At 73.2% G+C, this 56,779-nt stretch carries 51 protein-coding genes and 5 tRNA genes (2 of these 56 cut by a window edge); 16 read left to right on the top strand and 40 right to left on the bottom strand.

Annotated elements, in window-relative coordinates; all coding sequences use genetic code 11:
- From DQ244_RS14740 to DQ244_RS19975, 18 genes are all read right to left on the bottom strand, one after another.
- A protein-coding gene (locus DQ244_RS14740; RefSeq protein WP_113812232.1) for a bifunctional (p)ppGpp synthetase/guanosine-3',5'-bis(diphosphate) 3'-pyrophosphohydrolase crosses the window boundary here: on the bottom strand, positions 1-2,407 show its 5' portion. Its footprint begins 47 nt before the window's first position; 2,407 of the gene's 2,454 nt are visible here — the first part of the coding sequence; its start codon is at positions 2,405-2,407; the stop codon falls past the left edge of the window.
- 94 nt (positions 2,408-2,501) lie between these two features.
- Positions 2,502-3,086 (bottom strand): adenine phosphoribosyltransferase, encoded by a 585-nt coding sequence (locus DQ244_RS14735; protein WP_113812231.1) that lies wholly within the window; start codon positions 3,084-3,086, stop codon positions 2,502-2,504.
- The gene (gene secF, locus DQ244_RS14730) at positions 3,083-4,390 is read right to left on the bottom strand and encodes a protein translocase subunit SecF (protein ID WP_113812230.1); all 1,308 of its coding nucleotides are present in this window, start codon (positions 4,388-4,390) and stop codon (positions 3,083-3,085) included. The genes DQ244_RS14735 and secF overlap by 4 nt, the downstream gene beginning before the upstream one ends.
- Complete coding sequence (gene secD / locus DQ244_RS14725) at positions 4,387-6,054, bottom strand: protein translocase subunit SecD (protein ID WP_113812229.1); 1,668 nt, start codon at positions 6,052-6,054, stop codon at positions 4,387-4,389. Before secD ends, secF begins: the two co-directional genes overlap by 4 nt.
- Positions 6,055-6,069: 15 nt before the next feature.
- Positions 6,070-6,384: a preprotein translocase subunit YajC gene (gene yajC, locus DQ244_RS14720; protein ID WP_233491515.1), complete on the bottom strand. Its 315-nt coding sequence runs from the start codon at positions 6,382-6,384 to the stop codon at positions 6,070-6,072.
- 147 nt (positions 6,385-6,531) lie between these two features.
- Positions 6,532-7,656, bottom strand: coding sequence for a Holliday junction branch migration DNA helicase RuvB (ruvB, locus tag DQ244_RS14715; RefSeq protein ID WP_113812228.1), 1,125 nt, complete (start codon positions 7,654-7,656; stop codon positions 6,532-6,534).
- A complete protein-coding gene (gene ruvA / locus DQ244_RS14710; protein ID WP_113812227.1) occupies positions 7,653-8,285 on the bottom strand; it encodes a Holliday junction branch migration protein RuvA in 633 nt (210 codons plus the stop codon). Before ruvA ends, ruvB begins: the two co-directional genes overlap by 4 nt.
- On the bottom strand, positions 8,282-8,851 hold the full coding sequence (gene ruvC, locus DQ244_RS14705; protein WP_113812226.1) for a crossover junction endodeoxyribonuclease RuvC: 570 nt from the start codon (positions 8,849-8,851) through the stop codon (positions 8,282-8,284). The genes ruvA and ruvC overlap by 4 nt, the downstream gene beginning before the upstream one ends.
- 77 nt (positions 8,852-8,928) lie before the next feature.
- Positions 8,929-9,687: a YebC/PmpR family DNA-binding transcriptional regulator gene (locus tag DQ244_RS14700; RefSeq protein ID WP_113812225.1), complete on the bottom strand. Its 759-nt coding sequence runs from the start codon at positions 9,685-9,687 to the stop codon at positions 8,929-8,931.
- On the bottom strand, positions 9,684-10,313 hold the full coding sequence (gene pdxT, locus DQ244_RS14695) for a pyridoxal 5'-phosphate synthase glutaminase subunit PdxT (protein ID WP_113812416.1): 630 nt from the start codon (positions 10,311-10,313) through the stop codon (positions 9,684-9,686). The genes DQ244_RS14700 and pdxT overlap by 4 nt, the downstream gene beginning before the upstream one ends.
- Entirely contained in the window at positions 10,310-11,170 is an 861-nt protein-coding gene (gene pdxS / locus DQ244_RS14690; protein ID WP_369832122.1) for a pyridoxal 5'-phosphate synthase lyase subunit PdxS, read from the bottom strand. The genes pdxT and pdxS overlap by 4 nt, the downstream gene beginning before the upstream one ends.
- Positions 11,171-11,268: 98 nt before the next feature.
- Positions 11,269-11,817, bottom strand: a complete 549-nt coding sequence (locus tag DQ244_RS14685) for a hypothetical protein (RefSeq protein WP_113812223.1) — start codon at positions 11,815-11,817, stop codon at positions 11,269-11,271.
- Between the two features lie 11 nt (positions 11,818-11,828).
- Positions 11,829-13,040 carry a glycosyltransferase family 4 protein gene (locus tag DQ244_RS14680; RefSeq protein ID WP_113812222.1) on the bottom strand — a complete coding sequence of 404 codons (1,212 nt, stop codon included), beginning with the start codon at positions 13,038-13,040 and terminating at the stop codon, positions 11,829-11,831.
- Entirely contained in the window at positions 13,040-13,981 is a 942-nt protein-coding gene (locus tag DQ244_RS14675; RefSeq protein WP_113812221.1) for a phosphatidylinositol mannoside acyltransferase, read from the bottom strand. Before DQ244_RS14675 ends, DQ244_RS14680 begins: the two co-directional genes overlap by 1 nt.
- Positions 13,978-14,595 (bottom strand): phosphatidylinositol phosphate synthase, encoded by a 618-nt coding sequence (gene pgsA / locus DQ244_RS14670; RefSeq protein ID WP_113812220.1) that lies wholly within the window; start codon positions 14,593-14,595, stop codon positions 13,978-13,980. Before pgsA ends, DQ244_RS14675 begins: the two co-directional genes overlap by 4 nt.
- Before the next feature lies 1 nt (position 14,596).
- The gene (locus DQ244_RS14665) at positions 14,597-15,139 is read right to left on the bottom strand and encodes an HIT domain-containing protein (RefSeq protein ID WP_113812219.1); all 543 of its coding nucleotides are present in this window, start codon (positions 15,137-15,139) and stop codon (positions 14,597-14,599) included.
- Positions 15,136-17,163 (bottom strand): threonine--tRNA ligase, encoded by a 2,028-nt coding sequence (gene thrS / locus DQ244_RS14660; protein ID WP_199580414.1) that lies wholly within the window; start codon positions 17,161-17,163, stop codon positions 15,136-15,138. Before thrS ends, DQ244_RS14665 begins: the two co-directional genes overlap by 4 nt.
- Before the next feature lie 82 nt (positions 17,164-17,245).
- Entirely contained in the window at positions 17,246-18,202 is a 957-nt protein-coding gene (locus tag DQ244_RS19975) for an MOSC N-terminal beta barrel domain-containing protein (protein WP_233491508.1), read from the bottom strand.
- Between the two features lie 202 nt (positions 18,203-18,404).
- Here DQ244_RS19975 and DQ244_RS14645 point away from each other — a divergent pair, with 202 nt between their 5' ends.
- Positions 18,405-19,238 (top strand): hypothetical protein, encoded by an 834-nt coding sequence (locus tag DQ244_RS14645; protein WP_113812217.1) that lies wholly within the window; start codon positions 18,405-18,407, stop codon positions 19,236-19,238.
- Between the two features lie 14 nt (positions 19,239-19,252).
- Positions 19,253-20,641 carry a multicopper oxidase family protein gene (locus DQ244_RS14640; protein ID WP_199580413.1) on the top strand — a complete coding sequence of 463 codons (1,389 nt, stop codon included), beginning with the start codon at positions 19,253-19,255 and terminating at the stop codon, positions 20,639-20,641.
- A 46-nt stretch (positions 20,642-20,687) separates the two neighbouring features.
- Here DQ244_RS14640 and DQ244_RS14635 read toward each other — a convergent pair.
- From DQ244_RS14635 to DQ244_RS14620, 4 genes are all read right to left on the bottom strand, one after another.
- Positions 20,688-20,762: transfer RNA gene (locus DQ244_RS14635), tRNA-Val, on the bottom strand.
- Between the two features lie 26 nt (positions 20,763-20,788).
- Positions 20,789-21,187, bottom strand: coding sequence for a TIGR02611 family protein (locus DQ244_RS14630; protein ID WP_233491498.1), 399 nt, complete (start codon positions 21,185-21,187; stop codon positions 20,789-20,791).
- Between the two features lie 92 nt (positions 21,188-21,279).
- Entirely contained in the window at positions 21,280-22,092 is an 813-nt protein-coding gene (locus tag DQ244_RS14625) for an anti-sigma factor domain-containing protein (RefSeq protein WP_113812216.1), read from the bottom strand.
- Complete coding sequence (locus DQ244_RS14620) at positions 22,089-22,736, bottom strand: sigma-70 family RNA polymerase sigma factor (protein ID WP_233491496.1); 648 nt, start codon at positions 22,734-22,736, stop codon at positions 22,089-22,091. The genes DQ244_RS14625 and DQ244_RS14620 overlap by 4 nt, the downstream gene beginning before the upstream one ends.
- 143 nt (positions 22,737-22,879) lie before the next feature.
- Here DQ244_RS14620 and DQ244_RS14615 point away from each other — a divergent pair, with 143 nt between their 5' ends.
- The 4 genes from DQ244_RS14615 (at position 22,880) to DQ244_RS14600 (ending at position 23,736) form a co-directional block, all read left to right on the top strand.
- Complete coding sequence (locus DQ244_RS14615) at positions 22,880-23,329, top strand: SsgA family sporulation/cell division regulator (RefSeq protein ID WP_113812214.1); 450 nt, start codon at positions 22,880-22,882, stop codon at positions 23,327-23,329.
- 96 nt (positions 23,330-23,425) lie between these two features.
- Positions 23,426-23,497, top strand: a tRNA-Gly gene (locus DQ244_RS14610).
- Positions 23,498-23,538: 41 nt separating this feature from the next.
- Positions 23,539-23,609: transfer RNA gene (locus DQ244_RS14605), tRNA-Cys, on the top strand.
- A gap of 52 nt (positions 23,610-23,661) precedes the next feature.
- Positions 23,662-23,736: transfer RNA gene (locus DQ244_RS14600), tRNA-Val, on the top strand.
- Positions 23,737-23,800: 64 nt separating this feature from the next.
- On the opposite strand, the gene coaE is transcribed toward DQ244_RS14600, so the two are convergent.
- On the bottom strand, positions 23,801-24,397 hold the full coding sequence (gene coaE, locus DQ244_RS14595; RefSeq protein ID WP_113812213.1) for a dephospho-CoA kinase: 597 nt from the start codon (positions 24,395-24,397) through the stop codon (positions 23,801-23,803).
- Positions 24,398-24,662: 265 nt separating this feature from the next.
- Between coaE and DQ244_RS19970 the strand changes: the two genes are divergently transcribed.
- On the top strand, positions 24,663-24,812 hold the full coding sequence (locus DQ244_RS19970; protein ID WP_233491493.1) for a hypothetical protein: 150 nt from the start codon (positions 24,663-24,665) through the stop codon (positions 24,810-24,812).
- 213 nt (positions 24,813-25,025) lie between these two features.
- Here the strand turns inward: DQ244_RS19970 and rpsA are convergent, their stop codons facing one another.
- Complete coding sequence (gene rpsA, locus DQ244_RS14585) at positions 25,026-26,495, bottom strand: 30S ribosomal protein S1 (RefSeq protein WP_113812212.1); 1,470 nt, start codon at positions 26,493-26,495, stop codon at positions 25,026-25,028.
- 221 nt (positions 26,496-26,716) lie between these two features.
- Here rpsA and DQ244_RS14580 point away from each other — a divergent pair, with 221 nt between their 5' ends.
- Positions 26,717-27,565: a class I SAM-dependent methyltransferase gene (locus DQ244_RS14580; protein WP_113812211.1), complete on the top strand. Its 849-nt coding sequence runs from the start codon at positions 26,717-26,719 to the stop codon at positions 27,563-27,565.
- A gap of 59 nt (positions 27,566-27,624) precedes the next feature.
- Here the strand turns inward: DQ244_RS14580 and DQ244_RS14575 are convergent, their stop codons facing one another.
- From DQ244_RS14575 to polA, 3 genes are read right to left on the bottom strand one after another with little or no spacing between them, the layout of a single operon-like run.
- The gene (locus DQ244_RS14575) at positions 27,625-28,158 is read right to left on the bottom strand and encodes a GNAT family N-acetyltransferase (protein WP_113812210.1); all 534 of its coding nucleotides are present in this window, start codon (positions 28,156-28,158) and stop codon (positions 27,625-27,627) included.
- 3 nt (positions 28,159-28,161) lie between these two features.
- Positions 28,162-28,701, bottom strand: a complete 540-nt coding sequence (locus DQ244_RS14570) for a DUF1990 family protein (protein WP_113812209.1) — start codon at positions 28,699-28,701, stop codon at positions 28,162-28,164.
- A 2-nt stretch (positions 28,702-28,703) separates the two neighbouring features.
- A complete protein-coding gene (polA, locus tag DQ244_RS14565; protein ID WP_113812208.1) occupies positions 28,704-31,442 on the bottom strand; it encodes a DNA polymerase I in 2,739 nt (912 codons plus the stop codon).
- Positions 31,443-31,508: 66 nt separating this feature from the next.
- On the opposite strand from polA, the gene DQ244_RS14560 reads away from it, so the two are divergent.
- The 5 genes from DQ244_RS14560 (at position 31,509) to DQ244_RS14540 (ending at position 36,320) form a co-directional block, all read left to right on the top strand.
- The gene (locus DQ244_RS14560; protein WP_113812207.1) at positions 31,509-31,925 is read left to right on the top strand and encodes a PaaI family thioesterase; all 417 of its coding nucleotides are present in this window, start codon (positions 31,509-31,511) and stop codon (positions 31,923-31,925) included.
- A 309-nt stretch (positions 31,926-32,234) separates the two neighbouring features.
- A complete protein-coding gene (locus DQ244_RS14555; protein WP_233491488.1) occupies positions 32,235-33,476 on the top strand; it encodes a branched-chain amino acid ABC transporter permease in 1,242 nt (413 codons plus the stop codon).
- A 3-nt stretch (positions 33,477-33,479) separates the two neighbouring features.
- The gene (locus DQ244_RS14550) at positions 33,480-34,478 is read left to right on the top strand and encodes a branched-chain amino acid ABC transporter permease (RefSeq protein WP_113812205.1); all 999 of its coding nucleotides are present in this window, start codon (positions 33,480-33,482) and stop codon (positions 34,476-34,478) included.
- Positions 34,468-35,472, top strand: a complete 1,005-nt coding sequence (locus DQ244_RS14545) for an ABC transporter ATP-binding protein (protein ID WP_113812204.1) — start codon at positions 34,468-34,470, stop codon at positions 35,470-35,472. The genes DQ244_RS14550 and DQ244_RS14545 overlap by 11 nt, the downstream gene beginning before the upstream one ends.
- Positions 35,469-36,320 carry an ABC transporter ATP-binding protein gene (locus DQ244_RS14540; protein WP_199580412.1) on the top strand — a complete coding sequence of 284 codons (852 nt, stop codon included), beginning with the start codon at positions 35,469-35,471 and terminating at the stop codon, positions 36,318-36,320. The genes DQ244_RS14545 and DQ244_RS14540 overlap by 4 nt, the downstream gene beginning before the upstream one ends.
- 511 nt (positions 36,321-36,831) lie before the next feature.
- Here the strand turns inward: DQ244_RS14540 and DQ244_RS14535 are convergent.
- Together DQ244_RS14535 and DQ244_RS14530 are read right to left on the bottom strand one after the other, a co-directional pair.
- Positions 36,832-38,130, bottom strand: coding sequence for an ABC transporter substrate-binding protein (locus DQ244_RS14535; RefSeq protein WP_233491485.1), 1,299 nt, complete (start codon positions 38,128-38,130; stop codon positions 36,832-36,834).
- 273 nt (positions 38,131-38,403) lie between these two features.
- A complete protein-coding gene (locus DQ244_RS14530; protein ID WP_113812202.1) occupies positions 38,404-39,000 on the bottom strand; it encodes an ANTAR domain-containing response regulator in 597 nt (198 codons plus the stop codon).
- Between the two features lie 75 nt (positions 39,001-39,075).
- Between DQ244_RS14530 and DQ244_RS14525 the strand changes: the two genes are divergently transcribed.
- From DQ244_RS14525 to DQ244_RS14515, 3 genes are all read left to right on the top strand, one after another.
- Positions 39,076-39,149 (top strand) — tRNA-Leu (locus DQ244_RS14525).
- A gap of 25 nt (positions 39,150-39,174) precedes the next feature.
- On the top strand, positions 39,175-39,609 hold the full coding sequence (locus DQ244_RS14520; protein ID WP_113812201.1) for a cyclopropane-fatty-acyl-phospholipid synthase family protein: 435 nt from the start codon (positions 39,175-39,177) through the stop codon (positions 39,607-39,609).
- Between the two features lie 65 nt (positions 39,610-39,674).
- Entirely contained in the window at positions 39,675-41,255 is a 1,581-nt protein-coding gene (locus tag DQ244_RS14515; RefSeq protein ID WP_233491482.1) for a pyridoxal-dependent decarboxylase, read from the top strand.
- Between the two features lie 16 nt (positions 41,256-41,271).
- Here DQ244_RS14515 and DQ244_RS14510 read toward each other — a convergent pair whose 3' ends face one another.
- The 11 genes from DQ244_RS14510 to hisI all read right to left on the bottom strand — a co-directional run.
- Positions 41,272-42,150 carry an acyl-CoA thioesterase II gene (locus DQ244_RS14510; RefSeq protein WP_233491479.1) on the bottom strand — a complete coding sequence of 293 codons (879 nt, stop codon included), beginning with the start codon at positions 42,148-42,150 and terminating at the stop codon, positions 41,272-41,274.
- Entirely contained in the window at positions 42,147-43,562 is a 1,416-nt protein-coding gene (pyk, locus tag DQ244_RS14505) for a pyruvate kinase (protein ID WP_113812200.1), read from the bottom strand. The genes DQ244_RS14510 and pyk overlap by 4 nt, the downstream gene beginning before the upstream one ends.
- Before the next feature lie 100 nt (positions 43,563-43,662).
- Entirely contained in the window at positions 43,663-45,153 is a 1,491-nt protein-coding gene (locus DQ244_RS14500; RefSeq protein ID WP_113812199.1) for a glutamate synthase subunit beta, read from the bottom strand.
- Positions 45,146-49,819 carry a glutamate synthase large subunit gene (gltB, locus tag DQ244_RS14495; RefSeq protein ID WP_113812410.1) on the bottom strand — a complete coding sequence of 1,558 codons (4,674 nt, stop codon included), beginning with the start codon at positions 49,817-49,819 and terminating at the stop codon, positions 45,146-45,148. Before gltB ends, DQ244_RS14500 begins: the two co-directional genes overlap by 8 nt.
- A gap of 357 nt (positions 49,820-50,176) precedes the next feature.
- On the bottom strand, positions 50,177-51,115 hold the full coding sequence (lgt, locus tag DQ244_RS14490) for a prolipoprotein diacylglyceryl transferase (protein ID WP_113812198.1): 939 nt from the start codon (positions 51,113-51,115) through the stop codon (positions 50,177-50,179).
- Positions 51,112-51,918, bottom strand: coding sequence for a tryptophan synthase subunit alpha (trpA, locus tag DQ244_RS14485; RefSeq protein ID WP_113812197.1), 807 nt, complete (start codon positions 51,916-51,918; stop codon positions 51,112-51,114). Before trpA ends, lgt begins: the two co-directional genes overlap by 4 nt.
- Complete coding sequence (gene trpB / locus DQ244_RS14480; protein ID WP_113812196.1) at positions 51,915-53,264, bottom strand: tryptophan synthase subunit beta; 1,350 nt, start codon at positions 53,262-53,264, stop codon at positions 51,915-51,917. Before trpB ends, trpA begins: the two co-directional genes overlap by 4 nt.
- 145 nt (positions 53,265-53,409) lie before the next feature.
- A complete protein-coding gene (gene trpC / locus DQ244_RS14475) occupies positions 53,410-54,219 on the bottom strand; it encodes an indole-3-glycerol phosphate synthase TrpC (protein WP_199580411.1) in 810 nt (269 codons plus the stop codon).
- A gap of 113 nt (positions 54,220-54,332) precedes the next feature.
- Positions 54,333-54,959, bottom strand: coding sequence for a Trp biosynthesis-associated membrane protein (locus DQ244_RS14470; RefSeq protein WP_113812194.1), 627 nt, complete (start codon positions 54,957-54,959; stop codon positions 54,333-54,335).
- Positions 54,956-56,440, bottom strand: a complete 1,485-nt coding sequence (locus tag DQ244_RS14465; RefSeq protein ID WP_233491476.1) for an anthranilate synthase component I — start codon at positions 56,438-56,440, stop codon at positions 54,956-54,958. Before DQ244_RS14465 ends, DQ244_RS14470 begins: the two co-directional genes overlap by 4 nt.
- Before the next feature lie 8 nt (positions 56,441-56,448).
- Positions 56,449-56,779, bottom strand: the 3' portion of a protein-coding gene (gene hisI, locus DQ244_RS14460; RefSeq protein ID WP_113812192.1) for a phosphoribosyl-AMP cyclohydrolase. 47 nt of this gene lie beyond the right edge of the window; the window shows 331 of its 378 coding nt (coding positions 48-378); the start codon falls outside the window, past its right edge; it ends in the stop codon at positions 56,449-56,451.

The following is a 56,779-nucleotide window of genomic DNA, read 5'->3' as shown; positions in this document are numbered from 1 at the left end:
CGGTCTGCAGCACCGCGCCGAGGTGCGCGGGGTCGGCCAGCTCGAAGGTGAACCGGCTGATCGCGACGCGGTCGCGGCTGGTCTGCACCGACGCGGACAGGATGTTCACCCGCTCGTCGGCCAGCGCCTTGGTCACGTCGGACAGCAGCCGGTGCCGGTCCAGCGCCTCGACCTGGATCGCGACCAGGAACATCGCGCCCTGCTGGTTGCCCCACTCGACCTCGACGAGCCGCTCGGGCTTGCTCTGCAGGTCAGCGGCGTTGGTGCAGTCGGTGCGGTGCACGCTCACGCCACCCCCGCGGGTGACGAACCCGAGGATCGCGTCCCCCGGCACGGGGGTGCAGCACTTCGCGAGCTTGGCCCACACGTCGGTCATGCCGTGCACGACGACGCCCGGATCGCCGCTGCCGCGCCGCGGCGAGGACCGCCGGGTCGGGATCGCGGTCTCGGCGATGTCCTCGGTGGCGCCCTCGCTGCCGCCGAGCGCCACCATCAGCTTCTCGACGACCGAGGCGGCCGAGAGGTGGTTCTCTCCCACCGCCGCGTAGAGCGCGGTGACGTCGGCGAAGCGCAGGTCCTTGGCGAGCGTGGACAGCGCCTCGCCGCCGAGCAGCCGCTGCAGCGGGAGCCCGGCCTTGCGCATGGCGCGGGTCAGGGCCTCCTTGCCGGCCTCGACGGCGTCCTCGCGGCGCTCCTTGGTGAACCACTGGCGGATCTTGGTGCGTGCCCGGGACGACCCGACGAACGACAGCCAGTCCTTCGACGGGCCGGCGGTCGGCGACTTGGAGGTGAAGATCTCGACGACGTCCCCGTTGGTGAGCTTGCTGTCCAGCGACACCAGCGAGCCGTTCACGCGGGCGCCGATCGTCCGGTAGCCGACCTCGGTGTGCACCGCGAAGGCGAAGTCCACCGGCGTCGACTCGCCGGGCAGGCTGACCACGTCGCCCTTCGGCGTGAAGACGAAGACCTCCTGCGGACCGAGGTCGTACCGCAGCGTCTCCAGGAACTCGCCGGGCTCCTGCGCCTCGCGCTGCCAGTCCAGCAGCTGGCGCAGCCACAGCATGTCGTCGGGCGAGCCGGCCTTGACCGGGGCACCGAACTCACCGGCGCTGGGCTTGCCGCCGACCCGCGCCTTCTCCTTGTACTTCCAGTGCGCGGCGATGCCGAACTCCGCGGTGCGGTGCATGTCGTGCGTGCGGATCTGCAGCTCGACCGGCTTGCCCTGCGGGCCGATCACCGTCGTGTGCAGCGACTGGTACATGTTGAACTTCGGCATGGCCACGAAGTCCTTGAAGCGGCCCGGCACCGGCTGCCAGTGCGCGTGCATGATGCCGAGTGCCGCGTAGCAGTCGCGCACCGAGTCCACCAGGATGCGGATGCCGACGAGGTCCCAGATGTCGGTGAAGTCGCGGCCGCGCACGATCATCTTCTGGTAGATCGAGTAGTAGTGCTTGGGCCGGCCGGTCACGGCCGCCTCGATCTTCGCGGCCTTGAGCTGCTCGGTCACCTGCGAGGTGACCTCGGCGATGAACGTGTCGCGGGACGGCGCGCGCTCGGCCACCAGCCGCACGATCTCGTCGTAGCGCTTCGGGTACAGCGTGGCGAACGCGAGGTCCTCGAGCTCCCACTTGATGGTGTTCATACCCAGCCGGTGGGCCAGCGGGGCGAGGATCTCCAGCGTCTCGCGCGCCTTCTTCTCCTGCTTCTCGGGCGGGAGGAAGCGCAGCGTGCGCATGTTGTGCAGCCGGTCGGCCAGCTTGATGACCAGTACCCGCGGGTCGCGGGCCATCGCCACGATCATCTTGCGGATCGTCTCGGCCTGGGCGGCGTCACCCAGCTTGACCCGGTCGATCTTGGTGACGCCGTCGACCAGGTGCGCCACCTCCGAGCCGAAGTCGGTGGTGATCGTCTCGAGCGTGACGCCGGTGTCCTCGACGGTGTCGTGCAGCAGGGCCGCGATCAGCGTCGTGGTGTCCATCCCGAGCCCGGCCAGCACCGTGGAGACGGCGAGCGGGTGGGTGATGTAGGGGTCGCCGCTCTTGCGCTTCTGGCTGCTGTGCGCCGCCTCGGCCACGTCGTAGGCGCGCTGCAGCAGTGCGAGGTCGGCCTTCGGGTGGCTCTGCCGGTGCAGCGCTGCCAGCGGCTCGAGCACCGGGCGCACCAGCGTGCTCCGCTGCCCGGCGACGATCCGGCGGGCGAGCCGGTCGCGCACGCGGCGGCGGGGTGCACCGGAGTCCGGGTCGACGGGCTCGGCGCCGACGTCGTCGGGGCGGCGGACCACCGGGCGCTCCGGGAGCGGGTGCCGGGTGGGCGTCCCGCCGTCGGGCGCCACCGCGCCCTCCGCCGCACCGGTCTCCACCGCGCCGGGCCGCGCGGGAGCCGCGTCAGCGGCTACTTCGGAGGCCACGGCTGCTCCCACGGGTTTCGAGGAGGGGGGACCCTCCCCATGCTAGCCGGACGGCGTGTCCCGTCGCCGGGCGCGCCGGACGCGCCTCACCCGGCTAGGTGGTCCAGAGCGCGTGCACCGCGTGCGGCACCAACCGCTCCCGGCCGCCCAGGGCGGTGAGCTCCACGACGACGGCCACCGCGGTGACGATCCCGCCGAGCTGCTCGACCAGCGAGACGGCCGCGACGAGCGTGCCGCCGGTGGCCAGCACGTCGTCGACCACCAGCACGCGCTGACCGGGCCGGATCGAGTCGGTGTGCAGCTCGAGCGTGGCGCTGCCGTACTCGAGGGCGTAGTCCGCCGCGATCCGCTCGCGCGGGAGCTTGCCGGCCTTGCGGACCGGGACCACGCCGACGCCCGCGTCGAGCGCGATGGCGGCGGCCAGCAGGAAGCCGCGGGCCTCCACGCCGACGACGACGTCGAAGGCTCGCTCCCCCGCCGTGGAGCCCGCGAGCGCCGCCGCCCGCGGATCGGACTCCTGCGGTGCGGCCAGGCCCTCGACGACCCGGCGGAAGGCCGGGCCGTCGGCGAACACCGGCGTGAGGTCCCGGAACAGGACCCCGGGTTCGGGGTGGTCCGGGACGTCGACGGTGAGGCTCGCGATGAGCTCGTCGAGCGGCTGCACGGTCGGGTCGGTCACCGGCGGCGCTTGCCGGGGCGCTGCGGACGCGCGCCGGGCCGCGGCGCGGCGGTGGAACCGGCGGCCCGCTCCGGCCGCACCGAGGCCGGCGACTCGACGACGACGTCGGCGTCCACCGTCTCCGGCAGCTCGGCCACCGCCACCCCGCCGCCGCTGCTCCGGCGCCGGCGCGCGCTGGCGACCGGCCCGGCGGGGGCCCCGCCGGTGCGGGCGGCCGTGGAACGGCGGGCCTGCACCCTCCGCCGGAGCGCCTGCACCTCGGGCTCGCGCTCCTTGAGGTCGGCCACGATCGGCGTCGCCAGGACGATCGACGAGTACGTGCCCGCGGCCAGGCCGACGAACAGCACCAGGGCGAGGTCCTTGAGCGTGCCGACGCCGAGCAGACCGGCGCCCACGAAGAGCAGCCCGGCCACCGGCAGCAGCGCGATGATCGAGGTGTTGATCGAGCGCATGAGGGTCTGGTTGACCGCCAGGTTGGCCGCCTCGCCCCAGGTCATGCGGGCGGACTTGTCCAGGTCCTTCACGTTCTCGTCGACCTTGTCGAAGACGACGACGGTGTCGTAGAGCGAGAAGCCGAGGATGGTCAGGAAGCCGATGACCGTGGACGGTGTGACCTCGAAACCGATCAGCGCGTACACGCCGGCGGTCACGACGATGTCGTGGGCCAGGGCGGCCATGGCCCCGATGGCCATCTTCGGCTGGAAGCGCACGGCGAGGAACAGCACCACGGCGACCAGGAAGACGGCCAGGGCGACCAGCGCCTGGTCGGTGATGTCCCGGCCCCACTCGGCGCTGACGGCCTCGGGGCTGACCTCGTCCGGGGCGATGCCGACGGCGTCCGCGAGAGCCTCGACGACCGCGCGCTCGCCGTCGTTGTCCAGCGCCTCCGTGCGCACCAGCAGCGTGTTGCCCCCGACGACCTGGGCGGTGGCCACCTCGGCGCCGGCGTCCTCGGCCGCGGACCGGGCGTCGGACAGCTGCTGCTCGGTACCGGGCAGCCGGAAGCTGTTGCCGCCCTCGAAGTCGATGCCGAAGTTGAAGCCGCGGAACACCATCGAGGCGATGCACAGGATCATCACCACGGCGGTGATCTTGTAGATCAGCCGGCTGCGGCCGACGACGTCCAACCCGGCCTCGCCGTTGTAGAGCCGGGAGCTGAGGCGGGCACGGGGTCGCGAGGCGGCCGTCGACTCGGCCTCGCCGCCGGGGTCCTGCGGCAGACCGGCATCGGCGAGGGCGTCCTCGCCGGCGCCGACGGGGGCGTCCACCGGCGTCGGCTCTCCCTGGTCGGTCGGGCGGGTCATGAGGTGCTCCTGTCGGTGCGGCCGGCTCCGGCACCGGCCAGCTCGCGCGTGCGCGCCGGCTTCTCCGCGCGGCGGGTGTGCTCCACCTGGCCCAGACCGGAGAACCGGTTGCTGCCGAACGACTTGATCCGGGACAGCACGGCCATGAGCGGGTGGGTGAAGAGGAAGACGACGATCAGGTCCAGCACGGTGGACATGCCGAGGGTGAACGCGAAGCCCTTCACGTCACCGATCGCCAGCACGTAGAGGATCGCCGCCGCGAGGAAGCTGACCGCGTCCGCGGAGAGGATCGTCCGGCGGGCGCGGACCCAGGCACGCGGCACGGCGGACCGCAGCGACCGGCCCTCCCGGATCTCGTCCTTCAACCGTTCGAAGTAGACGACGAACGAGTCGGCCGTGATGCCGATCGACACGATGAACCCGGCGATGCCGGCGAGGCTGAGCGTGAAGCCGATCTCACGGCCGAGCAGGATCAGGCAGCCGTAGACCACCACCGCCGACAGCACGAGGCTGGCGATCATGACCAGGCCGAGGAGCCGGTAGTAGAACAGCGCGTAGAGGAAGACCAGCGCGATGCCGAGGGCGCCGGCGATGAGGCCGGCCCGCAGCTGCTCCTCCCCCAGCTCGGTGGAGATCGACTGCGCCGTGGCCTGGGTGAAGGTGAGCGGGAGCGCGCCGTACTTCAGCTGGTTGGCGAGCTCCTCCGCCGACTCCTGGTCGAACTGCCCCGTGATGGTGGTCTGCCCGTTGATGGCGCCCTGGATGGTGGGTGCGGAGATGACCCGTCCGTCGAGGGTGAAGGCGACGTTCTTGCCGACGTTCGCGGCGGTGTAGGCCGCCCAGGTCTCGCGCCCCTGGGACTTGAAGTCCAGCAGGACGACCCAGCGGCCGTCGGTGGCGTCGGTCGCGGCACTGGCGTCGTCGATCTCGGTGCCCTCGATGATCGTGGGCCCGAGCAGGTACTTCGCGGTGCCGTCCTCGGTGCAGGCCGCGACGTGGTCGCCGGGACGAGAGGTCTCACCGGTGACGTTCTCCGCGTCGCAGGTGAGCGTCGCGTACTCCGCGGACGCCTCCTCCAGCGTCACGGCGGGCGCGTCCGGGTCGGGCAGCGCCGGGTCCTCGACGGCCCCCTCGTCGTCGGTCGGCGTGGCGGGAGCGGCGGACTCCTCGGCGGACTCGCCCTCGGCCGTCCCGTCGGCGGTCTCGGCGCCGTCGGTCGGCTCGGCACCGTCCGTCGGCTCGGCGTCGGCACCCTCCTCGGCGGCCGGGTCCTCGGCCGGCGGGGCCGCGGGCTCCGGTCCGGAGAGGACCGGGCGGAAGCGCAGCTGCGCGGTGGCACCGAGCTCGCGCGCCTGCTCGCCGTCCTCACCCGGGACGGAGATGACGATGTTGGAGTCGCCCTCGGTGACCACCTCGGCCTCGGCGACGCCGAGGCCGTTGACCCGCTGCTCGATGATCCGGCGGGCCAGCTCCAGGTCCTCCTGGGCCGGCGCCTGGCCGTCGGGCGTGCGGGCGGTCAGCGTGACGGTGGTGCCGCCGCGCAGGTCGAGCCCGAGCTGAGGGGTGCGGGTGTCGCCGACGAAGAAGACCAGCCCGTAGATGAGGGCGATGATCGCGATGAAGGCGGCGAAGTAGCCCCTCGCCGGGGCCGGGCGGTTGGCCACGGGGGTTCTCCTGGGTCAGACGGTGCCGTCGGCCGGGCGGGCCGGGTCCTCGGCCACCACCGTCGGCTCGGCAGGACGGCGCACCTCGAGGATCGCCTGGCGGATGAAGGTCACGACGACGCCGGGAGCGATCTCCAGGTCGACCGTGGTGTCACCCAGCTTGGCGACCGTCCCGTGCAGGCCGCTGGTGGTCATGACCGGCGTGCCGATCTCCAGCGAGGCCTGCATCGCGGCGGCCTGCTCCTGCATGCGCTTGCGCTGCCGGGCCGGCAGCACGAGCAGCACCACGAGCATGACGGCCAGGAGGATGAACGGGAAGAACTGCTCCACGACAGGTGTGCCTCTCTACCGCGTCGCTCGACCGCGGTGGGTGCGGTCCACGGGGGATCCGCTCGGGTACGTCGGCACCGGCGCGCGCGGCGACCAGGCGGGACGCGCACGGCCCGGCCTGCGAGTTGCGCGCCAGCGCTCCGGAGTCTAGGCGTCGAAGAGGGCTTCTGACGACGACCCCGGGACCTGTGGTTCTGCTGTGACCCGGCCGAGGGGGATCCCGCCGCGCGGGAGGGGCTGCCCGAGGTGCTGCCAGGCCGCCTCGGTGGCCACGCGGCCGCGCGGGGTGCGGGCCAGCAGCCCGGCTCGCACCAGGAACGGCTCGCACACCTCCTCGACGGTGTGCGGCTCCTCCCCCACGGCCACGGCCAGCGTCGCGACGCCGACCGGTCCGCCGCCGAACTTCACGACCAGCGCCTCCAGGACGGCGCGGTCGAGCCGGTCCAGGCCCAGGTGGTCGACGTCGTAGAGCGCGAGCGCGGCCTCGGCGACCTCGCGGGTGACCCGGCCGTCGGCCTCCACCTCGGCGTAGTCGCGCACGCGGCGCAGCAACCGGTTGGCGATCCGTGGTGTGCCGCGGGAGCGCCCGGCGATCTCGGCGGACCCCTCGGGCGTGAGCTCGACCCCGAGCAGGTCGGCGCTGCGGGCGAGGACCCGCTCCAGCTCCGCCGGCTCGTAGAACTCCATCTGCCCCACGAAGCCGAACCGGTCGCGCAGCGGGCCGGTCAGCAGGCCGGCGCGGGTGGTGGCGCCGACGAGCGTGAAGGGGTTGATCTCCAGCGGGATGGCGGTCGCCCCCGGCCCCTTGCCGACGACGACGTCGACCCGGAAGTCCTCCATCGCCATGTACAGCAGTTCCTCGGCGGGCCGGGCGATGCGGTGGATCTCGTCGATGAACAGCACGTCGCCGGGCGCGAGGTTGGAGAGCATCGCCGCGAGGTCGCCGGAGCGCTCGATGGCCGGGCCGCTGGTGATCTTCACCGAGGTGCCCAGCTCCGAGCCGATGATGAGCGCGAGGCTGGTCTTGCCCAGCCCGGGCGGGCCGGAGAGCAGCACGTGGTCGGGCGTCCTCCCCCGGCGCTTCGCCCCCTCGAGGACGAGCGCGAGCTGCCGGGCCACCTTGGGCTGGCCGATGAAGTCGTGCAGCGAGTGCGGCCGCAGGGCCGACTCGACCACCCGCTCCTCGTCGCCGGCCTGCGGCTGGACGCCCCAGTCCTGCCCGGTGCCGGCGGCGAGCTCGCCGGTCAGCGACCGGTCGAACGGCGCGCTCATGCCCTACCCAGCAGCTGCAGCGCCTGGCGCAGCAGGACGGCGATCTGCGCCGAGCCGGTCGCGGCGATCTGCTCCTCGGCCACCGGCTCGAGCTGCCCCAGCGCCCCGTCGGCCTCCTTGGCCGACCAGCCGAGCGAGACGAGCGCAGCAGTCAGCTGGTCCCGCCACGGCGCGACCGGCGTCACCGCGGGCAGACCCGACGGCGCGTCGAGCTGGGTGTCGGTCGTGGTGGAGCCCAGCCGGTCGCGGAGCTCCAGGACCAGCCGCTCGGCGCCCTTCTTGCCGATGCCGGGCACCTGCATGAGGGCCTTGAGGTCGCCCATGGTCACCGCGCGGCGGATCTCCCGCGGGGGGTGGATGGCGAGGACCGCCTGGGCGAGCCGCGGGCCGACGCCGTTCGCCGTCTGCAGCAGCTCGAACAGCTGCCGCTCGTCGTCGTCGGCGAAGCCGTAGAGGGTGAGCGAGTCCTCGCGCACCACGAGGCTGGTGGCCAGGCGGGCGGGCTCCCCGACCTGCAGCCGGGCGATGGTGCCGGGCGTGCACTGCACCGCCAGGCCGACGCCGCCGACCTCCACCACCGCGCCGTCGGGGCCGACCGCGGCCACCCGGCCGTTGACCGAGGCGATCATCGGGCCGCCACCCCCTGCCAGCGGGGCAGCGTGCGCTGGACGACGGGGGCGCCGATGCCGCCGGCGATCGCTGCCGACCGCAGCCGCTGCTGGGCCGGGCCGCGCCAGGCGTGGCACACCGCGAGCGCCAGGGCGTCCGCGGCGTCGGCGGGCTTCGGGGCGGTGGCGAGCCCGAGCACGCGGGTGACCATCACGGTGACCTGCTCCTTGTCCGCGCGGCCGTTGCCGGAGATGGCGGCCTTGACCTCGCTCGGCGTGTGCCAGGCGACCGGGCGGTCGGCCTGCGCCGCGGCCAGCGCCGCGACGCCGGCCGCCTGCGCGGTGCCGGTGGCGGTGCCCTTGTTGTTCTGGGTGAAGACGCGCTCGATGGCGACGACGTCGGGCCGGTGCTCGCGCAGCAGCGCCGTCACCGCGGTGTGCAGCTCCAGCAGCCGCAGCTCCAGGTCCAGCTCCGGCATCGTGCGGACGACGCCCACGCCGATCGCCGTCGGACGGGCACCGGGGCGCCCGTCGACCACGCCCCACCCGCACCGGGTGAGGCCCGGGTCGATACCGAGCACCCGCATGGTCACGCTCCCGTCAGCCGAACGCTTGTTCGACCGAGGCTAACCTCCGGCACCCCCACCGGGGCGCCGACACGCCCTCAGGCGTCGGCGGCGACCTTCTCCATGACCTCGTCGGAGACGTCGTAGTTCGCGTAGACGTTCTGCACGTCGTCGAGGTCCTCGAGCGCGTCGATCAGCTTGAACACCTTCGCCGCGCCGTCCTCGTCCAGCTCCACCTGCACGCTGGGGACGAAGCCCATGTCGGCCGAGTCGTACTCGATGCCGGCCTCCTGCAGCGCGGTGCGCACGGCGACCATGTCGCCGGGCTCGCTGACGACCTCGAAGGTGTCGCCCAGGTCGCGGACCTCCTCGGCACCGGCGTCCAGGACGGCCATCAGCACGTCGTCCTCGGTGTGGCCCGCGGCCGGCACGACGACGACGCCCTTGCGGGAGAACAGGTAGGAGACCGAGCCCGGGTCGGCCATCGTGCCGCCGTTGCGGGTCATGGCGGTGCGCACCTCCATGGCCGAGCGGTTCTTGTTGTCCGTGAGGCACTCGATCAGCACCGCGACACCACCGGCGGCGTAGCCCTCGTAGGTGATGCCCTGGTAGTCGACACCGCCGGCCTCGAGGCCACCGCCGCGCTTGACCGCGCGGTCGATGTTGTCGTTGGGCACCGAGCTCTTCTTCGCCTTCTGGACGGCGTCGTAGAGCGTCGGGTTGCCGGACAGGTCGGCGCCGCCGGTGCGGGCCGCGACCTCGATGTTCTTGATCAGCTTGGCGAAGAGCTTGCCGCGCTTGGCGTCGATCCCGGCCTTCTTGTGCTTGGTCGTCGCCCACTTGGAGTGGCCACTCACGGCTCTTCCCTCTCTGCGTCGGCCAGGTGACGGCGCACGATGTCGACGAACAGCGCGTGCACCCGGCGGTCCCCGGTCAGTTCCGGGTGGAAGCTGGTGGCCACCACGTTGCGCTGGCGGACCGCGACGATCCTACCGTCGGCCGGCCCGCCCTCGACCCGGCCGAGCACCTCCACGCCCTCGGCGGCCTCCTCCACCCACGGCGCGCGGATGAAGACCGCCTGCAGGGGCGGGCCGTCGAGCCCGGCGAAGCGCACCGTCGACTCGAAGGAGTCCGCCTGCCGACCGAAGGCGTTGCGCCGCACGGTGACGTCCAGGCCGCCCACCGTCGGCTGCTCCGGCGGGGCGTCCAGCAGCCGGTCGGCCAGCAGGATCATCCCCGCGCAGGTGCCGTACGCGGGCAGCCCGGAGCGGACCGCCTCGCGCAGCGGTCCCAGCAGCCCGAAGCGGGTGGCCAGCTTGCCCATGGTGGTCGACTCACCACCGGGGACGACGATGCCGTCCAGCCCGGCCAGCTCCTCGGGCCGGCGCACCGCACGGACCTCGGCGCCCTCGGCCTGCAACGCGGCCAGGTGCTCCCGGACGTCGCCCTGCAGCGCCAGCACCCCGATGACGGGGCTGCTCACCACCCGCGGGTGGCGTAGCGCTCGCTCTCCGGCAGCGTCGCGACGTTGATGCCGACCATCGGCTCGCCCAGGCCCCGCGACACCTTGGCGATGACGTCGGGGTCGTCGAAGAAGGTGGTGGCCTGCACGATGGCCGCCGCGCGCTGGGCCGGGTCACCGGACTTGAAGATGCCCGAGCCGACGAAGACGCCCTCGGCACCCAGCTGCATCATCATCGCGGCGTCGGCCGGGGTGGCCAGGCCGCCCGCGGTGAAGAGCACGACCGGCAGCTTGCCCAGCCGCGCCACCTCCTGGACGAGCTCGACCGGTGCGCGCAGCTCCTTGGCGGCGACGAAGAGCTCGGTCTCGTCCAGGGTGGTCAGCCGGCGGATGCCCGCCCGCAGCGCCCGCATGTGCCGGGTGGCCTCGACGACGTTGCCGGTGCCGGCCTCGCCCTTGGAGCGGATCATGGCCGCGCCCTCGGAGATGCGGCGCAGCGCCTCGCCCAGGTCGGTGGCCCCGCAGACGAAGGGCACCGTGAAGGCGTGCTTCTCGATGTGGTGGGCCTCGTCGGCCGGGGTCAGGACCTCGGACTCGTCGATGTAGTCGACGCCGAGGGACTGCAGGACCTGCGCCTCGACGAAGTGGCCGATGCGCGCCTTGGCCATCACGGGGATGGAGACCGCGTCGATGATCCCCTGGATCATGTCGGGGTCGCTCATCCGCGCGATGCCGCCCTGGGCCCGGATGTCGGCCGGCACCCGCTCGAGGGCCATGACGGCGACCGCGCCGGCGTCCTCGGCGATGCGTGCCTGCTCGGGGGTGACGACGTCCATGATGACGCCGCCCTTGAGCTGCTCGGCCATGCCGCGCTTCACCCGGTCGGTCCCGGTCGTCGGTTCCGGCTGGTCCTGCTGCGCTGCCACGGGTGTCCGCCTTCGGTCGACGCGATCAGTGGTGCGCAACGATACGGCGGTCAGCGCGCGGACCGGCCGGCCGGGTCCACCTCCCGGATGCCGGCGCCGAGCCGGTCGTCGATGTCGAAGTAGCGCGGCAGCGGCCGCGAGCGGTGCAGCCGCAGCCACCGGGCGAACCGGCGGCCGCGCAGCTCGCGGGTGTCGCGGACGGCGTCGTTGTAGAAGCGGCGGGCCAGGGCGACGCGGGTGAGCGTGCCCGCCAGGTCGGTGCGCAGGCCGTTCGGCACCCCGGGCAGGTCGGCGGGGAGCTCGCGCAACTCCCGCCCCAGCGCGTTCTCCGCCAGCTCGCGGTCGCCCGGGTGCGCGGCCCGCGCCTGCGCCGCCGCCGTCGCCAGGCGCTCGGCCGTGCGCTCCCCCAGCGCGGCCGGGTGGTTGCGCGCGAGCTCCTCGGCGAGACCCGCCCGCCGTCGCAGCTGGGCCTCCAGGGCCGCCTCCGCACGCCGCATCCGCTGGTCCAGCCGGCGCAGGCGGGTCAGCGTCCACCCCGTCCACGCGGCGAGCAGCACGAGGACGCCGGCGGCGATCAGCACCCACAGCTCGGACGTCACGGTCGTCGAGGCTAGCGGCGGCGCGGGCGGATGCGGGGAGGTCGCGCCGCGGTTCCGGTCGGCGGCACGCCCGGGACGACGTCGTCCGGGCCCACCGTGACCGCCCCGCCACCCGCGGGCACCACCGTCTCGTAGACGGCGAGGATCCGCCGGGCCAGCACCTGCCAGTCGTACTGCGCGGCCAGCCGCGAGCCGCGGGCGGACAGCTCGGCCCGGCGCTCCGGATCGCCGAGCAGCTCCGACAGCGCCCGGCCCAGGGCCGCCGGGTCGTCGCGCCGCACGACGACCCCCGCCGTCCCGCCGTCGAGCACGCGGACGAAGGCGTCGAGGTCGCTGGCGACGACCGGCGCCCCGGCGGCCATCGCCTCGATGAGGATCACGCCGAAGGACTCGCCGAGCAGGTTCGGCGCGCAGTAGACGTCGACGCTCCGCAGCAGCGCCGCCTTGTCGGCCTCGGACACCTCGCCCAGCAGCGTCACGTGCGGGCAGAGGTCGTCGCCCACCATGCGCTCCAGCTCCTCGGCGTCGCCGCGCCCGGCGATCAGCAGGCGTGCGTCGGGGTGGTCGCGGACGACCGTGCGCATCGCCGTCAGCAGGACGGGGAGGCCCTTGCGCGGCTCGTCGAAGCGGCCGACGAAGCCGACGGTCGGGCCCTCGGCGCCCCGCGGGCGGCCGGTGAGCGTGGGGCCCTCGGCGAAGAAGCCGACGTGCACCCCGTTGGGGATGATCACCGCGTCGCCGCCCAGGTGCTCGACCTGCACGCGGCGGGCGAAATCCGAGACGGCGATCCGCCCGGCGATGCGCTCGAGCCACGGGCGCACGGCCGGCCCGAGCACCACCAGCATCTTCGAGCGCGTGGTGGCGGTGTGGAAGGTCGCCACGATCGGGCCGCGGGCGAGCATGCACACCAGCAGCGACACCGACGGCGACGACGGCTCGTGCACGTGGACGACGTCGAACCGCCCCTCCCGCAGCCAGCGGCGCACCCGCGCGGCCGAGACCGGGCCGAACTGCACGCTGGCCATCGAGCCGTTGTACGGGACCGGCACGGTGCGGCCGGCGAAGGTGATGGAGGGGTCGGTGATCGACTCCTCGCGCTCGGCGGGGGTCAGCACCTCGACGTGGTGCCCCATCCCGCGGAGCGTCTCGGCCAGGTCGCGCACGTGGTACTGGACGCCCCCGGGGACGTCCCACCGGTACGGGGAGACCAGGCCGATGCGCATCAGGCCGGGCCCCGCCGCGCGGACCGTGGCTCGTCGGCCGGGACGTCGGCCCAGATGCGGCCGAGCATGTGCCAGTCCTCCGGGCGCTCGGCGATCGACTCGGTGAAGGCGTCCGCCACGGCCTGCATCGCCGTCGGCACGGCGTCGCGCGGGTCGGCGCCGCCGGTGACGGGCACCTCGGGGTGCACCTTGAGCTGCCAGCCGCGCTCGGTGAAGCGGCAGACCACCGGGTGCAGCGAGGCGCCGGTCTCCACGGCGAGCTGCGCGGCACCGCCGGGCATCCGGGCGGGCCGGCCGAAGAACGTCACCGGCACGCCGCCGGCGCCGAGGTTGCGGTCGACCAGCAGGCACGCCGAGCCGCCGTCGGCCAGCCAGTCGCGCAGCACGTCGGAGCTCGGCCGCGGCCCGCCGGTGAGCGGCACGACCCGCATCCCGAGGGTCTCGCGGTAGTCGAGGAAACGCCGGTACAGGGACTCCGGCTTCAGCCGCTCGGCGACGGTCATGAACGGGCCGCCCAGCCAGTCGATGAACCAGACCCCGGCGGCGTCCCAGTTGCCGCTGTGCGGCAGGGCGAGGACCACTCCCCTGCCGGCGGCACGGGCCTCCTCCAGGTGCTCGATCCCGGGGACGGTGGTGCCGGCGAGGATCCGGTCGACGCCGAGGGTGGGCAGCCGGAACGCCTCCTGCCAGTACCGGGCGTAGGAGCGCATGGCCGCAGCCGTGAGGTCGTCGAGCTCGGCCTCGGTCAGCGCTCCCCCGGTGACCACCCGGAGGTTGGCCCGCAGCCGGCGGACGCCGGCGCCCTCGCGGCCGGCGGCCCAGTCGCCCGCCCGGTCGAACAGCCCGCGCGCGGCGGGCTCGGGCAGCATCCGCACCGCCCGCCAGCCGGCGGCGTACCCGGCGTCGGCGGCCCGGCCCAGGAGCCGTTCGCGACGGCTCACGAGGCGATCCGCGCGCCGGCTGCCGCCCGCTTCACCGCCAGGACCCGCTGCGCCACGGTGACCGCGCTGCCGGCCAGCAGCACCCACAGGGCGACGTGCAGCGAGTACGGGATGCCCAGGCCGGTGAACCCGGTGCCCACGAGGACGATGATCAGCCGCTCGGTGCGCTCGACGATGCCGACGTCGCACGACAGGCCGACGCCCTCGGCCCGCGCCTTGATGTAGCTGGTCAGGACGCCGAGCACGAGGCAGATCAGCGACAACGCGACGATGAGCCGGTTGTCGCCACCGCCGGAGAACCACCACGCCAGCGCGCCGAAGATGGCGGCGTCCGCGGCCCGGTCGCCGACGGAGTCCAGGACCGCGCCGAACACCGAGCCGCCGCCGCGCAGCCGGGCCAGCGCCCCGTCGAGCATGTCCAGCATCACGAACATCCAGACGGCGAAGGCACCCCAGAACAGGGAGCCCGAGCCGATGAGGAACACCGCGGAGACGACCGCGCCCACCGTGCCGGTGATCGTCACCATGTCCGGGGTGACGCCGATGCGGTCCAGCCGGGTGACGATCGGGTTCACCACCTTGGCGACGGCCGGGCGGGCGTTGACGCCGAGCACGTCAGGTCTCCCGCACCGGGGCCGCGCGGTCCGACCACGCGGCGGCGAGCAGGTCGCGAGTCTCGCGCAGCACCTGCGGGAGCACCCGGGTGAGCCCGACCACCGGCATGAAGTTGGTGTCGCCGCCCCAGCGGGGCACGGCGTGCTGGTGCAGGTGGTCGGCGATGCCGGCCCCGGCCACGGACCCCTGGTTCATGCCGATGTTGAAGCCGTGCGCGCCGGCGACGGCCCGGATCGTGCGCATCGCCGTCTGGGTGAAGGCACCGAGCTCGGCGACCTCCTCGACCGTGAGGTCGGTGTAGTCGGGCACGTGCCGGTACGGGACCAGCATCAGGTGGCCGGCGTTGTACGGGTAGAGGTTCAGCACCGCGAACACCGTCGACCCGCGGGCCACGATCAGACCGTCCTCGTCGCTCATCGCCGGGATGAGGCAGAACGGGCAGTCGTGGTCGCCGGTCGGCTTGTTCTCGCCCCGGATGTAGGCCATCCGGTACGGCGTCCAGAGGTGCTCGAAGGCCGCGCCCGGTCCGTCGTCGGGCGTCATCCGGCGGTCTCCGCGGTGGGGTCGGCGTTGTTCCGCGCCGCGACCCAGGCCGCGATCTCCTCGACCGCGGCGTCGACCGGCACGCCGTTGCGCTGGCTGCCGTCGCGGAACCGGAAGGAGACCGCACCCGCCTCGGCGTCGGTCGCGCCGGCGATGAGCACGAACGGCACCTTCTGCTTGCTGGCGGTGCGGATCTTCTTCTGCATCCGGTCGTCGGAGTCGTCGAGCTCGAACCGCAGGCCGCGCGCCCGGAGCTTCAGCGCGACGTCGCGCAGGTAGGGCACCTGCTCGTCGGTGACCGGGATGCCGACGGCCTGGACCGGGGCCAGCCAGGCCGGGAAGGCGCCGGCGTAGTGCTCGGTGAGCACGCCGAAGAACCGCTCGATCGAGCCGAACTTGGCCGAGTGGATCATCACCGGCTGCTGGCGGGTGCCGTCGGCGGCGCTGAACTCCAGGCCGAAGCGCTCTGGCTGGTTGAAGTCGTACTGGATGGTCGACATCTGCCAGGTGCGACCGATCGCGTCGCGCGCCTGCACCGAGATCTTCGGGCCGTAGAACGCCGCGCCCCCGGGGTCGGGGACGAGCTCCAGCCCGGTCTCGCGGGCGGCGTCCTCGAGCACGCCGGTCGCGACCGCCCACTGCTCCTCGGAGCCGATGAACTTGGACCGCTTCTCCGGGTCGTCGCCGCGGGTGGAGAGCTCCAGGTAGTAGTCGTCGAGCCCGAAGTCGCGCAGCAGGCTGAGCACGAAGTTCAGCAGGTGCCGGATCTCGCCGGGCGCCTGCTCCGGGGTGACGTAGCTGTGCGAGTCGTCCTGGGTGAGACCGCGCACGCGGGTCAGGCCGTGCACGACGCCGGACTTCTCGTACCGGTAGACGGTGCCGAACTCGAAGAACCGCAGCGGCAGCTCGCGGTAGGACCGCCCTCGCGACCGGAAGATCAGGTTGTGCCCCGGGCAGTTCATGGCCTTGAGCCGGTACTCGCTGTTCTCCAGCTCCATGCCGGGGAACATCGTGTCGGCGTAGTACGGCAGGTGGCCCGAGGTCTCGAACAGCCCGCTCTTGGAGATGTGCGGGGTGCCGACGTAGTCGAAGCCCTCCTCGATGTGGCGGGCGCGGACGTAGTCCTCCATCTCCCGCTTCACCACACCGCCCTTGGGGTGGAAGACGACCAGGCCGGAGCCGATCTCGTCGGGGAAGCTGAACAGGTCGAGCTCCGCGCCGAGCCGGCGGTGGTCGCGGCGCTCGGCCTCGGCCAGGTGCTCGAGGTAGGCCTTGTGCGCGTCCTTGCTCTCCCAGGCGGTGCCGTACACCCGCTGCAGCTGGGGGTTCTTCTCGCTGCCGCGCCAGTAGGCCGCCGCCGACCGGGTGAGGCTGAACGCCGGGATGCCCGAGGTGCGCGGCAGGTGCGGGCCGCGGCACAGGTCGGTCCAGACCCGGTCGCCGGTGCGGGCGTCGAGGTTGTCGTACATGGTCAGCTGCGCGCCGCCGACCTCCACGTCGGCGCCCTCCGCATCGCCGGCACCGCCCTTGAGGCCGATCAGCTCCAGCTTGTACGGCTCGTGCGCGAGCTCGGCCTGCGCGTCGGCGTCGCTGATCTCGCGGCGGGAGAAGTTCTGCCCGGCCCGCACGATCTCGGTCATCTTCTTCTCGAGGGCCTGCAGGTCCTCGGGGGTGAAGGGCCGCTCCGGGTCGAAGTCGTAGTAGAAGCCGTTCTCGACCGGCGGGCCGATGCCCAGGCGGGTGCCCGGGAAGAGCTCCTGCACGGCCTGCGCGAGCACGTGCGCGGCCGAGTGCCGGATGACGGCGCGCCCCTCGGCGCTGGCCGCGGGGACCGGGTCCACCTCGGCGTCGGCGTCAGGGGTCCAGGCCAGGTCCTTGAGGTCACCGGAGGCCAGGTCGCGGACGACGACGGCGCCGTCGGGTCCCTTGAGCGGGACCCCGGCGTCCTTGAGGGCCTGCTGCGCCGTCGTCCCGGCCGGCACCCGGATCGGGGAGACGGCGGTCGGCGAGGGCGGGGTGGACACGGGAGCTCCCAGGGGTCGGCACGGCATCGGGGTGCCCGGCCGAGGCCGGTCACCGGCCCCCGAGCCTAGTGCGCTCCCCTGCTCACCCCGGGACGTCGTCCGGCTGGAGGTGGACGACGTCACCGACGGCGATCGCGCCCGGGCGCCGCACCTCGGCGTACACGCCCAGGCAGTGCTTCGGCGTCCGGGTCACCCGCAGCTCGGCGTCCCCGATGCGGACGACCCGGCCGACCCACGTGCGCTCGTCGCCGTCGGGCAGGTCCAGCAGCACGTTGGCGCGCGGGTCGTCGGCGGAGCAGCCCTCGGGGACGTCGCCGGCGGCGGCCCGGTCGATCGCCTGGCGGGAGACGAGGTGCACCGCCGCGGCGTCGACCTGCGGGCTCTCGCTCGCCGCCAGCCGCACGGGCCGCCCCAGCACCTCGGCGAGGGTGATCGTGTCGGCCTCGGCGTCGCCGGTGGCCACGACCTGGCGCAGCTCGGGCGTGGTCTTCACCGTGACCGGTTCGCCGGTGCCGGCGTCGACGACCGCGTGGGCCCGATCGCCCCGCAGCCCGGCGGGCTCCACCTCGGCCCGCGGGACGGCCCGGCCGGCCAGGGACTTCACCGGGTACACCGAGATCGAGGCCACCGAACCCACCGCGTCGCTCACCGCACCCACGCTACGGGCAGCCGAGCGGCGCAGCCGGCGCAGCTGCGCGTCGAGGTAGGGCCGGGCGCGACGCTGCCCGCCCGAGGTGGCGATGGCGGCCTCGAGCGCCTCGAGCGCCCGCACCAGCCGCGCCGGGTCGGCCGGCCAGCCACGCCCCAGGCACTCCTCGAGCCACTCGACCGGGGTGCGGTGCCCGCGTTCGGCGTTGCAGCGCCGGCAGGCGGCCACCTCGTTGGCCAGCCAGGAGGGGCCGCCCTTCACCCGCGGCACCACGTGCTCGGTGCTCGGCTGCACGAGCGCCGAGAACTCGCGGCCGCACCAGATGCAGGTGGGCCCGTCCCGGTCGAGGACCAGCCGCAGCCTGGCCGCGCGGTCCGGTCGGGCGCTCACCGGTCCCATGGTCCCCGCGAAGCCCGGCCGGCGCTTCACCGACCGACGCCGACCGCTCACACCTCGTCCCGGATCGCGCGCGAGCGCCGGCGCATCGTAAGTGGGAGAAGCCGATCCCGCCCGTCGATCACCGGGTCGCAGCACTGTGCCCTCCTCCGCGGCGCGGCACCCGGCCGTCCGCAGGCAGAGAGGTGGAACGGCGATGCACACGAGCACGAGCACGACGATCCGTCGATGGGCGGCGGGCGGCGCCACGGCGGTGCTGCTGGCCGCCCTCCCGGCCTGCGGATCCGACGGAGGAACGGACGAGGCGGGCGGGGAGAGCCCGGCGTCGACCAGCGCCGCCGGTGACGTCGAGGCGTTCTGCGCCGCGGCCGTCGAGGCGGAGTCGATGGCGAGCCAGGGACCCGCCGTGGACTTCGAGACCGCGTCCCCGGAGGAGATCCAGGCCGCGGTGACCGAGTTCGGCGCGCGGCTGGAGCCTTCCCTGAAGGAGGTGGAGGACACCGCACCGGACGAGGTCCGCGACGACGTCGAGACGCTCACCGGGATGATCCGCCAGATGCTCGAGACCGGGGACGACACCCTGATGGACAGCGAGGAGGCCCGGTCCGCCGACGCCGGCATCGACGACTACATGCTCGACTCCTGCGGCTACGAGCAGATCGAGGCGACCGCGGTCGACTACGAGTTCGAGGGCATCCCGGACACCGTCCCGGGCGGCACCGTCGCGGTCACGTTCGCCAACGAGGGCGAGGAGATGCACGAGATCGGCATCGCTCGGATCAACGACGGCGTCACCGCCTCGGCCGAGGAGCTGCTGGCGATGCCGGAGGAGCAGGCCATGACGATGGCGACCTTCACCGGGGGCGCGTTCGCCCCGCCCGGCGGGTCCGACACCACGTTCCTGGAGCTGCAGCCGGGTCGCTACGCCGCCATCTGCTTCGTCCCGCAGGGGACGACGGACATGGAGACGATGGCGGAGGGCGCGCCGCACTTCACCCTCGGCATGGTCAGCGAGTTCACCGTCGAGTGAGGGACGGCCGACGGGTGGCGGAGGACGCATCCCTGACCCGGCGCGGGTTCCTCGCCCTGGGGGCTGGGCTCGCGGTCGCGGCCGGGTGCCGCGGCGGTGGCGGCGGCGCCACCGCCGCCGCGGCACTCCCCCTGCAGCCCGGGCCGATGACCCTCGACCTGGCCGGCTCCGAGGTGGCCACCTGGGGGTACGGCACGGTTCCCGGCCCGGAGATCCGGCTCCGGGCCGGCGACGTGCTGCGGGTCCGGCTCGACAACGGCCTGCCGGAGGGGACCACGGTCCACTGGCACGGGCTGGCGCCGCCGAACGCCATGGACGGCGTCCCCCGCGTGACCCAGGTCCCCGTCGAGCCGGGCGGCACCTTCCTGTACGAGTTCCGCACCCCCGTCGCGGGGTCGTTCATGTACCACGCCCACGTGGGCGTCCAGCTCGACCGCGGGCTCTACGGGCCGCTGGTGGTGGAGCCCCGCGACGAGCCGCTCTCCTACGACCGCGAGTACGTCCTGATGCTCGACGACTGGGCCGACGGCGTCGAGGAGACGGGGCCGCACACCGACCACGGCGGGGTGCCGGCCGAGTCCGCCGTCGACCCCGGCCCGGCGACGGTCTCCTTCGGTGGTCGCACGTACCCGCTGGTCCTCGTGAACGGGCACCCCCCGGACGACCCACCGGTCCTGGAGGGCAGGCCGGGCGACCGCCTGCGGCTGCGGGTGATGAACGTGGCCGCGGACACCGGCTTCCGGTTCGCCGTGGCCGGGCACCCGCTCACCGTCACGCACACCGACGGCATGCCGGTGGAGCCGGTCACGGTCGACGTGCTGCGGCTGGGCATGGGCGAGCGCTACGACGTCCTGGTGGAGCTGGGCCGGCGCGACGGCGCCTGGCAGATCGGGGTCGCGCCCGAGGGGCGGCGCGGGTGGGGCCGGGCGGTGCTGCGCTACACCGGCAGCCCGGCGTCGTCCGCTCCGCCGGTCACCGCCTGGCCCGCGGAGCTGGACGGCCGGCCCGCCGAGCACGCCGACCTGCTCGCCGTCGAGCCGCTGGCCCTGCCCCCGGGGCGGCCGGACCGGGTGTTCGACCTGACCCTCGACGGCACCGAGATCGGCGGTCAGAGCTATCCCGACGCCGACCCGCTGACGGTCGCCGAGGGCGAGTGGGTGCGGCTGGTCCTGCGCAACACCGGCGCGAAGTGGCATCCCATGCACCTGCACGGGCACCACTTCCAGGTGCTGACGCCGTCGGGCCGCGGACCGGTGAAGGACACCGTCGCCGTGCCGGCCAGGGGCGGCGTGGTGACGTTCGACTTCCTGGCCACCAACCCCGGGAAGTGGCTGTTCCACTGCCACAACCACCACCACATGGAGGACGGCATGGTCCGCCTGGTGCGCTACGGGAGCGCCTGACCTCCGAACGACGAGAGGCCCGGTCCGCGGACCGGGCCTCTCGTGCTGGTGGGCGATACTGGGTTCGAACCAGTGACCTCTTCGGTGTGAACGAAGCGCTCTACCACTGAGCCAATCGCCCGTTGCGCGACTGATTGTGCCAGACGCTCATCGCCAGAGCGGAACCCACCCCGGCACCCAGCCGGGCACTCCCATGACGTGCAGCGTGACCACCAGGACGCCGTAGACGAACGCCGCCGTGGCGAGGCCGAGGAGCAGCCGGACCCACACCGGCTGGCCGGTCACCCAGTCGGTCCAGCGCTTGACGTGGTGCTTGGTGAACTCGAGCAGCCGCTCGGCCCAGGTGAACTCCGTCGCCAGCACGAACAGACCCGCGATGACGGTGAGCCAGCCCGGACCGGGCAGCGGGATGGTGACCAGGCCGACCGCGACGATCAGGCCGCCGACGATCCCGACCCCCACCCGGTAGCCGTGGTTGAGGCTGCGCGTGGCCGCGAGACGCCTGCGCCAGCGCGCCTGGGCCACGCGCTCGCGCAGGCTGTGCACCTCGTCGGCGTCGTACCGCGCCCGGCGCTCGTCGGCGGTCTCCCCGCGCGGGTGCGCGGTGGAGGTCGACTTCGCCGTCGTGTCCGATCCGCTCAGCTGGACACCTCCCCGCTCGCGACGACCCCCGACGGTTCTGCCGGAGCCTGGCGACCGGGCTCGATGCTGATGCCGTAGCCGAGGAACTCGTCGAGTCCGGTCGCACCGGAGCCTACGGTTTCGACGGCGATCTGCGACCGTTCGACGTCGAACGTGCCCAGAGCCACCGGCGCGCCCTTGCCCAGGCCCCAGAGGACGTAGGTCTCGGCGGACACGTCGTTGAGCTCGAGCCCTTCGGTGACGACGTGCGCGACACCGTCGCGGGCGACCAGCGTGGCCAGCCGCTGGTCCTCGCTGGTCAGCGGGACGACGACGGACTGCCCGGGGCGGGTGAGCTCGGCGACGACCGCCTCCTGCGCCGCCACCGTGGCCTGCAGCTCCTCGCGGGACTGGCTGAGCACCACGGTCCAGGTGCCGAGGCCGACCACCGCGGCCACGGCGGCCGCCACGAGCACCCGGCCGAGGGCCCGGGACCGGGGGGCGGGCAGCTCCGGGACCGGGACCGGGCCGGTGCTCTCGCCCTCGCTCGCAGAAGCCGGCGGAGCCGGCGGAGCCGGCGGTGCCGCCGGCGGGGGCAGCTGCTCGGTGGACCCGACCGCGGCGCTCAGGCGGGACCGGAGCTCGGGCGAGGGCTCGGCCGACGGGAGGTCGTAGGCCATGGCCGCCATCACCTCGGCGGTCTCCGCCACGGTGCGCGCACAGCGCTCGCAGCCGGGCAGGTGACGGGCGAAGGCCGCCTCGTCGTCGGGCTCCAGCGCGTGCAGCGCCCAACCCACGGCCAGCTCGTCGAAAGCGTGCTCCCCGGTCATCGTGCCGTCCCGTCCGAGGACGGGTTGCCGGACAGCGCGCTGCCACCCTGGCCCGACGACCCGCCCAGTTCTGTCTTCAGCCGGCGCATGCCGGCCAGCATCCGTGTCTTGACGGTGCCGAGAGGTGTGCCGGTGAGGGCCGCCACCTCCCGCTGCGTGTACCCGCCGTAGTAGGCCAGCGTGAGCGCCTCGCGCTGGGCGGCGGGCAGCTCGCCGAGGGCGGCGCGCACCTCGTCGGCGACGACCCGCGCCCAGGCGTCGTCCTCGACGTCGCGGGTCGCGGTGGGCGCGTCCAGCACCGCCTCGTCCTCCGCCCGTGCCTGGCGCCGCCGCTGCGACTCCTCACGTCGCACGGCGTCGACGGCCTTGTGGTGGACGACGGCCAGGAGCCAGGAGGCGAAACTGCCCCGGGCCGCGTCGTAGGCCCACGGGTCGCGCCAGACGCCGAGGAACACGTCCTGCAGCACGTCCTCGGCCAGGCCGTCGTCCGTGAGGATCCTGCGCGCCAGCGCGAAGGCGGGACGGCGGAAGCGCTCGTACAGGTCGTCGACGGCTCCGCGTTCACCGGCACGGATGCGACGGAGGATCTCGACGTCGCCGACGCCCTCCTCCGAACGGCGCACCGGTCGACTCACGACTCCCATGGTCACACGGGGCGTTCGCATCGTCCCAGCACATCGGTTCGCTGTGACGGATGTGGCGGATGTGGCGGATGTGGCGGTTGTGACGAGCGGGACGCGCTGTGTGTCAGGACGTCACTTTTCGGACCACCCGTCGTTGACCGGACATGACGAGCCGATGGACCCCCGGTCACATCACACCCATCACTCTTCAGCTGGTCGGCCCGCAGTCGTGGACCGAGGTCCCCGCGCTGCTCTGCTACGACCAGTCGGACCCGTTCGCGGTCCGCATCGCCTTCGGCGAGGCCGGCGAGCAGGACGACGAGGGCATCGCCTGGCTGGTGGCACGCGAGCTCCTGCAGGCAGGCCTCGAGCACCCCACCGGCGACGGCGACGTGCGCATCTGGCCGGCCCAGGCCAGCACCGACGTGCTGTTCCTCCACCTGCGCGCACCCTCGGGCGAGGCGCTGTTCGAGCTGTCCCGCGCCACCGTTGCCGCCTTCCTGCGGCACACCGAGGCCCTGGTCCCCTCCGGTTCGGAGAGCGCCCTGCTGGGCCTCGACCAGGAGCTGGACGCCCTCCTGTCCAACGGCGGACCGGACGCGACGGGCCGCTGACCTGCGGGAACGCACCGTCGGCACCCTGCGGGGGGAAGCGCGGAGACCCCCCCTTCAAACCCCCTCCGGGCGTCGGTTAGAGTTCTTTCTCGTAACGCGGATGTGGCTCAGTGGTAGAGCATCACCTTGCCAAGGTGAGGGTCGCGGGTTCGAATCCCGTCATCCGCTCGGAACCTCGGGGGCCGGTCGAGAGACCGGCTCCCGCGTGCGGTGGAGTGGCCGAGAGGCGAGGCAACGGCCTGCAAAGCCGTCTACACGGGTTCAAATCCCGTCTCCACCTCGTCTCCTCCGGAGTACGAGCGCGGAGGAGGGTCCGGTCGCGAGGCCGGAACGGGCGATTGGCGCAGCGGTAGCGCGCTTCCCTGACACGGAAGAGGTCACTGGTTCGATCCCAGTATCGCCCACCACGAAGAGCCCCAGGTCCGATGACCTGGGGCTCTCGTCGTCCCGGGGGCCCGGCGGGCCGGCCGGTCACCCCGCCTTCGGGGCCACCCGCTCGGCCCAGAACCGCTGCACCTGCTCGGCCAGCTGGTCGGGGGTCCCGCTGTTGTCGAGCACCACGTCGGCTGCCGCGCGGCGCTGCTCGTCGGAGGCCTGCGCCGCGATCCGGGCGCGGGCGTCCGCCTCGGTGAGGCCGCGGTCGATCAGCCGCGCCACCCGGGTCTCGGGATCGGCCTCGACGACGAGCACGAGGTCGTAGGAGCCTGCCTGCCCGGTCTCCACCAGCAGCGGGACGTCGTTGACCACCACGGCGTCCGGCGGCACGGCGGCGACCAGCTCCCTGGACCGCTGCCGCACCAGCGGGTGGACGATCGCGTCCAGCCGGGCGCGCGCGTCCGCGTCGGCGAACACGATCGCGGCCAGCGCCGCCCGGTCCAGCGCGCCGTCCGGGCTCAGCACACCCGCCCCGAATTCCGTCACGACGGCAGCGAGGCCGGGAGTGCCCGGCTCCAGCACCTCGCGCGCGATGCGGTCGGCATCGACCACCGTCGCGCCCCGCGCCGCCAGGAGGGTCGACACCGTGCTCTTGCCCGAGCCGATGCCCCCGGTCAGTCCGATCGTCAGCACGCACGGACAGTAGCGACCGTCCCGCGGAGATCACGGGGCGGTAACACCCGTCCCGCACGCCCGGCGCGTCGCAGTAGTCACACGAGCCCCACCACTAACGTTCGTCCTGGCGATCTTCCCCGCCGAGAGAGGCAGAACGAACATGTCCGGTCACACGCCCGCTGCATCCCCGTCGACCCGAGCCGCCCGTCGTGGCGCCGGACGGCACCGGCTCGGCGCCCCCACCGGTGTGCGTTGCGCCGACATCCCCGCGGTCCGCGACCGCATGCAGTTCCAGCGGCCGGCCGTGGCCCACCGCAGCTCGCTGCTGCGCTGGATGTTCTCCACGCCCACCACCGGGCGCCACACCTGGAGCTTCCTCGCGGGCTCCGGCGGACGCCCGCGCACGGCGTTCGCCATCATCCTCAGCCTCTGACGGAGCCCGCCGCGCCCCGGAGGCTGCGGCGGTCCGGCTGACGCCCTGCGGCACCTTCGCGTGCCGCGCTGTGCGGTGCAGTGCCGAAGGGCCCGTGGACGTCGTCCACGGGCCCTTCGGCGTGCTCCGCCCCGCTGCGGGAACGGCAGAGGCCCAGGACCCGTGCGGGTCCTGGGCCTCCGACGTGCAGAGCTGGCGGGTCAGACCCTCAGGTCACTCGCCGCCGGCCAGCTTGGCGCGGAGCGCCGCGAGCGCCTCGTCGCTGGCCAGGGTGCCACCGGTGCTGGCCGGGGCGTCCGAGCCGGCGGCGTCGTCGCTGGAGTAGCTGCCACCGGCAGCCGCCTCGGCGTCGGCCTCCTTGGCGGCCGCGATCTGCTTGCGGTGCGCCTCGAAGCGGGCCTGGGCCTCGGCGTACTGCCGCTCCCACGTCTCGCGGGCCTCGTCGTAGCCCTCGAGCCACTCGCCGGTCTCCGGGTCGAAGCCCTCGGGGTAGATGTAGTTGCCCTGCTCGTCGTAGGACGCCGACATGCCGTAGGCGGCCGGGTCGAACTGGTCCTCCTCGCCGACGACGCCCTCGTTGGCCTGCTTGAGCGAGAGCGAGATGCGGCGGCGGTCCAGGTCGATGTCGATGACCTTGACCAGGATCTCGTCGCCGACCTGCACGACCTGCTCCGGGATCTCCACGTGGCGCTCGGCCAGCTCGGAGATGTGGACCAGGCCCTCGATGCCCTCGTCGACGCGCACGAACGCACCGAAGGGAACCAGCTTGGTGACCTTGCCGGGGACGACCTGCCCGATCTGGTGGGTGCGGGCGAACTGACGCCACGGGTCCTCCTGCGTCGCCTTCAGCGACAGGGAGACCCGCTCGCGGTCCAGGTCGACGTCGAGGACCTCGACCGTGACCTCCTGGCCCACCTCGACGACCTCGGAGGGGTGGTCGATGTGCTTCCAGGACAGCTCGGAGACGTGCACGAGGCCGTCCACGCCACCCAGGTCGACGAACGCACCGAAGTTGACGATCGAGGAGACGACACCCGAGCGCACCTGGCCCTTGGCGAGCTTGTTGAGGAACTCGCTGCGGACCTCGGACTGCGTCTGCTCCAGCCACTGACGACGGGAGAGCACGACGTTGTTGCGGTTCTTGTCGAGCTCGATGATCTTGGCCTCGAGCTCGCGGCCCACGTAGGGCTGCAGGTCGCGCACGCGGCGCATCTCGACCAGCGAGGCCGGGAGGAAGCCGCGGAGGCCGATGTCCAGGATGAGACCACCCTTGACGACCTCGATGACGGTGCCGGTGACGACCTCGTCGGCTTCCTTCTTCGCCTCGATCGTGCCCCAGGCGCGCTCGTACTGGGCGCGCTTCTTGGAGAGGATCAGCCGGCCTTCCTTGTCCTCCTTCTGGAGAACCAGGGCTTCCACCTCGTCGCCGACCTTGACGACCTCGTTGGGGTCGACGTCGTGCTTGATGGAGAGCTCGCGCGAGGGGATGACGCCCTCGGTCTTGTAGCCGATGTCCAGCAGCACCTCGTCCCGGTCGACCTTGACGATGACGCCCTCGACGATGTCGCCATCGTTGAAGTACTTGATCGTCGCGTCGATGGCGGCGAGGAAGTCCTCGGCGCTGCCGATGTCGTTGACGGCGACCTGGGGGGTGCTGGAAGGACGGACCTGGGTGGAGGTCATGTGGTTGGTAGCTCCGGACGGGGAATGCGTAGGGACAGGACACCCACGGCCGCACGACCGCGGGGAGGAACAGCGGGAAAGAACCGGCGCGGCCCGTCCCACGAGAGGGGGAGGACACGTCAGACCTCTGGCGCCCCTCCATGGTACGGACGCCGGGACGGCGCGGTCCACCTGGGTGGAACCGGCCCCCTCCCGGGGCGGCGTGTCACGATCGGCGTGTCATGACCCTCCCCCCGCACCCGTCCCCCCTGCCGCTCGCCGGTGACGGCTACCCGGCCGCGGGCGGTGTCGCCCGCCGCCCCGTGGGGGGCGCGGAATCGGTCCGCGCCAACCGCGCCTGGTGGGACGCCGCGGCGCCGGCGTACCTCGACGAGCACGGCTCCGACCTGGGTGACGCGGACTTCCTCTGGTGCCCCGAGGGCCTGCGGGAGGCCGATGCCCGCCTGCTCGGGGACGTCGCCGGCCGGCGGGTGCTCGAGATCGGCTGCGGCTCCGCTCCGTGCGCCCGCTGGCTGCGCACCGCCGGTGCCGACGTCGTGGCGCTCGACCTGTCCGGCGGCATGCTGGCCCGGGCGGCGGAGCTCAACCGCGCCACCGGCATCGCCGTCCCCCTGCTGCAGGCCGATGCCGGTGCGCTCCCGCTGGCCGACGCGAGCGTCGACGTCGCCTGCTCGGCGTTCGGCGGCCTGCCGTTCGTGGCCGACGTCGAGGGGGCGCTCCGCGAGGTCACGCGGGTGCTGCGGCCGGGCGGGCGCTTCGTGGCGTCGGTGAACCACCCGATGCGCTGGCCGTTCCCCGACTCCCCCGACCCCGAGGACCTGCGGATCGTCTCCTCCTACTTCGACCGCACCCCGTACGTGGAGACCGACGACGCCGGCCGGACGGTCTACGTGGAGCACCACCGGACGGTCGGCGACTGGGTGCGGGCCGTCGTCGGGGCCGGGCTCGTGCTCGAGGACCTGGTCGAGCCGAAATGGACCCCGGGCCGCACGGAGAACTGGGGGCAGTGGTCACCGGAGCGCGGCGCGCTCGTGCCCGGCACCCTGGTCCTGGTCTGCCGGCGACCCTGAACCTCTGGTCGAGCCTCAGACCGCCAGCCGCTGCAGCCACTGGTCCACGGGCGGATGGCTCACCAGACGTCCCCGGCGCGCCAGTCGCAGGTGAGCTCGCCGCGGCGGTCCAGCGGCAGCGGCCCGGGCAGCACGAACACCGACCCGTCGTCCTCCGGGGTGCGGCGGATGCCCTCGGGGGCGAGCACCGAGGTCGGCCCCTCCCAGAGCAGCCACCCGCGGGCGGCGTACAGGCCGATCCCGTCCTCCGACGCGCTGAGGGCGCCGAGGTCGTGATCGGTGCGGACGATCTCCTCCAGGGCGTCCATCACCGCCGTCGCGATGCCCTGCCGGCGACGGTCCGGCACGACCGCGACGGCTTCGACGTAGCCGGCGCGCAGCGTCCGGCCACCGTGCCGCAGCTGCCGCCGGACCACCGCACCGTGGCCGATCAGCCGGCCCTCGTCGTGCACCAGGGCGTGCATCCCGCCCAGGGCGTGGGCGAAGTCCTCGTCGGCGAAGTCGCCGGCGAACGCCCGGTCCAGCAGCGCGCGGATCTCCAGGTGCTCGACGTCGTCGAGGTCGGCCGTGCGCCGGACGACGGTCGTCGGCACGGCTCAGCCCCCGACCAGGGCGCGGGCATACCGGCGTCGGTACCAGCGCTGGGCGATCAGCACACCGGGGAACGCCAGGCGCCACCGACCGGCACCAGGCGCGGTCACCGACCGGAGCGTCAGCCGGACGTCCCCGTCGTCGCCGCGGTGCAGCACGAAGGCCTCCTCGCCCGAGACCGGGTGCCCCTCGAGAGTGCCGTAGGCGAACCCGCAGCGGTCCGGCCGGTCCACGACCGCGACCACCCGGGCGGGCTCACGGATGCGCAGGGGCCCGACCGAGGCCACGAGCCAGTAGTCGGCGCCGCCCCGCACACCGGGCCCGGACCCCGACGCAGGCTCGACCGCGAAGCCGCTGCGGGTCTTCACGCCCCACGACAGCAGCGCCGCTCGCGCGTGCACCCAGCACTCGTCACCCCTGCCGACGAGCACGGACCGCTCGTACGCGCGGCGCCCCGCAGGCGCCGACGACACCGCGTCCCCGGGCGCCGTGACGCCGGCCGGCCCGTAGGTCAGCCTCCGGTCAGCGAGGCCGGTCGACGCCATCCTCAGTGCGCGGCGTCGTCCCAGGTGCGGCCGAAGCCGACCGAGACCTCGAGCGGGACGGACAGGTCGGCGGCGCCGGCCATCTCGCGGCGCACGAGCGCCTCCAGGGCCTCCCTCTCCCCCGGTGCCACCTCGAGCACGAGCTCGTCGTGCACCTGGAGCAGCATCCGGGAGCTGAGCCCCTCGGCCGCGATGGCCTTCTCCACGTTGAGCATCGCGACCTTGATGACGTCGGCGGCCGAGCCCTGGATGGGTGCGTTGAGGGCCATGCGCTCGGCCATCTGCCGGCGCTGGCCGTTGTCGCTGGTCAGGTCGGGCAGGTAGCGCCGCCGGCCCAGCGTCGTCTCGGTGTAGCCGGTCTGCCGCGCGTCGTCCACGACGCTGTCCAGGTAGTCGCGGATCCCGCCGAAGCGCTCGAAGTAGGCGTGCATCTGCTCGCGCGCCTCCTCGACGGAGATGCGCAGCTGCCCGGACAGCCCGTAGGCGGAGAGCCCGTACGCCAGCCCGTAGCTCATCGCCTTGATCCGGCGGCGCATCTCCGGGTCGACCTCCTCGATCGGGATGCCGAACGCCCGGGAGGCGACGAAGGAGTGCAGGTCCTCCCCCGAGGTGAACGCCTCGATCAGCCCCGCGTCGCTGGAGAGGTGCGCCATGATCCGCATCTCGATCTGGCTGTAGTCCGCCGTCATCAGGGACTCGTAGCCGGTGCCTACGACGAAGGCCTGCCGGATGCGGCGCCCCTCGGCGGTGCGGATCGGGATGTTCTGCAGGTTGGGGTCGGTAGAGGACAGCCGCCCGGTCGCCGCGATGGTCTGCTGGTACGTCGTGTGGATGCGCCCGGCGTCGTCGACCATCGGGATGAGCCCGTCGATGACGGTGCGCAGCCGGGAGACGTCGCGGTGGCGGAGCAGGTGCTCCATGAACGGGTGCCCGGTCTGCTCGAACAGCCAGGTGAGCGCGTCGGCGTCGGTCGTGTAGCCGGTCTTGTTCTTCTTCGTCTTGGGCAGGCCCAGCTCGTCGAAGATGACCGCCTGCAGCTGCTTGGGCGATCCGAGGTTCACCTCGCGGCCGATGACGGCGTAGCACTCGGCGGCCGCCGCGGCGACGGCGTCGGAGAACTCCTTCTGCAGGTCGTGCAGGAAGTCCAGGTCGGCGGCGATGCCCCGGTGCTCCATCGAGGCGAGCACCCGGGTCAGCGGCAGCTCGATCCCACCGAGCAGGTGGGCGCCGCCCTTCTGGCCGAGCACCTGCTCGAGGGCGTCGGAGAGGTCGTTGACCGCCACGGCCTTGAGCACGTCGGCCTTCGCGGCCTCCGCGGCGACGTCGTCCTCGGTGGGGCCGAGCCCGTCGAGGGTGAGCTGCCCCTCCGGCTCGGCGGCGTCCTTGAGCTCGCGGCGCAGGTAGCGCACCGCGAGGTCGCCGAGGTCGAAGGACCGCTGTCCGGGCAGCGCCAGGTAGGCGGCCAGCGCGGTGTCGCTGACCACGCCGGCCAGGTCCCAGCCGCGCGCCCAGATCGCCAGCAGCGGGCCCTTGACCTCGTGGACGACCTTGGGCCGGTCGGCGTCGGCGAGCCAGGCGGCCAGCGCCTGCTCGTCGGCGACGTCGAGATCCGGGCCGAGGTCGAGTAAGGCGGTGTGGTCGTCGGCCGCCGCCAGCGCCATGCCGGTCAGCTCGCCCGTGCCACGCCCCCAGGTGCCGCGGAAGATCACGCCGGTGTTGCCGGTGCGGGCGTGCGCGTCCAGCCAGGCGCCGAGCTCGCCGGCGGCCACCTCGTCGACGGAGACGTCGAAGCCGCCCTCGACCTCGGGCTCGGCGCTGGTCAGCGTGGCGAAGAGCCTCTCGCGCAGCACGCGGAACTGCAGGTTGTCGAAGAGGGTGTGCACCTCGTTGCGGTCCCAGGCCTGGACGGCGAGGTCCTGCGGGCCGATCTCGAGCGGGACGGCGCGGTCGAGCTCGGTGAGCCGCCGGTTCTGCAGCACCGAGGAGAGGTGCTCGCGCAGCTTCTCCCCCACCTTGCCCTTGACCGTGTCGACCTGGTCGACCAGCGCGTCGAGGGAGCCGTACTCGCGCACCCACTTGGCGGCGGTCTTCTCCCCCACGCTCGGGATGCTGGGCAGGTTGTCGCTCGGGTCCCCCCGCAGCGCGGCGAAGTCGGGGTACTGCGCGGGCGTGAGGTTGTACTTGGCCTCGACCTCGCCCGGTGTGAAGCGGGTCATCTCCGAGACGCCCTTGCGCGGGTAGAGCACGGTGACGTGGTCGTTCACCAGCTGCAGCGCGTCGCGGTCGCCGGTGGCGATGAGCACGTCCATGCCCTGCTCGACGGCCTGCACGGTGAGGGTGGCGATCACGTCGTCGGCCTCGTACCCCTCGGCGGTGATGACCGGCACGCGCAGGGCGCCGAGGACCTCCTGCACGAGGCTCACCTGGCCGCGGAAGTCCGTCGGGCTCTCGGCGCGGTTCGCCTTGTACTCGGCGTAGATCTCGCTGCGGAAGGTCTTGCGGCCCACGTCGAAGGCCACGGCGAGGTGGGTGGGCTGCTCGTCGCGCAGGATGTTGATGAGCATCGACGTGAAGCCGTAGACGGCGTTCGTCGGCTGACCCGTCGTGGTCGAGAAGTTCTCCACCGGGAGCGCGAAGAACGCCCGGTAGGCCAGCGAGTGCCCGTCGAGGAGCAGCAGCCGGGGACGCGTCCCGGGAGTAGTCGGGGCGGCGGGCGCGGAGGTGGCAACCGGAGCGGACATCGTCGCCGATCGTAGGTGCACCCACCGACGGTCAGGACGCCCCCGAACGCTGGCTACGGTGCCGGGATGAGCACCCCTCCCCCGGACTGGCTGCCCGACGGGGTCAGCAGCCCCCTCGACGACAAGCTCGGCGTGCAGATCATCGACTGGAACCCCGACCGGATGGTCGCGACGATGCCGGTGTCCGGCAACGAGCAGCCGTTCGGCCTCCTGCACGGGGGCGCCACGTGCACGCTGGTCGAGACGATCGGCTCCATGGCGGCCGCGGTCGGGGCCGGCCCCGACAAGCAGGTCGTGGGCATCGAGCTCAACGCCAGCTACCTGCGAGCCGCGACGTCGGGGACCGTGACCGCCGTCTGCACCCCGGTGCGGAGGGGCAGGACCCTGTCGACGTTCGTCATCGAGATCACCGACGACCGCGGCCGGCAGACGGCCACGGCCCGGCTGACCTGCATGACGCTGAACGCCTCGAAGAAGGTGTGACACCTCGTCAGCCCCACCCGGCGCGACCCGCGAACCCGCCTCCCACCTGCTGGGATGACGCAGATGGACCGCCCGAATCCGGAGCGTGACGCCGTCGGCGTGTCGCGGAAAGGTCACAGCTCAGCACGCGGCAACGGCGCCGACGCAGAACCGGGTTAGGGTCCGACCTCAATTCATCGTCTGGGAGGTCGAGTGACGCACGCGGGAAACCGTGCCCGCCGGCATGGTCGACGAGCGGGAACCCTGCGTTCCCTGCCGCGACTGCGAGGCCGGGGCCGGCCGATCGAGGCGTCGCGTGTCGTCGTCCGGTTGCTGCTGGTCCTGACGTTCGGGCTCGGCCTGGCCGCCTTCAGCCCGGGCATCGCCTCGGCCGAGGGCGAGCAGGTCGCCGGCACGCTGCAGACCAGCCGGAGCGGCCCCATCGAGGGCATCGCGGTCACGGTCACCACGGCTGCCGGTGAGGACGTCGACGAGGTCGAGACCGACGAGGACGGCCGCTGGTCGGTGGACCTGCCCGGTCCCGGTCAGTACACGGTCGCCATCGACGCCGACGACCTCCCCGACGGCGTCGAGCTCGCCGGCGAGGCCAGTCGCACCGTCACCGTCGACGAGGGGCGCCGCCAGGCGGTCATCATCGGCCTCGAGGACGGCAGCCGCGGCTCCGGTGGCGGCACCGTCAAGGCCGTCCAGCTGCTGGTCGACGGCATCCGCTTCGGTCTGCTGATCGCCATGGCCGCCGTCGGCCTCTCCCTGATCTTCGGGACGACGGGCCTGACCAACTTCGCGCACGGCGAGCTGGTCACGATCGGCGCGGTCGCCGCCTGGTACATCAACGTCTCGGGCGGCGTGAACCTGATCGTCGCCACGATCCTGGCGATGATCGTGGGAGCCGCGGTCGGCGCGCTGAACGAGCTGGGCCTCTGGCGGCCGCTGCGCCGGCGCGGTACCGGCCTGATCGCCGCGCTGGTCGTCTCGATCGGTCTGTCGCTGCTGCTGCGCTACCTGATCCAGATCGTGTACGGCGGCCGCTCCAGCCCCTACCAGGGCTTCCAGGGCGGGCGCGCGGTCAACTACGGCTTCTTCACGATGACCAACGCCGACCTCGCGTCGGTGATCATCTCCGTCGTCGTCCTCGTCCTCGTGGCCGTGATGCTGCAGCGGACGAAGATCGGCAAGGCCATGCGGGCCGTCGCCGACAACCGCGACCTGGCCGCGTCGTCGGGCATCGACGTCAACCGCGTCATCCTGGTCGTCTGGATGATGGGTGGCGCGCTGGCCGCGCTCGGCGGCGTGCTGCTCGGCCTGTCCGACCAGGTGCAGTGGGACATGGGCTTCCGCCTGCTGCTCCTGATGTTCGCCGGTGTCACCCTGGGTGGCCTCGGCACCGCGTACGGCGCCCTCGTGGGCAGCCTGATCGTGGGTGTGTTCGTGCAGATGTCGACCCTCGTCATCCCGAATGACGTGAAGTACGTCGGAGGGCTGCTGCTCTTGATCGTCATCCTCGTCATCCGACCCCAGGGCATCCTGGGCAGCCGCGCACGGATCGGCTGACCCATGGCCGACCTCCTCAACGCCCTGGCCGTCGCGGGCAAGTCCGCGCTCGGCTTCCAGGCGATCTTCTTCGCGCTGCTGGCCATCGGCATCAACGTGCAGTTCGGCTACGCCGGCCTGCTCAACTTCGGCCAGATCGCGTTCGCGCTGCTCGGCGGGTTCGGCATCGCCATCTCCGTCAGCCAGTGGGGCCTGCCCTTCTGGGTCGGCGTCCTGGTGGGCCTGCTGGCCGCCGTCGTCCTCGCGCTCCTCCTGGGTCTGCCGACCCTGCGGCTGCGCGCGGACTACCTGGCCATCGCGACCATCGCGACCGCCGAAGGACTGCGGCTGCTGTTCCGGTCGGTGTCGGCGACGCCGGTCACCAACGGCACGCGCGGTCTGTCGGCCTTCAACGGCGACTTCATCGCCCTGGCGCCGTGGAACACCTCGCAGCGCTACTCGATCCTCGGGACCAGCTGGTCCGGCGGCGAGCTGTGGGTGGCCCTGGTCGGCTGGATCCTGGTGATCCTGGGCAGCCTGCTGGTCTTCCTCCTCATGCGCAGCCCCTGGGGCCGCGTGGTGAAGTCGATCCGCGAGGACGAGGACGCCGTCCGCGCCCTGGGCAAGAACGTCTACGTCTACAAGATGCAGGCGCTGGTGCTCGGCGGTGTCTTCGGCGCCCTCGGCGGCATGGTCTACGCGGTGGGCACCGGCTCGGCCGTCCCGGACCAGTACCAGAACGCGAACACGTTCCTGGCCTACGCCGCCCTCATCCTCGGCGGGGCCGCGCGGGTGCTGGGGCCGGTCGTCGGCGCCATGATCCTGCTGTTCATCCTGCAGTTCGCCGACACGGGCCTGCGCCTGCTGATCAGCAACGGGATCATCCCCGAGGACCTGCTGTCCTCCACCGACGTCGCGCAGATCCGCTTCGTCCTCGTCGGTCTGGGCCTGATGCTGCTGCTGATCTTCCGCCCCCAGGGCATCTTCGGTGATCGACGAGAGGTGATGCTCGATGCCCGCTGACCCGATCCCGCACGGTGCCACGGCCGCCGGCGCAGGCACGACCGGCGGCGCCCCCCAGCGCCTGGCGCAGGCGGCGCTGCGCGACCTCCCGTGGGAGGTCGGCGTCGCCAAGCCCGACGCCGCCGTGGTCGTCGACGGCATCACGCGCACGTTCGGCGGTCTGACGGCCGTCTCGGTGGACCACCTGGAGATCCAGCGCGGCGGCATCACCGGGCTCATCGGGCCCAACGGCGCCGGCAAGACGACGCTGTTCAACCTGCTGACCGGGTTCGACCAGCCCGACACCGGCACCTGGTCGTTCAACGGCAGGTCGCTGGGCAAGCTGGCCCCCCACCAGGTCGCGCGGCTCGGCGTCGTCCGGACCTTCCAGCTCACCAAGGCGCTGTCCCGGCTCACCGTGCTGCAGAACATGCTGCTCGGCGCCCAGGGGCAGCGCGGCGAGAGCTTCCTCCGCGCGCTGGTGCCGGGCACCTGGCGCGCTCAGGAGAAGGCCAACACCGAGAAGGCCATGGAGCTGCTCCGGCGGTTCAAGCTGGATGCGAAGAAGGACGACTTCGCCGGCACGCTGTCCGGTGGCCAGCGCAAGCTGCTGGAGATGGCCCGCGCGCTCATGAGCGACCCGCAGGTGGTCATGCTCGACGAGCCGATGGCCGGCGTGAACCCCGCGCTCACGCAGAGCCTGCTCGGGCACGTCAAGGACCTCCGCGAGGAGGGCATGACGGTCATCTTCGTCGAGCACGACATGGACGTGGTCCGCGACATCAGCGACTGGGTCGTCGTCATGGCGGCCGGCAAGGTCATCGCCGAGGGCCCGCCGGAGTCGATCAGCCAGAACAGGGCCGTGGTCGACGCCTACCTCGGCGCCCACCACGACGCCCCGCTCACCGTCGAGGACGAGGACCGGGTGCTGGCCGAGGTCGAGGCGCAGATCGCCCGTGAGGAGAGCCGGGACGAGCCGGGCTCCTCCGACAGCAGTGAGGGGACGGGCCGATGAGCGAGCCGGTGTTCGAGGTCGACGAGTCCGGCGAGGGCCTGACCCGCGCCGAGACGGTGGAGAGCACGGAGCTCTCCCCCGCCGAGAAGGCAGCGACCCGCGAGGAGCACGTGCGGCTGGCCGAGGGCGCGCTGGTGCGCGCCGACGACCTGGTGGCCGGCTACGTGCCGGGCGTGAACATCCTCCGCGGCTGCGACTTCTACCTGCAGGAGGGCGAGCTCGTCGGCATCATCGGCCCCAACGGTGCCGGCAAGTCGACGCTGCTCAAGACGCTGTTCGGCCTCATCCCGGTGCGATCGGGCTCGGTGACCCTGCGCGGGGAGAGCATCACCTCCGCGCCGGCGCACCGCCTGGTCTCGCTGGGTGTCGGCTACGTCCCGCAGAACAACAACGTGTTCCCCTCGCTCACCATCGAGGAGAACATGCAGATGGGCGTCTACCTGCGGCCGAAGACCTTCAAGGAGCGGTTCGACTACGTCATCGACCTGTTCCCGCTGCTCGGCGAGCGGCGCAAGGGCAAGGCCGGGGCGCTCTCCGGTGGCGAGCGCCAGATGGTGGCCATGGGCCGCGCGCTGATGATGGACCCGTCGGTGCTGCTGCTCGACGAGCCGTCGGCCGGCCTCTCCCCCGCCTACCAGGACGAGGTCTTCATCCGCTGCCGGCGGATCAACGCCACGGGTGTCTCGATCATCATGGTCGAGCAGAACGCCCGCCGGTGCCTGCAGATCTGCGACCGCGGCTACGTGCTCGACCAGGGCCGCAACGCCTACACCGACACAGGCGCGTCGCTGATGAACGACCCCAAGGTCATCGAGCTCTACCTGGGCACGCTGGCCAAGGCCCACTAGCCCACCGCTCGTCCCGCCGCAGCGCCGGTCCCCGCCAGGGGGCCGGCGCTGTCGCGTTCGCGGGCGCCGAGCCGGCGGCCACCCCTGCCGGCGTCGTCCCTGCACGCGTCGTCCCGGCGCCCGGAACGGCGCTCAGAGGGACACCGCTCGGCCCTGACGCGCTGGCCCAGGCGACCCCGGCCGGCGTGGTCCCTGCATGCGTCATTCCGGCGACCGGAATGGCGCTCGGAGGGACATCGCTCCGCCCGCGACGCCCCGAGCAGCCGGCGTCGGGTGGCGACCGGTTCCGGTGGCTGGCCCAGGCAACCCCGGCCGGCGAAGTCCCTGCATGCGTCGTTCCGGCGCCAGGAACGGCGCTCGGAGGGACATCGCTCCGCCCACACCGCTTCTGCAGCCGGGGTCGGTCGGCACGGAAACGGCGTCGTGCCCCGGACAGCACTGTGGCCCGGCACCCAGTGGGTGCCGGGCCACAGTGTGTGGCTCCTACCGGGTCACGACCCGGTAGCGGGGATCAACGCTGCGGGCCGACGCCGTTGGAGTTGAGACCCTCGAGGATCCGCGAGGACTCCTCGAAGCCGATGACCACGATCGCGTCGGGGTTGAACTCGACCATCTCCTGGACCTCGGAGTCGAAGTTCGCCGCCTGCGGGTCGTAGGTGATGCTGACGATGTCGTCCTCGGAGAGGCCGGCCTCGACCAGGTTGTTCAGCGTGTTCTCCGCCAGACCCGTGCCGTACGGGTCGTTGAGGGCGAGGATGCCGACCGTGTTGTTGCCGTCCTCGATGATCAGGTCGGCCAGGGCGCGAGCCTGCAGCGTGTCCGGCGGAGCCGTACGGAAGTACAGGCCGTTGTCGTTGTAGGTCGTGAACTGGTCCGACGTGTTGGCCGGCGAGATCTGCATGACGCCGGCCTGCGTGATGGCGTCGATGACGGTGAGGCTCACGCCGGAGGACGCGGCGCCCACGATCGCGTTGACGCCGGCCTGCAGCAGGCGGTCGACGGTCTGGGTGGCCGTGTCGGTCGAGGCGTCACCGGAGTCACCCTCGACGAGCTGCACCGGAGCACCCAGCACGCCGCCGGCGGCGTTGATGTCCTGGACGGCGAGCTTGGCACCGGCGACCTCGGGCGGGCCGAGGAACGCGAGGTTGCCGGTCAGCGGGAGCAGCGTCCCGATGATCAGCGGGCCACCCGTGGTCGCGGTCGGGACCGGAGCCGGGCCCTCGTCGGTGGCGGCGTTGGCCTCGTCGCCGGAGATCACGAACTCCGTGGCGTCGTCGTCGAGGGTGTTGTCCTCACCGAACTGCAGGATGCCGAAGCTGGCCTCGGCCGGCTCACCGGCGTCGGCGAAGCTCAGCGGACCGGAGGCACCGTCGTAGTCGACGTTGCCGCCGCTGGCCAGGATCTCGGCGCAGGCGGCGAAGTCGGTGCAGGCCTCGCCACCGAAGGTGAGGCCGTTGACGTAGGGCGCGAACGCCGTGGCCTGGTTGCTACCGGCGGCCTGGGCTGCCAGCGCCGTCAGGACGACCGCGTCGTAGGTCTCACCGGCGTAGTTGTAGTCCTGCAGGTTGGGGTCGACCTCGAGCAGCCGGTCCTTGAAGTCCTGCGACAGGTCGGTGAGCGGCGTGGTGCCCCGCATCCCCGCGAGCGCGCCCTCCTCGGAGAAGTCCTCACCGAGGGCGTTACCCATGTTGCCGTCGGTGCCGTAGACGTTGACCTGCTTCTCGCCGCTGTCGCCGCTGTCGGCGTTGTCGCTGCCGCCGCCGTCGCCGCCGCCACAGGCGGTCAGGGCGAGGAGGGCGGCACCGGTCACGGCGATGCCTCGGGCAGTTGTGCCAGTGCGCATCAAGTAGCTCCCAGTGTCATCTGACAGACGTCGGGCGCGCCTCGTCAGGAGGGTCCGGTCGGGAGGCGCCCGATCAGTGGGCAGAACCTAGCTTCCGTTGGGCGGGAACTGACCCGACGCCGGACGGACCGTGATGAGGTCGTGATCTCACTGCCCCAGGGTGGGACGAAGTTGCACGCAGCGTCACGCCAACGATGCGGAGTGCTCTGACAGGCCCCGTACAGGTTGGCTCGGCCCCGCTCAGACCGACGCGTCGCCGACCGCTGTACCGGCCAGGATCGCCTCCGCGAGCGCCTTCATGCTGGTGCGCTGGTTCATCGCCGTGCGCTGGATCCAGCGGAACGCCTCGGCCTCGGACATCCCCTGGTCGGCCATCACCCGGCCCTTCGCCTGCTCCACGACCTTGCGGGTCTCCAGGCGCTCCTCGAGCGTGCGGACCTCGCCGTCCAGCGCCGTCATCTCCGCGAAGCGGCCGCGGGCCACCTCGATGGCGGGGACCAGGTCGTTCTTCGAGAACGGCTTGACCAGGTAGGCCATGGCCCCGGCGTCACGTGCCCGCTCCACGAGCTCGCGCTGGCTGAAGGCGGTGAGCACGATGACCGGCGCGATGCGGGCCGAGGCGATCTGCTCGGCGGCGGACAGCCCGTCCAGCACCGGCATCTGGATGTCGAGGATGACCAGGTCCGGCTGCAGCTCCTGCGCACGGTCGACGGCCTGCTGACCGTCGCCGACCTCTGCGACGACGTTGTAGCCCTCCTCCTCCAGCATCTCCTTGAGGTCGAGACGGATCAGCGCCTCGTCCTCGGCGATCAGAACGCGGATCGGGTCGCTGCTCACGGGGCAGGAGCCTATCGGCGTCGGGTCCCGGGCACCGCCCCGATAGGCTGCCCCGGCGCCGGTCGCACCCGGCACGCCCCCGTACCCCAATCGGCAGAGGGAGCGGATTCAAAACCCGCGCAGTGTGCGTTCGAGTCGCACCGGGGGCACCGCGGTCTCGCTAGCCTGCGGCGCATGCCGTCCGACCTGTCGCCGCGTCTCGCGGCAGTCGTCGAGGCCCTGCCGCTGCGCCCCGGCTCGCGCGTCCTCGAGATCGGCTGCGGACCGGGGGCCGCCGCCCGCGCGATCGCCCGGCGGCTGCGTACCGGCCACGTCCTGGGCATCGACCGGTCGGCCGCGGCCATCGACCAGGCCCGCGCCGCCGCTGCCGACCTGCTCGCCGCGGGGCGGTTGCGGTTCCGCCGGATCGCGGCGGAGGACTTCGTCCTCGAGGACGGGGACCAGGCCTTCGACGTCGTCCTCGCCGTCCGCGTGGGCGCCCTGGACGGACGCCACCCCGAGGCGGGGGCACGGGTGCTCCGACGCCTCGGCGCCGCCACGACGCCCGCTGCCCGGTTGTTCGTGGACGGCGGCACGCCGCTGCGGGAGCTCCCGATCCCCCGACCCTGATCCGGGAGGACGGCGCGGACGGGACCGCCCGGAAGGGGCGGCACCCACCCAATACGGTGGACCCCGTGACCGAGCCCGTTCCGCACATGACCCCCGAGCAGTTCCGGCGCCACGGCCACGAGGTGGTCGACTGGATCGCCGACTACTGGACGCGGATCGGCTCGTTCCCCGTGCGCTCCCAGGTCTCCCCCGGCGACGTCCGCGCCGGGCTGCCGGCGTCCGCCCCGGAGCAGGGCGAGTCCTTCGACGCGATCCTGGGCGACCTCGACCGCGTCGTGCTGCCCGGCGTCACGCACTGGCAGCACCCCGGCTTCTTCGGCTACTTCCCGGCCAACACCTCCGGCCCCTCGGTGCTCGGCGACCTGGTGTCCGCGGGGCTCGGCGTGCAGGGCATGTCGTGGGTGACCAGCCCCGCCGCGACCGAGCTCGAGCAGCACGTCATGGACTGGCTGGCCGATCTGATGGGGCTGCCGGAGTCCTTCCGCTCCACGGGCACCGGTGGCGGCGTCGTCCAGGACTCCAGCTCCGGGGCCAACCTCGTCGCGCTGCTCGCGGCCCTGCACCGGGCCTCCGGCGGCGCCACCGTCCGCCACGGCGTGGAGCCCGAGCGCGCCACGGTCTACGTGTCGCGCGAGACGCACTCCTCCATGGAGAAGGCCGTGCGGATCGCCGGGCTGGGCACCGACGCCGTCCGCATCGTCGAGGTCGACGGCGACCTCGCCATGGACCCGGTCGCGCTGGCCGCCCGCATCGAGCGCGACGTCGCCCGGGGGTACCGCCCGGTCCTGGTCTGCGCGACGGTCGGCACCACGTCCACCACCGCGGTGGACCCGCTCGCGGCGATCGGCCCGATCTGCCAGAAGTTCGGCGTCTGGCTGCACGTCGACGCCGCGTACGCCGGCGTGAGCGCGCTCGTCCCGGAGCTGCGCGAGCTGCAGGCCGGGGTCGAGTGGGCCGACAGCTACACGACCGACGCGCACAAGTGGTTGCTCACCGGCTTCGACGCCACCCTCTTCTGGGTCGCCGACCGGGCCGCCCTCACCGGGGCGCTGGCGATCCTCCCCGAGTACCTCCGCAACGCCGCCACCGACGCCGGTGCCGTGGTCGACTTCCGCGACTGGCAGATCCCGCTGGGCCGGCGCTTCCGCGCCCTCAAGCTGTGGTTCGTGCTGCGCTGGTACGGCGCCGAGGGCCTGCGCGCGCACATCCGGGGCCACGTGGCCCTCGCCCAGGAGCTCGCCGGCTGGGCCGCCGCCGACGAGCGCTTCGACGTCGTCGCGCCGCACCCGCTGTCGCTGGTCTGCCTCAAGCCCCGCTGGCCCGAGGGCGTGGACGCCGACGTCGCCACCATGACGCTGCTGGACCGGCTCAACGACGGCGGCGAGGTGTTCCTCACCCACACCACCGTCGAGCGGCAGCCGGTCCTCCGCGTGGCGGTGGGCTCCCCCGCCACGACCCGCGCCCACGTCGAGCGCGTCTGGGCACTGCTCGTCGAGGGCCACGACTGGCTCGCCGCCGACTTCGCCGCGCAGGCCGCCGAGCAGGCCGCGGCGCGCGCTGCCGAGCGCGAGCGGGCCGAGCAGGAGCGGGCCGAGCAGGAGCGCGCGCAGGGCCAGGCCCCCGAGGAGGTCGGCGACCCCGCCTGACGGCGGGACGGCCGCCTCAGTCGTCGGCGGAGCGGATGAGGCCCTCCTGGGCCACCGTCGCGACGTGCGTCCCGTCGGCGGACCAGATCTTGCCGAGGCACAGCGCCCGCCCGGCGGAGGCGGCCGGGCTGTCGGTCTCGTAGAGGAGCCAGTCGTCGGCCCGCACCGGCTGGTGGAACCAGACGGCGTGGTCCAGGCTCGCCCCGGCGAAGTCGGGCCAGCCGCCACCGAGGCGGGCGAAGCCGGCCGACAGCAACGTCAGGTCGCTGACGAACGTCAGGGCGGCCGCGTGCACCGCCGGGTCGTCGCCGAGGTTGCCCGCCACCCGGAACCAGGTCTGGGTCTCGGTGTGCGGCGGCGACTTCGGCGGTGCCGAGAACGGGTCCTGCAGGAAGCGCTGCTCGACCACGTTCCCCATCGCCGACATCCACGCGGCCTTGTCCCCGTGCCGGGCGACGACGTCGGCCGTGCCGAGCGCGTCCTCGGGCGCGGGGACCACCGGCATCGGGGCGCTGTGCTCGGCGACCGGCTGCTCGCCGGCGTGGAAGTCGGCGGTCAGGGCGAAGATCGCCACCTCCTCGCCCTTGCGCTCCTGCCAGGCCACCACGCGGCGGGTCGTGAAGGACCGCCCGTCGCGGATCCGGTCGACGGCGTAGCGGATCTCGGCGAACGGGTCGCCGGGACGGAGGAAGTAGGCGTGCAGCGAGTGCACGCCCCGGTCGGACGGGACGGTGCGGCCGGCGGCGACCAGTGCCTGCCCGGCGACCTGGCCGCCGAAGATCCGCTGCCGCTCGGTGCTCGGGGTCTTGCCGACGAAGACGTCGGTGTCGCGCTCCTCGAGATCGAGGACGGCCATCAGCGCGGCCGCCTGGCTGTCGCCCCGTCCGCCGCTCACGAGTCGGTCCCCACCTCGTGCACGCGGATCAGGTTGGTCGACCCGACGGTGTTCGGCGGGCTGCCGGCCACGACGACGACGCGGTCGCCGACCTTGAGCCGGCCGATGGACAGCAGCGAGAAGTCCACCTGCTCCACCATGTCGTCGGTGTGCTCGACGGCGGGCACCAGGAAGGTCTCCACGCCCCAGGAGAGCGCCAGCTGGCTGCGCACCCGGGCGTCGACGGTGAAGGCCAGCAGCGGCTGCCGGGGGTGCAGCGCGGCGAGCCGGCGGGCGGTCTCGCCGGTCTGGGTGAAGGTGGCCAGCGCCTTGACGTCGAGGGACTCGCCGATGTCGCGCGCGGCCCGGACGATGGCACCGGAACGGGAGCGGGACATCCGAGCCACCTCGGGCACCCGCAGGTGGTCGCTCTCGACGGCGTCGATGATCCGCTCCATCGTGCGCACCGCGCCGATCGGGTACGCGCCGACCGAGGTCTCGCCGGAGAGCATGACCGCGTCGGCACCGTCGAGGACGGCGTTGGCGACGTCGGAGGCCTCGGCGCGGGTGGGCCGCGAGTTGGTGATCATCGACTCGAGCATCTGGGTGGCGACGATGACCGGCTTGTTGCGCTCGCGGGCGGCCTGGATGGCGCGCTTCTGCACCAGCGGCACCTGCTCGAGCGGGAGCTCCACGCCCAGATCGCCGCGGGCGACCATGATCCCGTCGAAGGCCTCGACGATGGCGTCCAGGTTGCGGACCGCCTCGGGCTTCTCCAGCTTGGCGATCACGGGGACGTAGATGTCCTCCTGCCGCATGATGTCGCGGACCAGCGCGACGTCGGTGGGCGAGCGCACGAAGGACAGCGCGATGAAGTCCACGCCGAGGTTCAGCGCGAAGCGGAGATCCTCCTCGTCCTTGTCCGACAGAGCCGGCACGCTGACCGCGACCCCGGGCAACGACAGGCCCTTGTTGTTCGAGACCTTCCCGCCCTCGACGACGAGGCAGAAGACGTCGGGGCCGTCGACCCGCACGACGCTCAGCGAGAGGTTGCCGTCGTCGACGAGCAGCCGGTCGCCGACCTTCACGTCGTTGGCGAGGTTCTTGTAGGTCGTGGAGACGCGCTCGGCGGTGCCGGCGACGTCCTCGACGGTGATGCAGACCTGGCTGCCGGTGACCCAGGTGACCGGTCCGTCGGCGAAGGTGCCGAGGCGGATCTTCGGGCCCTGGAGGTCGGCCAGCACGGCGACCGCGTGGCCCGTGGCGTCCGACGCCGCCCGGACCAGCCGGTAGGCGTTGGCGTGGTGCTCGTGGGCCCCGTGGCTGAAGTTCAGCCGGGCGACGTCCATCCCGGACTCGACGAGGGCCATGACCTGCTCCGGGGAGCTGGTGGCGGGTCCGAGGGTGCAGACGATCTTGGCGCGGCGGGACATGGCCATAAAGCTAGTGCCACGACGAACCGCACGGCGGAGCGACCCGGGGCCGGGACCCTCCCGATCGGGGTTACCGATCAGTAGGCCCGGCCCCGGGTGCTCAGCGGAGCGCGACCGCCGTCGGCGTGACCGGGCGGGGCAGCATGGAGGTGCCCGTGAGCCAGGTGTCGACCGAGGCCGCGGCGGCGCGGCCCTCGGCGATGGCCCACACGATGAGCGACTGACCGCGGCCCATGTCCCCGGCCACGAACACCCCGGGCACGGAGGACATGAACTCCCCGTCGCGGGTGACGTTGCCGCGGCCGTCGACCTCGGCCCCGAGGGTGTCGACCAGCCCCTCGGTCTGCGCACCGGTGAAGCCCATGGCCAGGAAGACCAGGTCCGCGGGCAGCTCGCGCTCGCTGCCCTCGATCTTCTGGAACCGGCCGTCGACCCGCTCCACGTCGTGCAGCAGCAGCGCCCGCACGTTGCCGTCCCCATCGCCCAGGAAGCGCTCGGTGTTGACCGAGTACAGGCGCTCGCCACCCTCCTCGTGCGCGCTGGAGACGCGCATGATCATCGGGTAGGTGGGCCACGGGTTGCTGCCCTGGTCCCGGCGGTCCGGCGGCGAGGGCATGATCTCCAGCTGCGTGACCGAGGCCGCACCCTGGCGGTGGGAGGTGCCGAGGCAGTCCGCGCCGGTGTCACCGCCACCGATGATCACCACGTGCTTGCCCTTGGCGTCGATCGGCGGCTCGTCGAGCTCGCCCAGCGCCTGCCGGTTGCCGTAGGGCAGGTACTCCATGGCCAGGTGGATTCCGGCCAGCTCCCGCCCGGGGGCCGGGAGGTCGCGGCCGATCGTCGCGCCACCGGCGAGCACCACGGCGTCGAAGTCGCCGCGCAGCTGCTCGACCGACAGGTCGGCCTCGGCACCGCCACCGACCTCGACGCCGGTGACGAACCGGGTGCCCTCGGCGCGCATCTGGTCCAGCCGCCGATCCAGGACGGACTTCTCCATCTTGAACTCGGGGATGCCGTAGCGGAGGAGGCCGCCGATCCTGTCCGCCCGCTCGAACACCGTCACGTCGTGCCCGGCGCGGGTGAGCTGCTGGGCGGCGGCCAGCCCGGCCGGCCCCGAGCCGACGACGGCGATCTTCTTGCCGGTGCGCTCGGCGGGGGTCTGGGGGGTCACCCAGCCCTCGTCCCAGGCGCGGTCGATGATCTCCCACTCGATCTGCTTGATCGTGACCGGCGACTCCTGCAGGTTCAGCACGCAGGAGCCCTCGCACGGGGCGGGGCAGAGCTTCCCGGTGAACTCCGGGAAGTTGTTCGTCGCGTGCAGCCGCTCGATGGCGTCCTGCCAGTCGTCGCGGCGGGCGAGGTCGTTCCACTCCGGGATCAGGTTCGCCACCGGGCAGGCGTGGTGGCAGAACGGGATGCCGCAGTCCATGCAGCGGGCGGCCTGGGTGCGCACCTCCGCCGTCGGGAACAACGGGTCCTCGCCGTTCTCCCGCCGGGAGTAGACGTCCTTCCAGTCCATGAGCCGGAGCTCGACCGGACGGCGCGGCGGCAGCGCGCGGTCGTACTTCAGGAAACCGGTCTGGTCAGCCACGTGCCGCCTCCATCACTGCTCGGTCCACATCGATCCCCGCGGCCTCGGCGGCGCGCCGGGCCTCCATCGCCCGCCGGTAGTCCCGGGGCATGATCACGCTGAACTGCTCCGACCAGCGGCCCCAGTCGGCGAGCAGCGCGTGGGCCACCGTCGACTCGGTGTCGGCGGCGTAGCGCACCAGCACGTCGCGCAGCCACTGCGAGGACTCCCCGTCCAGCGGCTCGACGTCGACCATCTCGGTGTTGACCCGGTGCTTGGCCAGGTCGAGCACGTAGCCGATCCCGCCGGACATGCCGGCGGCGATGTTGCGGCCGGTCGGGCCGAGGATCACCGCGCTGCCGCCGGTCATGTACTCCAGCGCGTGGTCGCCCACGCCCTCGACGACGGCCAGCGCCCCGGAGTTGCGGACGCAGAACCGCTCCCCCACGCGGCCGCGCAGGAAGATCTCCCCGCGCGTGGCGCCGTAGCCGATGACGTTGCCGGCGATGACGTTGTCCTCCGCCAGGAACGACGCCTCGCGCGCCGGCCGGACGATGATCCGCCCGCCCGACAGGCCCTTGCCGACGTAGTCGTTGGCGTCGCCGAACAGCCGCATGGTGATGCCGCGCGGCACGAAGGCGCCGAACGACTGCCCGGCCGACCCGCCGAAGGTGAGGTCGATCGTGCCGTCGGGCAGGCCCTCGCCACCGAAGCGGCGGGTGACCATCGAGCCCAGCATCGTGCCGACGGTGCGGTTGACGTTGCGCACCGGCAGCTCGAGGCTCACCGGCCGCGCGTCGAGCAGCGCGCCTTCGCACAGCTGGATCAGGGTCTGGTCCAGGGCGACGTCGAGACCGTGGTCCTGGCCGCGCACCCGGCGCAGCGGGGCACCCTCGGGCAGCTCCGGGACGACGAGCACCGGCGAGAGGTCCAGCCCCTGCGCCTTCCAGTGGCCGACCGCCTTGCGGGTGTCCAGCAGCTCGGCGTGGCCCACGGCCTCGTCGATCGACCGGAAGCCCAGCTCGGCGAGGTAGCCGCGCACCTGCTCGGCCAGGAACTCGAAGAACGTGACGACGAACTCCGGCTGCCCGGTGAACCGCTTGCGCAGCTCCGGGTTCTGCGTGGCGACGCCAACCGGGCAGGTGTCCAGGTGGCAGACGCGCATCATCACGCAGCCCGACACCACCAGCGGCGCGGTCGCGAAGCCGAACTCCTCGGCGCCCAGCAGCGCGGCCACGATGACGTCGCGGCCGGTCTTCATCTGCCCGTCGACCTGCACGGTGATCCGGTCGCGCAGCCCGTTGGCGAGCAGCGTCTGCTGGGTCTCGGCCAGCCCCAGCTCCCACGGGGAGCCGGCGTGCTTGAGCGAGGTCAGCGGAGCGGCACCGGTGCCGCCGTCGAACCCGGAGATCAGGACGACGTCGGCGTGCGCCTTGCTCACCCCGGCCGCGACCGTGCCGACACCGACCTCGGCCACCAGCTTCACGTGCACCCGCGCCGCGTCGTTCGCGTTCTTGAGGTCGTGGATGAGCTGCTTGAGGTCCTCGATCGAGTAGATGTCGTGGTGCGGCGGCGGGCTGATCAGGCCGACGCCCGGCGTGGAGTGCCGGGTGCGGGCCACCCACGGGTAGACCTTGCCGCCGGGCAGCTGCCCGCCCTCGCCGGGCTTCGCGCCCTGCGCCATCTTGATCTGGATGTCGTCGGCGTTGACCAGGTACTCGCTGGTGACGCCGAACCGGCCCGAGGCCACCTGCTTGATCGCCGAGCGGCGCAGGTCGCCGTTGGGGTCGGGCGTGAAGCGGTCGGGGTCCTCACCGCCCTCGCCGGTGTTGGACCGGCCGCCGAGCCGGTTCATGGCGATGGCGAGCGTCTCGTGGGCCTCCTGCGAGATCGAGCCGTAGCTCATCGCGCCGGTGTTGAACCGCTTGACGATCTCGCTGGCCGGCTCGACCTCGTCGATCGGCACCGGCGGGCGCACGCCGGTCCGCAGCGCGAAGAGGCCGCGCAGCGTGGCGGCGTCCTCGGACAGCTGGTCGACCGTCTGCGTGTACTTCTCGAAGACGTCGTACTGCCGCGAGCGGGTGGCGTGCTGGAGCAGGAACACCGTCTCGGGGTTGAACAGGTGCACCTCGCCCTCGCGGCGCCACTGGTACTCGCCGCCGGTCTCCAGCCGCCGGTGCGCACGCTCGGTGGGGTTCTCCGGGTAGGCGCGGCGGTGGCGCAGCGCCACCTCCTCGGCGAGCACGTCGATGCCGACGCCGCCCAGCGGGGCCGAGGTGCCGGTGAAGTACTCGTCGACGAGCTCCTTGGACAGGCCGACGGCCTCGAAGATCTGGGCCATCGTGTACGAGCCGACGGTGCTGATGCCCATCTTGCTCATGACCTTGAGGACGCCCTTGCCGAGCGCCTTGACCACGTTGCGCACCGCCTGCGCCGGCTCGATGCCGGTCAGCTCGCCGTCGCGGATGAGGTCCTCGATCGACTCGAAGGCCAGGTACGGGTTGACCGCGGCCGCGCCGTAGCCCAGCAGCAGCGCGACGTGGTGCACCTCGCGGCAGTCGCCGGACTCGACGACGAGACCGACCTCCATGCGGGTCTTCTCGCGCACCAGGTGGTGGTGCACCGCGGCGGTCATCAGCAGCGAGGGGATCGGGGCGCGCTGCTCGTCGCAGTCGCGGTCGGACAGCACGATGATCCGCGCGCCGGCGGCGATGGCCTTGGAGACCTTGGTCCGCAGCTGCTCGACCGCCTCCGCCAGCGCCGTCCCGCCGCCGTTGACGTCGAAGTGGCCGGTGATCCGGACGGCGGCGAAGCCGGGCAGGTCGCCGTCGTCGTCCATGTGCAGGATCTTGGCCAGCTCGTCGTTGTCGATGACCGGGAACGGCAGGTGGACCTGCCGGCAGGACGCCGGGGACGCCGTCAGCAGGTTCTGCTCGGGCCCGAAGGTGCGGCCGAGGCTGGTGACCAGCTCCTCGCGGATGGCGTCCAGCGGGGGGTTGGTGACCTGGGCGAACAGCTGCCCGAAGTAGTCGTAGAGCAGCCGCGACCGGTCCGACAGCGCCGCGATCGGGGTGTCGGTGCCCATGGAGCCGATCGGCTCGGCGGCGCTGGCCGCCATCGGCGTGATGAGCAGGCGCAGGTCCTCCTCGGTGTAGCCGAAGAGCAGCTGCCGGCGGACGACGGACTCGTGGCTGGGCCGCGAGCGACGGCGCTCGGGCAGCGAGGGCAGGTGCACCAGGCCCGCGTGCAGCCAGTCCTCGTAGGGGTTCTCGGCGGCCAGGGCGCCCTTGACGTCCTCGTCGGAGACGATCCGGCCGGAGGCGGTGTCGACGAGGAACATGCGGCCCGGCTGCAGCCGGCCCTTGGCGACGATGTCGGCGGCCGGGATGTCCAGGACGCCGACCTCGCTGGCCATGACGACCAGGTCGTCCTTCGTGTGCCACCAGCGGCCCGGGCGCAGACCGTTGCGGTCCAGGACCGCGCCGATCAGCGTGCCGTCGGTGAAGCAGACCGCGGCCGGCCCGTCCCACGGCTCCATGATCGAGGAGTGGAACCGGTAGAAGGCCCGGCGGGCCGGGTCCATCTCGTCGTGGTTCTCCCACGCCTCCGGGATCATCATCAGCACCGCGTGCGGCAGCGAGCGGCCCGACAGGTGCAGCAGCTCGAGCACCTCGTCGAAGGTCGCCGAGTCGCTGAAGTCGCTGGCGGTGACCGGGAAGATCCGGTCCAGGCCCAGCTCGCTCGCCGGGCCGGCGGGGCCGTCGAACAGCTCCGTGGAGAGCTTGGCCTCGCGGGCCCGCATGCGGTTGCGGTTGCCCTTGATCGTGTTGATCTCGCCGTTGTGCGCGATGAAGCGGAAGGGGTGCGCCAGCGGCCAGCTCGGGAAGGTGTTGGTCGAGAAGCGGCTGTGCACCAGCGCGATCGCCGACTCGTAGCGCTCGTCGCGCAGGTCGGGGAAGAACAGCGGCAGCTGGTCGGTGGTCAGCATGCCCTTGTAGGTGATGGTGCGGGACGACAGCGAGGCGATGTACAGCGAGCTGCCCGCGTCGACCGCGGCCCGCTCGGCCCGCTTGCGCAGGACGAAGGAGCGCCGCTCCAGCCGGGTGACGCCGTGGCACTCGACGTTGCCGCCGAAGGCGCTCGCGTCGGCCCGGCCGCCCATCGTCTCGGCGACGAACAGCTGGGCGAAGTGCGGCATGACCGCGCGCGCGGTCGGGCCGAGGTCGGCGCCGTCGGGGTCGACCGGCACGTCGCGCCAGCCGAGGACGGCCAGCCCCTCCTCCTCGGCGAGCCGGGCGACGTCGGCGATCCGGCCGGCGCGCTCGTCGGCGTCGACCGGCATGAAGGCGATGCCGACGGCGTACTCGCCCAGCGGCGGCAGGTCGAAGTCGACGCTCGCCCGCAGCAGCGCGTCGGGGACCTGGGTGAGGATGCCGGCGCCGTCGCCGGAGTTGGGCTCGGCACCGGCGGCACCGCGGTGGTCGAGGTTGTGCAGCGCCGTCAGACCGGCCTGCACGATGCGGCGGCTGCGGCGGCCGCGGGCGTCGGCCACGAAGGCCACGCCGCAGGCGTCCTTGTCGTTGGCCGGGTCGTAGAGGCCGTGCGCGGCGGGCACGGCGGAGAACGGGACAGCCGAACCGCTGCGGCGCTGGGCGCCGTCGGTGGTGGGGGCGGGAAGGTCGGTCACGGTCACTCCCGTCGTCGGCGCACCGTCGGCCCCTCGGCGGGAGGGGCAGACGGGGGCGGAGGCCCGGCCGGGGTCGAAGGCGGCGGAGAAGGCGGCACGTGCGGAGCGCAGGAGATCGGCCGGACACAGTGCCCCGGACGAATCTGCGCGTGCGAGCTCAGCGGGATGGTGTCGCCGAGCCGTCGTCCGCGGGGCGACGCTGGCCCGGTTCCGACACTACGACCCGGCCAGGATCGCTGGCGAGTCAGACGAGAGGGTACACAGCCGTAACACGCAACAGACATGATGGAAGCCACGCCGCGCCAGGGTGGCCGGATCGGCGCGATCCCTGGCCGGGACGGCGATCCCGGGGGTCGTTCAGGACGGCGGGGAGTCCTCGTGATCGTTCTCACGCGCCGCGGCCGGAGCGGCCGGAGCACGGCGTGCGACCTCCTCGTCGCGGCGCTGCCGGGCCACGTCCGACCGGTCGACCACCTCGCGCGGGCGGCCGCGCTGCCAGAAGAAGTAGGCCACCGCCAGCAGCCCGACGACGACCGAGGTGAAGACGTTGATCCGCACCCCGAAGAACGTCTCGGCCGGGTCGGTGCGCAGCAGCTCGATCCAGAGCCGGCCGGCGCAGTAGGTGGCCACGTACAGCGCGAAGGCCCGGCCGTGGCCGAGCCGGAACCGCCGGTCGGCCCAGATGACCAGCACGGCGGCCGCGAGGTTCCACAGCAGCTCGTAGAGGAACGTCGGGTGGAAGGTGCCCAGGAGCAGCGGCTGGCCGTCGGGGCCGAGGACCGCGCGGCCGCCGTCCCACTCGTAGATGTCCAGCGCCCAGGGCAGGTCGGTGGGCCCGCCGTAGAGCTCGTTGTTGAACCAGTTGCCGAGCCGGCCGACGGCCTGGGCCACGAGCAGGCCGGGCGCGAGGGCGTCGGCGAACGCGGGCAGCGGGATGCCGCGGCGCCGGCAGGCGATCCACGCCCCGACCCCGCCGAGGGCGATCGCCCCCCAGATGCCGAGGCCGCCCTCCCAGATGGCGAAGGCGCGCAGCGGTTCGCCGCCCTCGCCGAAGTAGGGCCGCGGGCTGGAGATGACGTGGTAGATCCGGCCGCCGATGATGCCGAAGGGCACGGCCCAGACGGCGATGTCCAGGACGTCGCCGGGCGCTCCCCCACGGGCCACCCAGCGCCGCTCGGTGAGCACGATGGCGGCGATGATGCCGGCGACGATGCACAGCGCGTAGGCGCGCAGCGGGAACGGGCCGAGCTCCCAGACGCCCTGCGTCGGGCTCGGGATGGAGGCGAGGACGGTCACGCCCGCACCCCCGCGCTGCGCACGCCGCGGGCGAGGTCCTCGGTGAGCGCGCGGACGCCGTCGGCGCCCCGCCCCTCGAGCATCTCGCGCACGTAGGCCGAGCCGACGATGACCCCGTCGGCGTAGGCGGCGATCTCCGCGGCCTGGTCGCCGTTGGAGACGCCGAGGCCCACGCACAGCGCGATGTCCGGCCGCGCCTCCCGGGTGCGCGCCACCAGCCTCTGCGCCGCGTCGCTCACGGTGGCGCGGGCGCCGGTGACGCCCATGGTGGAGGCGACGTACACGAAGCCCCGGCTCGCCGCGGTCGTCGAGCGCAGCCGGGCGTCGGTGGACGACGGCGCGACGAGGAAGACCCGGTCCAGGCCCGCCCGCTCGCTGGCGGCGATCCACTCGCCCGCTTCCTCGGGGATGAGGTCCGGGGTGATGAGCCCCGCTCCCCCGGCGGCGTCCAGGTCGGTGGCGAACCGCTCGACGCCGTAGCGCTCGATCGGGTTCCAGTACGTCATGACCACCGGGACGGCGCCGGCGTCGGCCACCGCGCGCACGGCCCGCAGGACGTCGGGGATGCCGACACCCGCGCGCACGGCGACGTCGACGGCCTCCTGGATGACGGGGCCGTCGATGCCCGGGTCGCTGTAGGGGACGCCGATCTCGATGGCGTCGGCGCCGGCCTCGACGGCGGCGACCATCGCGTCGATCGAGGTGTCGACGTCGGGATAGCCGACCGGCAGGTAGGCGATCAGCGCGGCCCGCCCCTCGGCCTTCGCCGCGTCGATGCGCTCGGCCAGCTTGCTGGTGGTCACGCCTGCTCCCCCGCGTCCGGGCCGGCGACGGCCTCGTCGTTGCTGACCGCGCCCTCGGTGGGCTGCTGGTCGGTGTCCAGGCCGGGGCCCGGGTCGACCTCCTCGCGGTCGCCCAGCCCGAACCACCGGGACGCCGTCTCCACGTCCTTGTCGCCGCGGCCGGAGAGGTTGACCAGGAGCATCGCGTCGGGACCGAGCTCCCGGCCGAGCTTCATCGCGCCGGCCAGGGCGTGCGCGGACTCGATCGCCGGGATGATGCCCTCGGTGCGGCAGAGCAGCGCGAACGCCTCCATCGCCTCGGCGTCGGTGATCGGCCGGTACTCGGCGCGGCCGATGTCGTTCAGGTAGGAGTGCTCGGGGCCGACACCCGGGTAGTCCAGGCCCGCGCTGATCGAGTGGGACTCGATGGTCTGGCCGTTGTGGTCCTGCAGCAGGTACGAGCGCGCCCCGTGCAGGACACCGGGGGTGCCGCCGGTGATGGTGGCCGCGTGCCGGCCGGTGTCGACGCCGTCGCCGCCGGCCTCCAGGCCGATCAGCCGGACGCCGTCGTCGGGCACGAAGGCGGTGAAGATGCCGATGGCGTTCGAGCCGCCGCCGACGCAGGCGAGGACGGCGTCGGGCAGCCGGCCCTCGCGCTCGAGCACCTGGCCGCGCGCCTCGTCGCCGATCACCCGCTGGAAGTCCCGGACCATGGCCGGGAACGGGTGCGGGCCGGCGACGGTGCCGAACACGTAGTTGGTGGTGTCGACGTTGGTGACCCAGTCGCGGAACGCCTCGTTGATCGCGTCCTTGAGGGTGCGGGAGCCGGTGGTCACCGGGATGACCTCCGCGCCGAGCAGCCGCATGCGGGCGACGTTGAGCGCCTGCCGGCGGGTGTCCTCCTCGCCCATGTAGACCGTGCAGGACAAGCCCATGAGCGCCGCGGCCGTCGCCGTCGCCACGCCGTGCTGCCCGGCGCCGGTCTCGGCGATGACCCGGGTCTTGCCGATGCGCTTGGTCAGCAGCGCCTGCCCCAGCACGTTGTTGATCTTGTGCGAGCCGGTGTGGTTCAGGTCCTCCCGCTTGAGCAGCACGCGGGCGCCACCGCAGTGCTCGGCGAACTTCGGCACCTCGGTCACCGGGCTGGGCCGGCCCGTGTAGTCGCGCTGCAGCCGGGCGAACTCCTCGAGGAACACCGGGTCCACGCGCATGGCCTCGTAGGCCTCGGTGAGGTCGTCGAGCGCGGCGATCAGCGCCTCGGGCACGAACCGGCCACCGAAGATGCCGAAGTGGCCCGTCGCGTCCGGCCAGCCCGGGCGCGCCGGGAGCGGGAGTTCTCCGGTCTGCGGGGGGCTGGTCGTCGTCATGCCGTCCAGCGTAGGGACCCGCCCGACCCCCACCGCTCGCAGGCTCTCGGAGTGCGCCCGAAAGGAGCGGCGATGTGCACGCGGGGCGCGATCGGCGCGCGGAGATGCGCCGTTCCCGCACAGTGCCCCGGGCGGGGCGGCGAGGTCAGCGGGTGGTGCGCGGGGTGGCCGGGTGCGAGCCGGCGGTGACCAGGTCGGCCACCGCCTGGCGGGCGTCCCCGGCGGTGACCAGGCCCTCGCCGACGAGCACCGCGTCGGCACCGGCGGCGGCGTAGCTGATCAGGTCGTGCGGGCCGCGCACGCCGGACTCGGCGACCTTGACGACCTCCGACGGCAGCCCGGGCGCGATCTTCTCGAACGTCGACCGGTCGACCTGCAGCGTGGTGAGGTCGCGGGCGTTGACGCCGATCACCGAGGCGCCGGCGTCCAGCGCGCGATCGGCCTCGGCCTCGGTGTGCACCTCGACCAGCGCGGTCATGCCGAGGGACTCGACCCGCTCCAGCAGGCCGGTCAGCACGTTCTGCTCCAGCGCCGCGACGATCAGCAGCACGACGTCGGCGCCGTAGGCCCGGGCCTCGTGCACCTGGTAGCTGCTGACGATGAAGTCCTTGCACAACACCGGGACGTCGACGACGGCGCGCACGGCGGCCAGGTCGGCGTGCGAGCCGCCGAAGCGGCGACCCTCGGTGAGCACGGAGATGACCCGGGCACCGCCCGCGGCGTACTGCGCGGCGAGCTCCGCGGGGTCGGCGATGTCGGCCAGGTCGCCCTTGGAGGGGCTGCGCCGCTTGACCTCGGCGATGACGCCGACGCCGGGGGCGCGCAGGGCGGCCAGCGCGTCGAGCGCGGGGCGGGCCGCCTGCGCGGCCGCCTTCACCTGGTCGAGCGGCCGGGCGGCCTCGCGGACGGCGAGGTCCTCGCGGACGCCGGCGACGATCTCGTCGAGAACGTTCACGACACCCCTGCCTCTCGCACGTCGAACCCCTCCCGGGCGGATGCGGCCCACTCTAGAAGGGGCGCCCGCGCGGCCCGGGGCGGGGGCCGGTGCCCCGGCTCCCGGCGGTTCCGCTATACGGCGGGGCCGGTCCGGGGCGCCGCACCCGGGTCGGCGGCGTCCTCGGTCGGGTCGTCGCCGCGGTCCAGCGCCTTCCAGGCCTCCTGCGCACGGTCCTCGTCGGTGCGCGGCGGCGCCGCGGCCGGGGTCCGCTCGTAGCGGCGTCCCATCCCCGGCCAGCTCCGTCCCCGCACGGTCGCCAGCAGGCCGGCGGCCACGGCGAGCAGGGCGGCGACCAGCGTGAGCACCGGCCAGACCGGCGAGACGTCGACGGCGACCGAGGTGACGCTGCTGCCGCCGGCGCCCGGCAGGTCCGCCGCAGCGTCGGACACCCCTCCGGCGAGCACCCGCCCGGCCGACCACAGCAGGGCACCGCCGGCGACCGCGGTGAGCAGCCCCACGACGGCGCGGCCGGCGCCGCGCACGGCGAGCAGCGCGACGGCGGCGGCCAGGAGGACCAGCCCGGCCGCGGTGACCAGCGGGGCGGCGTCGCCGCCGGAGAGCGCGCCCTCGACCGGGGGCAGCGGTGCCCGGCGCTGCGCGGTCACGTCCGCCCAGCGCTGGCTCGCCGCGGACAGCGCGAGGGCCCCCGCGAGCGCGGCGCCCAGGACCGCCGTGGTCAGCTCGCGGCGACCGCTCACGGGAGCTCCCGCAGGCTCTCCGCCGTCGCGATCGCCGACAGCACGGCCCGCGCCTTGTGCCGGGTCTCGGCCTCCTCGGTCGCGGCGTCGCTGTCGGCCACGATCCCGGCTCCGGCCTGCACGTACGCCCGCCCCTGGTGCAGCACCGCGGTCCGGATCGCGATCGCCATGTCCATGTCACCGCTGGCGTCGACGTAGCCGACCGTGCCGGCGTAGAGCGCCCGCCGGGTCGGCTCCAGGGTCTCGATGATCGTCATGGCGCTCGGCTTGGGCGCGCCGGAGACGGTGCCCGCCGGGAAGGTCGCGTCGAACACGTCCAGCGCGTCGCACCCGGGGCTCACCTCGCCGGCGACGGTCGACACCAGGTGCATGACGTGGCTGTACAGCTCGACCCGCATGAAGTCGGGCACCTCGACGCTGCCCGGCACGCAGACCCGGCCGAGGTCGTTGCGGGCGAGGTCGACCAGCATCACGTGCTCGGCCCGCTCCTTGGGGTCGGCGAGCAGTCCCTCGGCCAGCCGCAGGTCCTCCTCCTCGGTGCCGCCCCGCGGCCGGGTGCCGGCGGGCGGGTGCACCACCGCGGAGCTGCCGGTCACCGTGACCAGCGCCTCCGGCGAGGAGCCGACGACGTCGAACGGCGTCTCCCGGCCCGCGAAGCGCAGCAGGTACATGTACGGCGAGGGGTTCGTCGCCCGCAGCACCCGGTAGAGGTCGAGGGCGTCGACGTCGGTCTCGAGCTCGAACCGCTGGGACAGCACCACCTGGAAGGCGTCGCCGGCGCGGATGTGCTCGCGCACCCGCTCGACGCCGTCCTCGAACACGCCGGCACCCAGGTTGCTGAGCACCGGCGGGGCGTCGGCCCGCTCGAACACCGCCACCGGCGGCGCCGTGGCGGTGGTGAGGGCGGCGGCCATGTCGTCGAGCCGGGCGACCGCGTCGTCGTACCCGCCCCCACCCCGCAGGGCGTTGGCGATGAGCAGCACCGAACCGTCGGTGTGGTCGAGCACCGCCAGGTCCGTCACCAGCATCATGGCCAGCTCGGGCATGCCGAGGTCGTCGGTGCTGGTGGCGGGCAGCCGCTCCAGGCGCCGGACGACGTCGTAACCCAGGTAGCCGACCAGCCCGCCGGTGAGCGGCGGCAGCCCCTCGGTCCGCGGCGAGCGCAGCCGTCGGGCCATCACCCGGACCGCGTCCAGCGGGTCGTCGGGCAGCTCGTCGGTCAGGCCGGGCACGTCCTCGCCCAGCCACTGCGTGCGGCCGTCCCGCTCGCTGAGCACGCCGGCGCTCCGGACGCCGACGAAGCTGTACCGCGCCCAGCGCTTGCCCTGCTCGGCCGACTCCAGCAGCACCGTGCCCGGCCGGTTGCCGGCCAGCGCCCGGTACACGCCGATCGCCGTCTGCCCGTCGGCCAGCAGCCGGCGGGTGACCGGGACGACCGTCGCATCGGCTGCCGCGAACTCCTCGCGGCTCGGGGTGGTCACGCCGAACCTCACGGCCGCACCCCCACGACGGCGGGGAGCTCGCGGAAGAAGCAGCTGCGCTCGCCGGTGTGGCAGGCGGCGCCCTCCTGGTCGACGAGCACCAGCAGCGCGTCGCCGTCGCAGTCCACGCGGACCTCGCGCACCCACTGCCGGTTGCCCGAGGTCTCGCCCTTCACCCAGTACTCCTGCCGGCTCCGCGACCAGTAGGTGGCCCGGCCGGTCTGGAGGGTGCGGCGCAGCGCCTCGTCGTCCATCCAGGCGACCATCAGCACCTCGAGGGTGTCGTGCTGCTGGACGACGGCGGCGACGAGCCCGGAGGGGTCGCGGCGCAGCAGCTCG

Origin of the sequence: Blastococcus sp. TBT05-19 (genome assembly GCF_003319095.1) — a bacterium.
Taxonomy (GTDB): domain Bacteria; phylum Actinomycetota; class Actinomycetes; order Mycobacteriales; family Geodermatophilaceae; genus Blastococcus.
The sequence above is the reverse complement of the archived record's forward strand: the minus strand, read 5'-3'. Positions and strand labels throughout refer to the sequence as shown.

Excerpts from the sequence above, each read along its gene's own strand:
- DQ244_RS14520 (WP_113812201.1), top strand. The coding sequence starts at position 39,175 with ATGCCGTCCGACCTGTCGCCGCGTCTCGCGGCAGTCGTCGAGGCCCTG.
- rpsA (WP_113812212.1), bottom strand. The coding sequence starts at position 26,495 with ATGACCTCCACCCAGGTCCGTCCTTCCAGCACCCCCCAGGTCGCCGTC.
- secF (WP_113812230.1), bottom strand. The coding sequence starts at position 4,390 with ATGACCCGCCCGACCGACCAGGGAGAGCCGACGCCGGTGGACGCCCCC.
- polA (WP_113812208.1), bottom strand. The coding sequence starts at position 31,442 with ATGTCCGCTCCGGTTGCCACCTCCGCGCCCGCCGCCCCGACTACTCCC.
- DQ244_RS14545 (WP_113812204.1), top strand. The coding sequence starts at position 34,468 with ATGCCCGCTGACCCGATCCCGCACGGTGCCACGGCCGCCGGCGCAGGC.
- ruvB (WP_113812228.1), bottom strand. The coding sequence starts at position 7,656 with ATGAGCGCGCCGTTCGACCGGTCGCTGACCGGCGAGCTCGCCGCCGGC.
- ruvA (WP_113812227.1), bottom strand. The coding sequence starts at position 8,285 with ATGATCGCCTCGGTCAACGGCCGGGTGGCCGCGGTCGGCCCCGACGGC.
- DQ244_RS14540 (WP_199580412.1), top strand. The coding sequence starts at position 35,469 with ATGAGCGAGCCGGTGTTCGAGGTCGACGAGTCCGGCGAGGGCCTGACC.
- DQ244_RS14625 (WP_113812216.1), bottom strand. The coding sequence starts at position 22,092 with ATGACCGGGGAGCACGCTTTCGACGAGCTGGCCGTGGGTTGGGCGCTG.
- DQ244_RS14615 (WP_113812214.1), top strand. The coding sequence starts at position 22,880 with ATGACGAGCCGATGGACCCCCGGTCACATCACACCCATCACTCTTCAG.
- DQ244_RS14645 (WP_113812217.1), top strand. The coding sequence starts at position 18,405 with ATGCACACGAGCACGAGCACGACGATCCGTCGATGGGCGGCGGGCGGC.
- DQ244_RS19970 (WP_233491493.1), top strand. The coding sequence starts at position 24,663 with ATGCAGTTCCAGCGGCCGGCCGTGGCCCACCGCAGCTCGCTGCTGCGC.
- ruvC (WP_113812226.1), bottom strand. The coding sequence starts at position 8,851 with ATGCGGGTGCTCGGTATCGACCCGGGCCTCACCCGGTGCGGGTGGGGC.
- DQ244_RS14620 (WP_233491496.1), bottom strand. The coding sequence starts at position 22,736 with ATGGGAGTCGTGAGTCGACCGGTGCGCCGTTCGGAGGAGGGCGTCGGC.
- DQ244_RS14550 (WP_113812205.1), top strand. The coding sequence starts at position 33,480 with ATGGCCGACCTCCTCAACGCCCTGGCCGTCGCGGGCAAGTCCGCGCTC.
- DQ244_RS14560 (WP_113812207.1), top strand. The coding sequence starts at position 31,509 with ATGAGCACCCCTCCCCCGGACTGGCTGCCCGACGGGGTCAGCAGCCCC.
- trpB (WP_113812196.1), bottom strand. The coding sequence starts at position 53,264 with ATGACGACGACCAGCCCCCCGCAGACCGGAGAACTCCCGCTCCCGGCG.
- pyk (WP_113812200.1), bottom strand. The coding sequence starts at position 43,562 with ATGTCCCGCCGCGCCAAGATCGTCTGCACCCTCGGACCCGCCACCAGC.
- DQ244_RS14580 (WP_113812211.1), top strand. The coding sequence starts at position 26,717 with ATGACCCTCCCCCCGCACCCGTCCCCCCTGCCGCTCGCCGGTGACGGC.
- DQ244_RS14680 (WP_113812222.1), bottom strand. The coding sequence starts at position 13,040 with ATGCGCATCGGCCTGGTCTCCCCGTACCGGTGGGACGTCCCCGGGGGC.
- DQ244_RS14570 (WP_113812209.1), bottom strand. The coding sequence starts at position 28,701 with ATGGCGTCGACCGGCCTCGCTGACCGGAGGCTGACCTACGGGCCGGCC.
- DQ244_RS14665 (WP_113812219.1), bottom strand. The coding sequence starts at position 15,139 with ATGACGCCCGACGACGGACCGGGCGCGGCCTTCGAGCACCTCTGGACG.